The sequence below is a fragment of the Fundicoccus sp. Sow4_D5 genome (genome assembly GCF_052116365.1).
GTDB lineage: Bacteria > Bacillota > Bacilli > Lactobacillales > Aerococcaceae > Fundicoccus.
Genome location: NZ_JBQKLF010000008.1, coordinates 57,672 through 115,342, shown reverse-complemented (window position 1 = coordinate 115,342; position 57,671 = coordinate 57,672). Strand labels below are relative to the sequence as shown.

Sequence of the window (57,671 nt, the reverse complement as noted above, 5' to 3'; positions counted from 1 at the left end):
TGAGATAATCTGCAATTTGATTTTCTGCGTCTGAAAAAGTCATGGCTCTTAAGTGCTCAATTATTAACATAAGCCCTCCTGTACACATAAAGTGTATTGATTTGTGTTCATTATACACAAAAACACTGTGTATTCCTAGAATCGCTGTGTCAAAGTGAATAATTACGGCAGTTTGATTGAAATTGGCATCGCATTTCAGTTAACTTAGAGTTAAGGGAAAGTCTATTTGAAAGGGGCATGTTTACATGAATGAAAATTGGTATATATTTATCGATGTGGATGGAACGTTAGTTGATTATAATAACCATCTGCCGGCATCTGCTGTGCAAGCAATTAAAGAGGCTCGTGCTAACGGGCATAAGGTGTATGCGGTGACCGGACGGTCTAAAGCAGAAATGTACGAAGAAATTTTAGGCATCGGCTTAGATGGCTATGTTGGAGGTAACGGAAACTATATTGAGGCAAATAATGAAGCGTTAATGCATTTAGCAATTCCAGTCGAGGATGTCAAAAAGATTGTCGACTGGCTTCATGAAAGAGGCTTGGAATATTATGTAGAAGCCAATTCAGGACTGTATGCTTCGACTAATTTTAAAAAACGTGGCAAAGAAACCATGCGTGCTTATGTTGAAGGTAAAGGTGTGGAAACGGATGAAACATTCTCAGTGGATGACGCCTTCCCCTATATGATTTACGGTACAGAGCCTGTACGTGAGGATGTCAATAAAATATCGTTTATCTTAAATACTTATCAAGACTACTTAGATGCGACGGAATACTTTGCTGATTTTCAAGTGAATTCTTGGGGTGGTAAAGGTGAGCATGCCTTGTTCGGTGATGTGGCGCGTGGCGGGATAAATAAACGGACAGCTTTAGAATTTTTAGAAAGCCATCATAAGTTAAATCCTAAACATACAATGGCGGTAGGGGATGCCAAAGTGGACATTCCAATGTTGGAGTATGCTGAAGTTGGAGTTGCGGTAGCTAGTGGTGGCGAAGAAATAAAAGCCATGGCTGACTACGTGACGGATGCAGTTTCAGATGATGGTTTATATAATGCGTTTAAACACTTTGGTTTAATTTAGTTACTTAGAATTGAAGGGAGCAAATATATTATGACAACACCAAAATTTCCAGAAAATTTCTTATGGGGAGGGGCTACAGCCGCAAACCAATTAGAAGGCGCTTATAACGAGGGTGGGCGTGGACTGAGTGTGCAAGATGTGATGCCAAAAGGCTTAATGACAGCACCCACTCTAGAACCAACAGAAGAGAACTTAAAATTAAAAGGAATTGATTTCTACCATCGTTACAAAGAAGATATAGCTTTAATGGCACAAATGGGCTTCAAAGTCTTCCGCCTATCGATTTCTTGGTCAAGAATTTATCCAAACGGTGACGACGCCCAACCAAACGAAGAAGGACTACAATTCTATGATGATTTGTTTGATGAACTGCATAAGCATGGCATGGAGCCATTAGTGACCTTGTCGCATTATGAACCACCTCTGAATTTAGCTCGTAACTATCGTGGTTGGATTGACCGTAAAGTGATTGGCTTCTTTGAAACATATGCTCGGACAGTCTTTGAACGTTATCAAGATAAAGTAAAATATTGGTTAACATTTAATGAAGTTAATTCAATCATAAGCGCACCAGCTAACGGAGCTATTTTTCCAGAGGAAATGGAAGTTACTTTAGCTGATAAATGGCAAGCGGCTCATAACCAATTAGTTGCCTCTGCAGCAGCTACTAAAATTGCTAAAGAGATTAATCCTGAGATGCAAGTCGGTTGTATGGTCATTTCGATGCCAACTTACCCAATGACGCCAAAGCCTAAAGACCAACTAGCGGTTAGAGACTTTATGAATGAGAACTATGCCTTTACAGATATCCATGTTCGTGGCGAATACCCAGGTTATTTAAAACGTCATTTGCGCGAACAAGGCATTGAAATTAAATTTGGTGAAAATGATGCCGCAATCTTAAAAGAACATACGGTCGACTTCATTTCATTCTCTTATTACGTCTCATTAGTTCAAGCTCATGATCCTGAAACTTATCAGAGTGGTGAAGGCAATATTTTCCGAGGGTTAGAAAATCCATACTTAGACTCTTCAGAGTGGGGCTGGCAAATTGACCCAATTGGCCTACGCCTTGTTTTAAATGATTTCTGGGATCGATATCAATTGCCACTCTTCATTGTTGAGAATGGCTTAGGTGCCAAAGATGTACTGATTGAAGATGGCGCAGGTAGCTTTACCGTTGAAGACGATTACCGAATTGCTTACTTGAAAGCTCACTTACAACAAGTTGGCGAAGCAATTGAAGATGGCGTAGAATTGCTTGGTTATACTTCTTGGGGACCGATTGACTTTGTATCCATGTCAACCGCTCAAATGTCTAAACGTTACGGCTTTATCTATGTTGACCGCAATGATGATGGAGAAGGTAGCTTGAAGCGTTATAAGAAAAAATCTTTCAACTGGTATAAAGAAGTGATCGGCACGAATGGGGCAAGTTTATACGACGCTGAGTAAATGACTAATTAACCAATCAAGACAAACTCTCACTTATAATAGGAGGAATAATTAATGGGCTTTCCAAAAGATTTTCTATGGGGTGGCGCTACAGCTGCTAACCAGTACGAAGGTGGCTACAATGAAGGTGGACGCGGCTTGGCGAACGTCGATGTCATGCCACACGGCGAGGACCGTTTCCCAATTGGCTTAGGTAAAAAACTTCACTTAGCCTTTGATGAGGCACATCACTATCCAGCAAAAGTTGGTGTGGATTTCTACCACCGCTATAAGGAAGATATCGCTCTTTATGCTGAAATGGGCTTTAAAGTGTTCAGAATGAGTATTGCTTGGAGCCGAATTTTCCCTATGGGAGATGAAGCTGAGCCAAACGAAGAAGGACTAAAGTTTTACGAGAATGTTTTCAAAGAACTGAAGAAGCATAACATCGAGCCTTTAGTGACTATTACTCACTTTGATATGCCAATTCATTTAATTAAAGAATATGGTGGGTGGAAAAACCGTCAAGTTGTGGATTTTTATGCGAACTTAGTACGCGCTTTATTCACACGTTACAAAGGTCTAGTCCGTTACTGGATTACCTTTAATGAGATTAACATTATTCTTCATTTACCATTTATGGGTGCGGGTCTAACGTTCGAACCTGGCGAGAATGAAAAGCAAGCGAAATACTCAGCGATTCACCATGAACTGGTCGCAAGTGCACTCGCAACGAAGATTGCTCGCGAGATTGATCCAAACATTAGGGTAGGCAGTATGTTGGCGGCAGGGACATTCTATCCAGCTTCACCCAATCCTAAAGATGTTTTCCAAGCCCAGCAGGATAACCGCAATAACTATTTCTTCGTGGACGTGCAAGCACGAGGTGCCTACCCAGCTTATGCCCTTAAATCTTTTGAGCGCGAAGGTATTGTAATTCCGTTTGAAGAGGGCGACAAGGAACTATTGAAAGAAAACACGGTCGATTACATTACCTTCTCATATTACACGTCGAATATGTCAGTCCATCCGGATAATGTTGATGCACATGAAAAAGCCTCGGGTAATATTATTGTAGGTCAGAAGAATCAGTATTTGAAAGTCAGTGAGTGGGGTTGGCCAATTGATCCCTTGGGCTTGCGTACGACGATGAACGAAATCTATGACCGCTACCAAAAACCACTTTTCGTTGTTGAAAATGGTTTAGGTGCCATTGATAAACCGGACGAGAATGGCTATGTTGCAGATGATTACCGTATTAATTATCTACGCGATCACATCAGTGCTATGAGGGATGCTGTGACATTGGATGGTGTTGACTTAATGGGCTACACGAGTTGGGCACCGATTGATCTAGTGTCTGCTTCGACAGGCGAAATGTCGAAACGTTATGGCTTCGTTTATGTGGACCGCGATGATGCAGGTAATGGTAGCTTGAACCGTACGAAGAAAAAATCATTTGAATGGTACAAGCAAGTGATTGCCTCAAACGGCGAAACTATTTAATCAAATGCTAGAATGCGACTCACAATCTTACGGCAACGCGGGATAGTGAGTCGTATTTGTTCTAAAAAATTTTTTCAAAGAAGTTCTATCTCAGAACGGAGAATAATTATTCTACAGAAAGGAGTTTGAGTATGATAAGCATCAATATTTATTACACTGGAAAAGCAGATAAGGCCCAGCAATTTGCCCGTGAGATGAAAGAAAAAGGACTAGTTGATCGGATTCGTCAACAAACAGGCAACTTACGCTATGAGTACTTCACGCCACTTGGCCAACCAGAAACAATTCTTTTAATCGATGCATGGGCTAAGCAATCATCACTCGATGCGCATCACCAGTCCCCGATGATGGATGAAATCATTGCCTTGCGAGAGAAATATGACTTGACGATGACCGTCGAACGATTCGTTAGTGACACTAATGGAATTCCCGAATATGATGCGACCTTCATTCGCGAGTCGCAAGCGGACTAAACTGCAATTTCAAGAGAAGATTCCAGACAGGCATATCATGATTTATCTAGATGATAGAAATTATCTGTTGGAGTATGACAGTGAGATAAAGAGTGCGATTATAAGCGAAAGTTTAAGTAAGTAATATTTGGTCAGGTAAATTTCCATGTCCTTATCACTTATTTGTTGAAGCACACGATGCGAGTTTGTAAAGCATGATAAAATCAGTACAAAGGTAGGGCGTTCGTGATTAATACAGATCTTAAAATGATGATGCGGATAAAGTAACTGACAGAAATAAATTTAAAAATTAGAAAAACCCGAGATTACGATGATGTAATCTCGGGTTTTTCTCTTGCTTACTTGTCTAGATAATCAATTATTTCAGTGTTGGTCAAATAGACTTGCAGTAAATCTAGATTAAGGTGAAGCTGGTGTAAATCCAGCACAGTCCCTATGCTACTGTGAGCCATTATTTAATGGCAAGTCAGATCTCCATCTATGAACAATAATTGTTACATCTCAGGGTTTTGTAACATTTGTTTATATCTGTTTGCTTATTTTGGACATTTTGTGTCCTTTTTAAAGTTTGAAGATTATGACAAAGGCCTGGGAGCTTTCTGTACATAGTCTTTTTTTATTGGCTAAAATTGTGCAGGAACTTCTGGAGGAATATCCTGTAATAAATTTTAGAGGAGGCCAGCATGAAGAAAGTCGAGCTATACACCAAAGATGGTTGTGGTCAGTGCCAGCTACTTAAGCAGTGGTTAGGTATGAAAAAAGTTACTTATAGTGAAGTGAATGTCAGTCATAATGAACCAGCCCTTGAATTACTTCAATCACGTGGTATGACATCTTTACCACGCATAAGGATTGATGATGAATTCATTAAATATAGTGAGTTTATTGATATATTAGATTACTTATAAAGGAGCAGACAATGATCAAAACAGTCATAAAACGTACGGGTGATATCGTAGAGTTTGATAGAGAAAAAATTAAAATCGCGATCACTAAAGCTAATAATGAAACTAAAGAAATGACAGAAGAAAATATCGAAAGTGTGACACAGAATATTATTAACGGGATTGATCAAGAATCGCTCGATGTAGAAACGATCCAAGACTTAGTCGAAGAAAAGCTCATGTTGAACCTGTTTACTAAGACCGCCAAGGCTTATATACTTTATCGCCATGAGCGAATTGAAGAACGGAAGCCAGATATTTTTAAAGGCCGAAAGAATCTGAAACCCTTTGAGTATCCAGAATTAGCGTTATACAAAGAAGCGATTCAACACTCCTACTGGCTGCATACGGAATACAACTATACGAGTGATATTCATGATTATAAAATTAATGTCCAGCCACATGAGCGGACCGCGATAAAGAATTCTATGCTAGCCATTGCCCAAATTGAAGTAGATGTTAAAGAATTCTGGGGGGATTTGTATAAGCGTCTCCCTAAACCAGAACTTGCGAATGTTGGCTTTACCTTTGCAGAATCCGAAGTCCATCATAGTGACGCTTATGCCCATCTATTAGAACTATTAGGTCTTAATAGTGAATTCGAACGAATTGAAGAAATACCTGCACTTGACCATCGCGTTAACTATTTGAAGAAACATAATGATTATGCCAGAAATGGTAGCAACCGGGATTACACGATCGCAATTTTATTATTTTCGGCTTTCATTGAACATATTTCTTTATTCAGCCAATTTCTAATAATTATGGCATTCAATAAACACAAAAATCTGTTTAGTGGAATATCCAATGTGATTGAAGCGACTTCTAAGGAAGAACAGCTTCATGGGGAGTTTGGGATTGATCTCATTAACACGATTCGCAATGAGCAACCCCAGTGGTTTGATGAAGAGATGGCTCGAGATATTTATGAGTTATGTCGCGACGCATATATTTCAGAACACGAGGTTTTGAATTGGATCTTTGAAGATGGGGAATTGGATTTTATTCCGCGCTATACAGTAGAAGAATTTATTAAAAATCGACTGAATAATTCACTTGAATTCATTGGGCTCGAACGAATTTTCGAAGTGGATGAGGTGGAAGTTGCAAAAACAGATTGGTTTGATGATGAAGTGGTCGCAACTAAACATGTGGATTTCTTTGAGAAGAGATCGGTCAACTAATTTCTCGAAACGAAGAGTTGCAAGATTCAGAGGGCTTGTTGACTTATTTGACCACGCATCCCAACGTGAAACTGGTCATCAAGCCAATTGACGGTGCTGAAGGCCGGGGTGTTTCAGTTGTTTATTGGGCCGATGGACAAATTCATAGAAATAGCCAAACTATGACTCCTCCGATGTTTTTAGACTATCTCGATAATTTGGATGATTACTTTATCTCAGAATTTATTCAACAAGGAGAATTTGCTCAAGCATTATTTCCTGAGACGTTAAATACGATTCGAATGCTTACGATGATTGATCCGTTTACTCAGAAGGCATTTATTGCTGCTTCGGTCTTCCGAGTTGGAACCAGTCTATCGATGCCGACGGACAATTTCCGGAGAAGAGGCTTAAGTCTCTCTATTGCCTTTGACACGGGACAATTAGGTAAAGCCGCCGTGATTCCTCATCAAGGAGTTATTAACTGGTATGAAAAACATCCCGATACAGGGATGCAATTGACTGGACAGTCAGTGCCACATTGGCCAGAAATAAAAACTAAGATGCTGTCTGTTGCCAATCATGTTTACGAAATGAAGCAAATTAAATATGTAGGCTGGGATGTAGTCGTAACGAATTCTGGCATTTGCTTATTAGAAGGAAATAGTGAACCAGGAGTTAGTTTACATCAAGTGCATCAGCCAATCCTTGCGAATCCGAAAGCTAAGGCTTTTTACCACTATCATAAAGTGCTTTAAGACTCCATTACTAGGAAAGATGTTAGAAAAACGACAATTTCAAGCAATTTGGACAGAATACTTCTATTAGTATAATTAGAAGTAGATAAAAAAAGCATACTCCTTCGCTTTTTAATGGATGTGAGGTGTTGGTTGTGAAAAAAATAAAAACAAGAACAAAGATTCTGTAGTAATTCAGATGACGCTTGAGGAGCATTATGGCTTTGAATTTATTGCGGGACTTACCTCAAGTGGTCTTCCTTATGGAACTACGCTGGAAGAAGCAGCAGAATGGGCTGACATTGAACCCAATCCAGAGGCCGATGATTTCCCCTTTTAATTAAAAGACGCGACAATGTGGGAAAATACACCACGTCGTCGCATTTTTTGTTTAGTCTATAGCTGACCAAAGATACTTGTTTGAATGGCATCGAGTTGTTGATGACGCGCTGCGTCCTTCAACGTTTGATCTTCCAGCATTTGGTCTAAATCTTGTTTGCATTTTAATGGAATATTCAATCGACGATTCACCACATTGGCACTTGTCACAAACTTTGGATCAATCTTTTTTAAAAGTTCTTGTACTCTGATCTCAATCGCAAAATTTAAAAACTGAACCCGTTCTGCCACATTAGAGGTTTCAAACGAAAAACGATTGAAAATCTCATGACCTTTTACATCTACAATTTTTGTCATACTAAACCACTCCTAATTTTTTTTTCAATAAAAAAAGCACAACTGAAAAAGTCATGCCGAAACGGTTTAGACTCATCTATCTCTTTCGAGTTGGATGTAGCACCTTGCCAAACGGTAGGTTGCTGAAGCGTCATCGGGCCAATTCCCTCTGCTTACTCTGGATAAGTTGTGTTCTTAAATTGTATGTATATTATACCATGGATTAGCGCGATTTTCAAAAGCAGGCCACTTAAAGCAAAGAACATGCTTTAGGTTTAACCAGAGCGTCTTGAGAAGCGTCAGATAGACGTGCTGTCTGCTTTCCTACTATATAATAATTTTTCCTAACAAAATAATAGACCTATTCTCCCGAAGGGGAAAGTAAGTCGGATTCTTTGACAGGTTTTTCTACTGTTACCTATACTAAAAGAGAAGATAAACAAGTGTGGAAAGGATGAAACATATGGAAAATAAACAAATTAGTGGTTTGATGGTCATTTTTGGGGCTTCCGGGGATTTGGCGGAGCGTTTTATTTATCCGGCTTTGCATCAGTTATACGTAAGAGATAAGTTGGCTGAGAAGTTTGCGATTATTGGAGCGGCGCGATCCAACTTTTCTGAGAAAGAGTTTCAGGACTATGTCAAACAAGCGGTAGAAAAGGGGCCGAATTTCACTGAGTTTGATGATGGTTTTTTAAAGTTGTGTAGCTATGAGGTGGTTGATAGTATGCAGGCGGCTGATTTTGAGACGTTAAAAGAGACAATCAATGAAGTCGTGAAGGAAAAGCAGCTCGATAACAATTTCTTGTATTTCTATTCGATTTCGCCAAACTTATACGATGAAACGACGACCCATTTAAAAGCGTCGGGCATGCTTGAGATTGAAGGCAATCATAAAGTGATTGTTGAAAAGCCCTTTGGAGAAAATCTAGCGTCGGCCAAAGAATATAATAAATTATTGTTGAAGGCGTTTGAAGAAGAGAATATCTATTATAATGATCATTTTCCAGCCATGGATTTCGCTCAGAATATTCTGGCGACACGTTATTTCAATCCAATCATTGATGCGATTTGGAATAAGAACTTTGTTGAGAATGTTCAAATTTCTTTGCCAGAATCCTTATCGATTGAAGATCGAGGTGGCTTTTATGATGATTATGGCGCAGTTTTAGATATGTTCCAAAATCATATTCTTCAGTTATTAGCTATAGTGGCAATGGATTTACCTAAATCACTAGAGGCGGTGGATGTGCATAAAGAGAAGTTAAAAGCTTTGAAGAGTGTGGCTGATTTTGACAAGAAGATGGTCAAAGATAAGGTGGTCAGAGGGCAATATCAGGCTGATCAGAGTGGTGAGTATAATAATTACCGTGATGAAGAAGATGTGTCCACAGACAGTAATACCGACACTTACTTTGCGGCAGAACTGGCGGTCAATTCGGATCGCTGGCAAGGGGTGCCTTTCTATGTCAGGACAGGCAAAGCTTTAGTTGAAAATCATTTTACGATTGATTTAGTTTTGAAAAATCGTGGTGATGTCGAAGGCAACGTGGCCAATCGACTGACCTTTGAGTTAGAACCTAAGCGCGGTCTGTCTTTTGTCTTGGATCAAAAGCAGGCGACCAATGAGTTTGCAGCCCTGACGAGTTTCTTTGGACCGGATGATAAGAATTATCAAACAGCCTACATTCCAGATCCTTACGAGAATTTGTTGGAGGATGCCTTGAAGGGGGAGGCCGTCTTATTCCCAACCTTCCCAGAAATCAAAGAGCAATGGCGGATTGCGGATAGTATCGTGAATGCGTGGCAAGAGTTGCCTGAACCCGACTTTCCAAATTATCGTGCCAAGAGTTTTGGACCGGCTGAAGCAGAACAATTAGTGAAGCAGAATGGACATGAATGGATTTACCGCAGTGAGCTACCCACAGCTTAAAAAGGGGTGGGGGGAAGTTAATGCTCGCTCATGAGTAGCATCGTAAAGTTTAAGTTGATTAAAGCAATAGAGAAAACAGTTTGATTTGCAGAAAATGCAATATCGAACTGTTTTTCTTGTCTGATATCGTTCGATAGAACTGACACAAACCATTTATTGATAACGGTTCCATAAATAACAGAAGAATACAATGGACGAAAGTGCTAATCATCTGTAGGTTTTGTCCGAATGATACAAAGTAATAAAAATTTAGATTTGTTAATATAAAGATATGATAACGGTTACAATTGGGGTGATTTAAGTTAAACGTCTATTCGAAGGGCAGTATTCTTAATAAAGAGTCAATTTAATTTGCGCGAAACGATAAAGGAGGAAATTTATTATGGTGACTGAGCAAGTGAAAGCTAAAGACAATAAAGGGATGCATCCTTGGGTCATTCTACTCGTGATGCTTGTTTTAGCAGTTATTGCGGGATATCTCATCCCGTCAGGTGTTTATGATCGAGTGATTACATCAGATGGAAGAACAGCAGTAGATCCGGATACTTTCCGATTTGTAACTCAAAACAATTTATCACTAACCAATATTATGACCGCCATTCCACGAGGAATTAAAGAATCAATTGATGTCATCATTATTACTTTTATGATTGGTGGCGCCTTTGGTGTCATTAAAAAAACGGGCATGTTGAGACTAGGTGTGGCAAGTTTAGTTAAAACATTTGAAAACAAAAAATTAGCAATTATTTTTGTGTTATCAGCCGTTTTTGTTTTAATTACTGGCTTCATTGGTGTACCAGAATTAGCATTAATTTACATTCCAGTATTAATGCCATTACTGTTTGCTTTAGGATTTGACTCAATGGTTACAGTCGCTATATCTCTAACAGCGACAGCTGCCGGTTTTAGTGCGGCATGGTCAGCGCCAGCAACAGTAGGCTTAGGTCATTTACTTGCCGATTTACCACTCTATTCTGGTATGGGATTTAGAATTATTACAGCGATTGTCTTAATGCTTATCTCTTGTGTATATATTGCCATTTACTCAAAGAAAATCTTGAAGGATCCAAAAGCAAGTTCAGTTTACGAACAGGATTTAGTGACACAGCGTGAGTTAGCAGCACAAGAAACTGCGGATGCAGTGGTTTATCCAAGAGTTCGTTTAGCAGGTTTGTTAGCAATTCTTCTGTTTATTGGCTTAATTTTCGGTGTGATTTTATTAAGCTGGAGTTTTAGTGAAATGTCTGGTTACTTTATCTTATTAGGAGTTATCCCAGGTATCGTCGCAGGCATGACATTGAATGAAGTATTAGACAGTTTTGTTGCCGGTTTAATTGAAATGATTGTAGGTGCTTTTGTTATTGGTATCGCCAGAAGTATCGCGGTTGTTTTAACAGATGCGATGGTTATGGATACAATCATTATGTACTTAGCGCGATTTGTTGTGGCTTTACCAAGTCAGATTGCTTCGGTAGGTATTCTAACGGTAACGACATTATTCAACGCCGTTATCGCATCAGGAAGTGGAAAAGCGGTCATTGCTTTACCCATTATGTTACCATTAGCAGATATCACGTCAGTTACTAGACAAACAACAATCTTGGCTTATCAATTAGGAGATGGTATCACAAACATTCTGTGGCCAGCATCAGGATATTTCATGGCTGCTTTAGCAATTGGAAATATCAGCTACAAGAAATGGATGAAGTGGGCTTTACCATTAATCATAACCTGGTTAATAGTTGCAGCTGTCATTGTTGTGATTGCAAGTTACATTAATTATGGACCTTTCTAATAGACTTTAATTTAATTATACAACATCAAGCGTTTCGATGACTAATCCTCATCGGTACGCTTTTTTTTTGATAAGTTGACTGTTAAGTTTAAAGTGAGTGCATCATGGAGTTTGCCAAATGTAGGTTGGACAAGGCTTCACTCTTCAATTATCCCATCTACTTCTTTCTAACGTGTCGACTCAGCAAAATTCACCTACAGCCCCCAATCAACTCCCCCTATAAAATAAGGTAGATTCGGTAAGTCTTTGAAGTGTATTTCCTTAAACTTTTCCTTATAATAGAAGAAGCAAGCAGCTAGAAAACAGTCAGAAAGACTCAAATAGACTGCCACAAAACAAGTAGTCACACATAAATGTGACAGATAAACTTAAGGATACCTTAGTTATAGGAAAGGAATGATTGATTAATGGATATCAAAGAAAAACTACAAAAGGTTGAGTGGAAAGATTTCATAATCCGTGCACTTGTCTCAATTGTTGGGATTACCTTGATTAGTTTTGGGGCTGCTTTAAGCGAAAGTATGTCTATGGGCTTAGATCCGTTTACAGCATTGAACACAGGAGCGTCGGAACTACTAGGCTTCTCATTAGGTAACTTTCAACTTGTCGTCAATCTTATTATTTTGGTGATAATCTTTTTCATTGACCGCTCACAACTTGGTTGGGGAACAATATTTAATATGATTTTGGTTGGTTATCAAATTCAATTCTTTACGGGCCTATTGGAGAGTTTCTTGTCGCCCGATGATTTATCGATGGTTTTCAAACTCTTGATAACCCTCGCGGCGATTGCGATATTCACTTTTGGAGTCGCTGTTTACAAGGATGCCAAACTCGGCGTGTCGCCTTATGATGCGATTGCTCCGATAGTGTCTGATAAGACGGGCTGGCGTTATCGTTATGCTCGAATCAGCCAGGATGTTATTGTAGTCGCAGGCGCTTTTTTTTTAAGTGGACCGATTGGTGTCACAACCTTTATTACTGGTTTTGTGGCTGGTCCTTTCATCGAGTTTTTCTCTGATAAAATTACTATGCCGATCATGGAAAAGTTAAGTCCAGGAATTGAAGAAGAAGCGTAAGAGCATTGGGCCCGCAATAGCGCTTTAAGCAACACACTGAAAACCAGTCAACTAACCGTAGTTAGTTGGCTGGTTTTCGCTTTTACACGTTAATTAAATCGTTCTTTTCGTCAACTAACTACCACGCGCACCTTTTTAAATCAACTGAAAGGACTTGAAGCAAGAACTGAAGGGGTCCATCGGGCACCTTTAGAGTTGCTTTAAGTTTGTCAATATATTGGCTGAATAAACCACCTAGAACGTAGTGATTCAAAACTTAGACTTTCTACAAGACGCGAGGTCATGGGAAGAAACTTAAAGACGTGGTTTAAATAAGTTAAAGGGGAAGTAACTTCGTTATAATCCATGGTTTCAAGGAAGGTTGTGAAAGTTAGTCGTTTTACCTAGAGGGATTTTAAATGCTAGTGTGGTCGGAGAATTTATGTGATTGTCTTTAGGGGTGTCTTCTGCTATTATTCTATCTAGTAAAGGGGGGATGGTATGAAGTCATTAGATTTATTACATGGAAAGATACTACCGACGATGATTCGGTTTGGGGCGCCACTGATGGGGACTGCCTTTATTCAAATGGCCTATAACTTAACGGATATCGCTTGGATTGGACGCATCGGGACCGAAGCGGTGGCCGCAGCTGGTCAGGTAGGTTTCTTGATGTGGATTGGTAGTTCTTTCGCGCTAATTCCTCGAGTTGGCATGTCGGTGTTGGCTGCTCAATATTATGGAGCAGGCGAACGTGGGCGCACTAAATTGTCGATTAATAATGGCTTGTGGCTATCACTGTTAATGGGTATTGTTTACGGCGGTTTGCTTCTGGTATTTAAAGATGCTCTCATTCAATTTTATAATTTGGATGAGAGTGTCAATCGCTTGACCGAACAGTATTTAGTGGTAATTGCGATGGGAATGCCTTTGTTTTTCATCAACCCGGTGCTTTCCGGTGCCTACAATAGTCTAGGAAACAGTCGCCTGCCATTTAGGGTGAATACACTCGGCTTACTGATTAATATTGTCGCAGATCCTTTCTTGATTTTCGGTTGGGGGCCATTTCCTGCATTGGGGATTCAAGGTGCGGCTATCGCAACAGTCTTCGCACAATTTGTTGTGTTTGCTTGTTTTGCCTACGTTATTAAACGTAGTGATGATTTGATTAACCACAGTCGCCCAATGGTTTTTCAGCCTGATTTGAGTTTATTGAAGGAAATGACGCGATTAGGTTTTCCAATTTCATTACAATCCAATATTCACGCACTGATTAGTGTCTTGTTGAACCGTTCGGTAGCATCTTACGGCGCTTTACCTCTAGCGGTTGCTTCTGTAGGCTCTAACATCGAATCGATTTCTTGGATGACAACTGAAGGATTTGCAGCTGCAATCACAGCCTTCACTGGTCAAAATTTCGGGGCGCGCTTTTTTGAACGTGTGAAAGATATTTACAATACGAGTATGAAATCCGTAGCGACAATCGGTATGATTGCGACCGTTGTTTTATTAGTTTTCCGCTATCAACTGTTCCAATTATTCATTCCAAATGATTCGCAAGCGGTTGAACTAGGGGCTGTTTATTTATTCATTTTTGGCATGAGCCAATTGTTTATGAGTATTGAGATTGGTGGGGGCGGTTTCCTAAACGGAATCGGCGACACGCGTACACCAGCTCTCATCAATTCCACTTTTAATGTCATACGAATCCCTTTAGCCATGTTACTCATGCCTTTAATGGGTGTGTCAGGAATTTGGGTTGCCATGTCATTAACCTCGGTTTTAAAAGGTATTCTCATATTCACACTGTCTCGTTATCGTCTAAAACATGTGATGCGTTTAGAAATAGAGCCTGTTATCAGCGATATTGTATAATTAATGGACCATCTTGTGCTGTGCACAGGTGGTTTTTTTTACTATTAGTCAAGTATGATTTAGATATAAAAAATAGTTGATGGCCAAATAAAACATCCAATTATTTAGTGATTGCAAGGGATTATAATAGCCAAGAGTGTCACTATCTTTTATACTAGAAGGAATTTAATATGAAATGAAGAACTACTTAGCTAGAATAGACACCAAGACGTTTCAAGGTCTATCGTGCCTAAGGTAAAAGGAGAGAGTGCAATGATTCATTTAAGACACGGGGATAAAGTGGCGGTGGTCAGTTTGTCAGCTGGGACATTGGGTGAGGCGTTTTGTTCACATCAGTTAGCCCGTGGCGTCGAACGCTTGGAGACTTTCGATTTAGAGGTGGTGTTTATGCCACATGCCTTGAAGGGACTAGAATTTATCAAAACGCATCCGAAAAAGCGTGCGGAAGATTTATTGATGGCTTTTCAAGATGATAGTATCAAGGGGATTTTATGTGCAATTGGTGGGGAGGATACCTTTAAGTTGGCGCCTTATTTGTTAAGTGAAGAAAGCCAAGCGGTGATTCGTGAGCACCCGAAATTCTTCATGGGTTATTCGGATACAACGATCAATCATTTGATGTTAAATAAATTGGGTGTGCCGTCATTTTATGGCTTGAGTTTCTTGACGTGTTTTGCGGAATTGGGTGAGACAATGTTAGCGTATTCGGCAGAAGCGTTTAGTCAAGTTTTCACCAAGGAGGCGTTTGTTTATCAGCCCAGCGAGCGATGGTTTGAGGAAAGAATGGATTTTTCCGAGCAGTCCTTGGGCCTTGATCGGGCTGCTCATCAGGAAACTAGAGGCTATGAGTTACTTCAAGGTTCTGGTACATTTTCTGGCCAGTTGATTGGTGGTTGTGTGGAGAGTCTGTATGAGTTATTGGTCGGCGAGCGTTATCCAGAGGAAAAGGCTATCAATGAGACATACCAGCTCTTCCCGTCTAAAAGTCAATTGGCTGATGCGGTGGTCTTCTTGGAAACCTCTGAAGAAAGACCAACGCCTGAAAAGTTTAAAGACATGCTGCTGACTTTGCGAGAGGCTGGACTATTCGACGGGATCAATGGCGTCTTGGTTGGGAAACCGCAAGATGAAGTGTTTTATGAAGAATATAAAACCGTCTTAATCGACTGCCTTGAGGGAGAGCTTCCAATTGTGTACAATTTAAACTTCGGACATGCCTATCCCAAAATGTTAATGCAGTACGGCGCCTTGGCTCAAGTTGATGTATCAAAACAACAAGTAAGAATTGAGAGAGTGTAATTATCACAAGCCCCGTCCACTTTTCTAAAAGTGAGTGGGCTGATTTTGATAGGAAGTGGAAGAAAGAGGACGATTATTCTAAGGGAACTTGTTCGTCACTAATGGCGCATGTTAGAGTTTTATCGCGACAACTACTCATTATCTGGCCTTCTGAAAGCTCGTGACCACACATAGTCTAACCCGTTTGAGCGTTATGTTTGGTCTATCGATATAATTTCTTTATAATATAGAAAAGGATATAACAATGGTCCAATGTAGAAAGGCGTGAAAATAATGGGAAATATTTTATGGACAATAATTGTCGTATTGGTTGTATTATGGCTATTAGGCTTGGTACTACAAATTGGTGGTGGATTGATTCATACACTATTAGTCATCGCCGGTATCATCTTTGTGTTCCAACTTATTACTGGCAGAAGAAAATTATAAAGACTTAAAGGATTTCAAAGCATACTCGCTTTGGAATCTTTTTTTCGATGTTGGAGAATTCTGCAAGAAGTATGTAAATAAAGACACATCCAAAAAGAATTTGCTTTCTCTTATGATTTTAAATGTACCATTAAACCTATATATTGAAAGGAATCGCACGCTAAATTGAGTTTGCTCAAGTCAGCGTGTTTTTTGGCTGGAAGTAGATTTAATCAATCCTGTTTGTCAAATTAAGTCAGACAGAATGTCTTCATCCATGTCACTCAAAAATACTTGATAAGGTGTTTGATAATTTAATATTTATCTAGGGATATGGTTCCGTTTGTTTACGATGGAAGAAATGAACATTTGATTAACTAATTTGAAATCCATTTCCTTAGGCAATCTATCTTTTCGAAAGATCCCCGGTAAACTATTCATTCAGCCCGCGCTGTGATGTGGGGGCCAGTATGAGCAAAATTGATGGCGATATCATGTTGGTTGCTTAGGTTTTTCCAAATGCAACATTCTTTTCCACAATCAAAAGTGATGGACTTAAATAGATGTCTGGGAATCGATTCAAATCACTGGCTTAGTGTATTCTCGATATCGTTTGACTTCCACCCATCAAGCTTCAAAGTGATCATGACTTTGGAAAGTTGAGTTTCCAATGAGTGACCTTTTTTTACAAAGAGTTTAAAAACAGCTGAGTGTTGATATGCTGGTATTATTGCATGATACTAGCTAAGCGTCTATTGATGTATTGAGAAAGCTGATTTATGAATTCACACAGAAACACTTTCAGTTTGTTGAACCCTTAAGTTTAGAATTTGATTTACGTTATTAAAAAGCGATCGAAAGTAAGAACGTCTTAGTTTAGCTAACTTAGACGTTTTTCTATGTTTTATCAAGCGGGGTATTTATGGTCCTATTGTGTCAGTGGTGTATAATGGGAGAAGAAACTGTCGCTTTCATTAGTGGTCAAAATATGATACTCTATTATTCTGTTTTCCAACGAGTTAAGTGAGGTGGGCTATGTTTAATATATGGATTAATAAATATTCAATGAATGGGACGAAGGAAGAAGCGCGTAAAAGTGTGGGTGTTATCGCTGGGATTGTAGGACTTGTATCAAATTTACTGCTGTTTGTTATCAAATTTCTAGCAGGGAGTTTGTCTGGGAGCCTATCAATTATAACGGACGGAATGAATAACTTAGGAGATTCAGCATCGTCATTGGTAACCTTATTGGGTTTTCGAGCAGCATCTAAGCCAGCGGATAAGGAACATCCTTATGGACATGAGCGGTCTGAGTATATTAGTGGCTTATTGATTTCGGTCATCATTATTTATGTCGGGATTCAATTTTTTACAACGTCAATTAATCAGATTATGAATCCATCGAGCTTGACTGCATCGCCCTTAGTCTTTGGTTTATTGATTATATCAATTATCGCGAAAGTCGTTCAAGGGAATTTTTATCGAACGGCTGCAGAATCGATTCAATCCAATACCCTCTATAGTGCGGCTCAAGACAGCACAAACGATGTTTATGTGACGGGCTTAGTTTTAGTCGCTACGGCAGTTGAAATGTGGACGGGCTGGCAAGTTGACGGTTATGCAGGAGCTGTCTTATCGATCGTGATTATTTACAGCGGATTTCAAGCGATTCGTGAATCCAGTAATGATTTACTAGGGACGCGTCCATCGAAGAAAGAAATTCTTCAGATGAAGGAATTGTTAGATCAATACGATTCGATTGTTGGTTATCATGATTTGCTAGTCCATAGTTATGGCCCTAATCAAATTTTCGCAACGATTCATATCGAAATCGATGATAGTTGGGATATCAAAAAAGCCCACCGTGTGATAGATAATATTGAAACGGATTTCGAAGAAAAACTTGCGGTCGAGTTAGTCTGCCATCTGGATCCTATCGCCATTCAAAGTGAACATGATACCGCGATTTATCGTCAGATTAAACAAATCCTAAAGTCATTGCATCTAGAAGTGAAGTTTCATGATTTTAAAGTTGAAAAATCAAATGAACAAGACCTTATTTTATTTGATGTCGTCTTACCAGATAATACGGCACAAACGGATGAAGAATTATTAAAAATCATTAAAGCAAAAATTCATCATGAGATTGGTGATTACCGAGTCAAAATTAAATTTGACCGTCTCGATTTATTGAAAGAAGTTTGACAAGAAGTGCCCTCCGATCATAAGAAAGGAGGGCGCTGTTTGTTTATTTAGGTTTATAAGCTGTAAATGGGGGGAGCAAACTTTGACAAACAGCACTTTCTTCAGGTCGAACGAGACTATCCTAAACGTCGCTAGTTGAAAGAAATAACTCATCTGAAACGTTAGTAACTAATGAGTTAAGAAAGTCAGTCGTTAACTTATGCCGTCATGTATGTTGAGTGATTGACACTGTCTAATAGAATTAAGTAAGGCGGTTAATTGCTGCGTGATGTGCTAGTATAGAAGATAAATAGTTTGTTGAAAGTAGGCCAAGAATGAAAATTGATTTCCCTAAAGTTGCACCAGATTTAGAAGTAAGTGCATTTCAAGACGTATTCGAACATGAGGACCCTAGTCTTGATTGCTGTCTGATAGTTGAAGCAGAGTTCGAGAATGAGTCGATGGAACGAATTAATCTCGATCAAGTTGTCTTTAAAAATTGTAAATTCATGAAAACAACATTCAATCATTTTGATGCACTCGATGTGCGCTTTGAAAATTGTGATTTATCGAATGTAAATTTCATGGGGGCCTCTATGCGCCGAGTAGAATTTATTAATTGTAAGTTGCTCGGTAGTAACTTTCCTGATGCCTATATTAATCATGTGACATTCAAACACTCGATTCTCAATTTCAGCACCTTCAGTCATGCGAAAATCGAAAGTGTTCACTTTGACGAAAGCATCTTAAAAAATGCAGACTTCTTCGAATGTAAATTTAAGAAAATTGCCTTTAATCAGTGTGATTTAAATGAAGCGACCTTTGAACAAACGCCCCTTAAAGGCATTGATATCAGCACATCAACCTTTGATCGCCTGAGTGTCTCGGTTGATAATCTGAAAGGCTGTCGCGTCTCGTCACACCAAGCTGTTCAATTTGCTTCTTTATTAGGACTAATTGTGACTCACTAATAACAAAAATAGCCCTTATCCAGATTTATACCGGATAAGGACTATTTTATTTTGGATGTATAAAGGATGGAGATAGACGGGCTCGAACCGACGACCTCTTCACTGCCAGCGAAGCGCTCTCCCAACTGAGCTATACCCCCAAATATTAACAACTGAATACCATTATACTTGGTATTAAAAATAAAGCAATCCTCCTTAGATATATCAGATAGTTTATTTGCTGATCATTCAGACCAGATAAAAAGAAAAATCTAGTTTGTCGGCTTGGTTAGACAAACTAGATTCGTGTTTAGTTTTTATGATTTTGGATAAAATCATCGGCCACGCGTTCGGCTTGTTTGATGCATAAGTGAATATTGTTATTGCCATAGTGGATGGGTGAAATCCAATGTCCGAGTAGGAAAGTGTTGGGCATCGTACCATATTTATTACTGAGCACTTGGCACTGTGGCCAAGTGACGGCAATGCCTCCACGGTAGTAGGGCGTGAAAATTTCCTTATTATATAAATTGTTTAACAATAAATCGAAGTTGCTAGCGGCTTTTAAATCTAGTTGGAAGCCAGCACAATTTATTAACACATCCATTAGGTGTTTTTCACCAGCTTTTGTTTTAACATGGTAGATATTATCTTCATAGTCAATGCTTTGGACGTCCGTAATGAGTTCTAAAGAATGTTCACCCAAGGCATTGATAACATTCTTTAAGGACTCGACAGGCATTTGGCTGCGGAAATGATTAAAGATAGCCTCATAATTTCTAGAATAATTATCACGGTCACTTGGCGTCAAGGCATTGTATAGGTCGGGCAATAATTGGGTTAACCGCACAACGTATCGTCGAATTTGCCCTAGAGTTAGGTCAGGGTCTTGTAGTGCTTTTTCGACTTCAGCCAGGGACCCTTTACCATAAAGATGAATCAGGCGTTTGAAATCGATGCCGTTGTCTGCCAAATCCTTGCGAAAGGTTTCGACCATGAGATCTAAGGCGATATGTCCCGTTTCGTTTCTTTGGTCGGTGATCCATTCGGGAGCAAAAGTCATCTGTAATTCCCCTTGGAATCGTTTGAACTTAACCGTTCTAAAGGGATTTTGATCACGAATAAATAATTTAGGCGTTTCCTGCCAATCATATTCTTTCAAAAGATACTTAATCACATCCATCGAAGTCAGTCCACTGCCAATCACGCCGACACGCGCTTTAGGATCAAGTGTATTGAGAACGGATTGAATGGGGTAAGGGTGATTGATATAGCCGGGTGTGCCGCTGAGTTGATAGCGGTCAGCATAAGGCGGATGACCGATCGTGAAAAAGACAGCGTCATAGGTTTGATACCATCGACCAGTATCAGTCAGCAATCCTTGTTTGTCGCCTTGCCAGTCTAAGTCGATAACTGATTCAGGAATCACATTGACTTGTGGCCGATGAAAGAAGGGGAGTAACCGGTCGCTCAAATACTCCCCATAATAAGTACGCGGTGGAAAAGCATCATTAAAGGCTAATTCTGGATAATGATCGCCTAACCAATCAAGAAAGTCACTTGGTTGGTCCGCTTGAATACTAAGATCTTGCGCATGCTCGTTCATAATCGCTTGGGTCGTATCTTGTTCATACGGTTGGCCAACGACAAGTTGATCACGCTTCTCGAAGACATCGATGTGCAGCGAGTTTAACACCTCGCTCGCTTGAATAAATTTACGTACGAGTGTGGAACCACTCGCACCAGCACCTACTATAGCAATTTTCATGAAAGAGCACTCCTTTTAAGTCGAAATAAGATTAAATTCATTATAGCTTACCTAAGGCCAAATATCATTCTAAAATAGAATGGTTTTAAATTAGCGGCTAATGACAGAAGCAGTTAATTGCCAATTGATTTTTACTTGAAGAAATGAGAAGCTAATTTTAGTACGTTTTGACGAGGAGTTTTACGATGATTAAAATAAAAGCTGTAGACGAAAGTAATTTTATGGCGGTCGTTCAACTAGAGATGACACCTACTCAAAAAGAAGCAAAATGGTTATCGGACAATGTGTTTTCACTGGCACAGTGTTGGCTTTACCGCGAGAATAATGATTGTTTTCCAAATGCGATATACTTTGAGGAGGAAGTGGTTGGGTTTGTCCTATTAGAAATTGAAGCCGATAGTCAGGAGTTATTGATTTGGCGACTAATGATTGGTCAACAGTTTCAAGGCAAAAGTTATGGGCGTCAAGCCATGAAGACACTCATTGAAGAAGCAGCCCTCAACTACCCAGAGCGAACAATTGTCGCTGATTATGTGGAAGGTAACGAGGTGATGAAGCAATTGTTAACGAGCTTAGGATTCAAGGAAGCCGGTTATAACAAAGAACATCAAGAGTATATTATGCATTATAAACATTGCTCAGTTTAACTTTAAAAAAGGAGTCAAATAATGAAAGTAATCGATTTAAGCGCGCCACTGTATGACGCGATGCCGGTTTATCCGGGAGACCCTGCTGTTTCAATTGAAGTTGTTCATACTTATGAAGAGAAGAGTTGGGAGTTACGGCAGCTGTCTTTAGGTAGCCATACTGGGACGCATGTCGATGCTTTTTCGCATATGCATCCTGAGGGGAGCCGGTTAGATGAGATGGATTTGACGCGTTTTTTTGGTTCAGGGATGGTCGTTGATCTAGACGCTGAGTGGCCAAGTGGGTTGGGTTTGTTTTTTACTGAAGAAATTGGGAGGGCTTATTTTGATAAGATTGTTGACTCGGGTCCGGGTTTTGTGGGAGGAGAGTTGAGTGTTGAGTTGGAGCGAGCTTTGTTGGGGCAGGGGATTGTGACTTATACGGGTTTGGTGAATTTGGATTGTTTGCCACGAGGGAGTGTTTTTTCTTTTTTTGGCTTGCCTTTGAATATCAAAGGCGGGGATGGGTCCCCTGTGCGAGCGGTTGCATTGTTGAAAGAATAGCTATACTAATGAATACCAAATGTGATATATTATAAGAAATCTATCAATTAACTGACAAAATTTATCGAGCTCTTGTTTAAGCTTGATGAGTGCTTAGGGGGCAACGTAAGCTGTGAGTAGAATTCCTTTTTCTGTTCGTCGTGAGTCTGAGGCAAGTGAGGATTATTGGGTTAAGCAGTTGGTTGCAGTGTCCTATTGGATTGTTGCTATTAATTTTATGGCGCACATTGCATTGTGGTTTTATGCTTCGTCTGTGAGTGAATCCGTTCATTTCGATGTGAGTTTTGTTGAGCGAATTCTGCTGACTTTTTGGATGTTGACGGCCAATTTCTCAGTGAACTGGCTGGTGAATTCTTGGCGACTGCCTTTATTGGTGAAGGAGTATTTGGCCATTATTTTATTGATTTTCTTTTGTGCCTGTTTGTGTCTGCAGTATCGTCAAGCGAGTGTTTTATTAGCTTCTTTTATCGCTCCGGTTTTAATTTCTACGTTATTTTCTAATTTCAGGTTAACGCGTCAGATCTTTTTGATTGCTCAGGTTTTAATGCTCGTGAGTGCGTATATGATGTATGGGACTTCGCGTAGTACTTTCGACAGTTGGACTCAGGTGTTGACTGCTTCAGGTATGTTAGTCGGGGCTTGTTTATTGGCTAGAGTTCAAATTCTACATAGTCGTTCGACTTATACTAATTATCAACATATCATTCAAAATAACGAACAGTTAGAGCTGGAATTGAAGCTTGATCCTTTAACCCGTTTATATAATCGTAAGGCTTACCAAGACATGCTGCCTAAAATTATGGAAGATTGTCGTGCATCATATCAGTTATTGTCATTAGCGGTACTAGATATTGATGAATTTAAACAAGTCAATGATACCTATGGGCATGCGGTTGGTGATCGTGTATTATTGATGATTTCTTATATTATTCGTCAAGCAGCGATGGATGAGTTTTATGCCTTTCGAATTGGTGGTGAAGAATTTGTGTTTGTTTTTCCGGAGAAGTCAGTCGATGCCGCTTCAGTTTTGTGTGAAGAGATTCTGTTAAATATTGAGCGTTTGAGTTTTTCTGAGATGAATAATAATGGTGTGACGGGAAGCTGTGGAATTGCGGGGATGTCACGTCACAGCTCGAGTCCGATTGAGTTATTTAAAGTAGCGGATGCTGCTTTATATAAAGCAAAAAATTCAGGGAAGAACAAGATTGTGATTCGTAGGCAAGCAACTTAATATAATAGAGTGAATGTAATTTTGAAAGGAAGATTGAATGAACGAAATTAAATGTCCCCATTGTCAGAGCGTGTTTACGATTGATGAGGCAAGCTATGCGGATATTCTCAATCAAGTGCGTAACCAGGAGTTTCATGAGGAAATTCATGAGAAATTAGCACAGGCTAAATTGCAACATGACAGTCAACTAGCCTTAATAGAAGAACAAACTAAAAATAATTTTGATAAACAGTTAACAGAAAAAGAAAAAGAGCTGGCAGAAATGCAAGCGTCGATGCGTGCACATGAGCAAGAAAAAGCGATGGCGGTTGCGAAAGTTGAAACTAGTCTGAAGGAGCAACTGACACAACAAGCGGCTCAAATCGCAGCCTTGGAAAGTCAATCTCGTGAAAAAGAAAAAGAACGAGCATTGGATTTACAAAAGGCTCTGAGCGAGAAAGATCAAACTTTGGCTGAGTTACAATCGCGCTTACAGTCGAGCGAGAATGAGAAGCAATTGGAATTGACGAAGATTCAATCCACCAAGGAAAAAGAGTTAATGGCCTTGCAATCGCAACTTAATCTGCATCATAAGGAAAGTGAGCTAGAGAAAAATAGCTTAAAGGATAAATACGAAAATGAATTGCGTATGAAAGACGAGACTATTAGTTTCTATAAAGATTTTAAGGCTAAGCAATCGACGAAAATGATTGGCGAAACCTTGGAACAGCATTGCGAGATCGAGTTCAACCGTTTGCGCATGACAGCTTTTAAAAATGCTTATTTTGGAAAAGATAATGATATTTCTAAAGGAAGTAAGGGCGATTATATTTACCGTGAACACGATGAATATGGTAATGAAATTATTTCAATTATGTTTGAGATGAAAAACGAAGGTGACGAAACAGCTACTAAGAAGAGAAATGAACATTTCTTCAAACAACTCGATAAGAACCGTCAAGACAAAAAGTGTGAATTCGCAATTTTAGTGTCGATGTTAGAAGCAGATAATGAGTTATACAATAACGGTATCGTCGATGTTTCATATGAGTATCCTAAAATGTATGTAATTCGTCCGCAATTTTTCATTCCGATTATTACTTTATTGCGTAATGCGGCGATGAATTCTTTAGAATATAAACAAGAGATTGCCTTGATGCGTGAACAGACGATTGATATCACGAACTTCGAAGAAGACTTAGAAGTCTTCAAAACTGGCTTTGCGAGAAACTACGATTTGGCTAGTCGAAAATTCATGACGGCGATTGATGAGATTGATAAGACAATTAGAAATCTCCAAAAAACAAAGGAAGCTTTGTTATCCTCTGAAAATAATTTACGTTTAGCTAATAATAAAGCGGAAGATTTGACTGTCAAGAAACTGGTTAGGAATAATCCAACCATGAAAGAGAAGTTTGACGCTTTAAAGTAAGGGCTTGTGGCAACTTTTTTAGTAGCTGTTGAAAGTGCTTAGTTATCACTAAAAAGTTGGCAATTTAAGCTGTCGTATTATTTTTGAAGACATGGTAGAATATTGTCTAGTAAATAAAATAGGAGGGTTGATTTATGGATACTTTACCAAATTGCCCACAGTGTGATTCAGAATACACTTACGAAGATGGAAGTTTATTTGTTTGCCCAATGTGTGCACATGAATGGACAGCAGCTGAAGCTGCAGAAGAAACTGCAGTAGCTACAATTAAAGATGCTAATGGGAATGATTTAGAAGACGGCGATGATGTCGTTGTGATTAAGGATCTACCTGTAAAAGGGTCTAAAACTGCTATTAAGCTTGGAACCAAAGTAAAGAATATTAAATTAATTTTTGATGCCGCTGATGGACACGACATCGATTGTCGTATTGATGGCTTCGGTGCCATGAAACTGAAATCAGAATTCGTCAAAAAAGCTTAAATTTATCAAACTAATTAAATTGTAGCGAACACGCTTGTTCTATCTAAATGATTGAAGAGATTTAATCATTGATAGGATGAGCGTGTTTTTTTGCTTTGGGTGAGGGGAGAGGTTGTATTTAGAGACAAGTCCGATTTGAACTTCAATCGTGACAAGCTTTAGGAGTGAAGTTTGGTTAGCTTTCCAAGGTAGTATGGCTCTTCCAGGTGAAGTATCGTTTTGCTATATCACTTCTAGGTGATGTATCGTTTTGCTATATCACTTCCAGGTGATGTATCGACTTGTTATATCACTTCCAAGTGATGTAGCGCTTTGCTATATCACTTCCAGGTGATGTATCGCTTTGTTATATCACTTCCAGGTGATGTATCGACTTGTTATATCACTTCCAGGTGATGTATCGCTTTGCTATATCACTTCCAGGTGATGTATCGCTTTGCTATATCACTTCCAGGTGATGTATCGACTTGTTATATCACTTCCAGGTGATGTATCGTTTTGCTATATCACTTCCAGGTGATGTATCGCTTTGTTATATCACTTCCAGGTGATGTAGCGCTTTGTTATATCACTTCCAGGTGATGTAGCGATTTGTTATATCACTTCCAGGTGATGTATCGCTTTGCTATATCACTTCCAGGTGATGTATCGCTTTGCTATATCACACCAAGGTGATGTAGCGCTTTGCACGGCGTCCTATTTGAGATTCAATTAAGCGAGAAGACGCGAGCGATATGGAAGTAACGGTCGTTAGAATAAAATAAAGTTGATTAACTTATATAAAAGACACTAGATGGAGTCAGCGTATTTTTTTGAGTAAGTGTGCTTATTTTCTATACAGATAATTCTTCTTGAAGACAGTTTTTAACAGGAGTAGTAATTATTTACGAGTTTATTTTGCTTACTCCCTTTCTTTTTGAACAATCTAGTTGAGCGGTTCCATCTTTGTGGAAACACAATGGAGGGTTTTTAGGTTAGAGTTTTGAGGTCTTATTTTCCCTTGAAAAGGTGTGTGTTTCTGATTGAATCATTCGTTTTATTAAATGTATTAATAACTTCATAGTATCATGTCAGGAAGTTTCCGGTTCATGACGGAAGAAGATTAACAATAAAAGTGTTTACACTGAGAGGTTAGAAAATTATGATAAAGGTGCATTATAAAAGGATTGATGACTCATGAAGTTAGTGATTATTGGTGGCGGGTCAAGTTATAGTCCTGAGTTAATCAGTGGTTTAATTGCTCGCAAGGAAACTTTAGCGATCGACGAGATTGTGTTGGTTGATGTTCCCGAAGGGAAAGCGAAGTTGAGTATAATCGAAGCATTTACAAAGAGGATGTTGAAGGCGGCGGGGATTCAATGGCAGGTGTCGGCTACTTTAGATCGTCATGCAGCACTGGCTGGGGCGAATTATGTGTTGACACAGTTTCGTGTCGGGCAAATGGATGCGCGAATTTTGGATGAAGCAATTCCTTTAACTCACCAAATGATCGGCCAAGAAACGAACGGTGCCGGTGGTATTCTGAAAGCGTTTCGTACGATTCAAGTATTCAAAGGCATTGTGGCCGATATGAAAGAGCAGTGTCCAAATGCTTGGTTAATTAACTTTACTAATCCAGCGGGAATGGTGACTGAGGCAGTTATCAAACATTTAGGTTGGAAGCGCACGGTTGGTTTATGTAATATACCGGTTGGGCAACAGCGTGCAGCCAGTGACGTGCTTGAGATAGGTCATTTAACCTTGCGTCATCAAGGTATGAATCATTTTCATTTCCATCAAGTGTGGGATGAAGCGGGCAATGAGAGAACTCAGGAAGTCATCGAGGCTTTGTATGGCACGCAGACAAAGGATTATACGGTCAAGAATATTTCTAATATGAATTTCAATACACCAATGCTGAAAGCGCTTGGTTTATTGCCTTGTGACTATCATCGTTATTATTTTTTAGAACAAGAGATGTTAGCGGATATGTTAGAGCAGTTTGAGCGTGGTGAGATTCGGGCGCAACAAGTTAAAGAGGTTGAGCAGTCACTGTTTGAAGTGTATGCCGATGAGACGCAAGTCACCAAGCCTAAGGCTTTGGAAGAGCGTGGAGGGGCATTCTATAGTGAAGTCGCCTGTGAGTTGGTTAATGCGATTGAGAATAATACGCATCAATTATTAGTTGTGTCTACTTTAAATAATGGAGCCGTCAAGGAATTACCGGCTGATGTGGTGGTTGAAACGACCTGTGTGATTACCGCTCAAGGGCCAATTCCTTTAACGTCACCTGACTTGCCAGTGTTTGCTAGAGGTTATGTGCAAACGATTAAGGCGATGGAAGAATTGACAATCCAAGCTGCAATTGAAGGTAGCTATGATTTAGCCTATCAAGCCTTTTTATTAAATCCATTAATTGAGAACGGTTTAATAACCGAAGAATTATTACAGGAAATGTTAGTGGCTCATGAAGTTCATTTACCGCAGTTTGAAAAAGTGATTCAAGCAATCAAAGCGGCTAAACCGCAACTCGTTGAGAAGATAAAGACCTTGAAGGAGGAATTACATGTATAAGTTTCCAGATGGCTTCTTGTGGGGAACCTCTACTTCCGGACCACAAAGTGAGGGCATTGAACAAGGGGATGGCAAGGGCATGAGTAATTGGGATTACTGGTTCAGCATTGCGCCAGAGAAATTCCATCATCAAGTCGGTCCAGACCGCACCTCTACTTTTTACAAAAACTATAAAGAAGATATTGAGTTACTCGAACAAACGGGTCATACGACCTTTAGACCATCAATTCAATGGTCGCGCTTAATTCCGGAAGGAGTGGGCGCAATTAATCCCAAAGCGGTCGAGTTTTACCGTGAGGTGTTTAAGCGAATTAATGACAAGGGCATCAAATTGATGGTCAACTTGTATCATTTCGATTTACCTTATGCGCTCCAAGCTAAGGGTGGTTGGGAAAACAAGGAGACGGTTTATGCTTTTCGTGATTATGCTGCCAAGTGTTTTGAACTGTTTGGCGATTTAGTCGATACTTGGTTTACTTTCAACGAACCGATTGTACCGGTTGAAGCGGGCTATTTAGGAGAGTTCCACTACCCAGCCAAAGTTGATTTGAAAGCAGCGATTCAAGTGGCTTATAACACGCAATTGGCAAGTTCTTTAGCTGTTGAAGCGTGCCACCGTTTGAATCCAGCGCATCGTATTAGTGTGATTTTAAACTTAACACCGGCTTATCCACGCAGTGATAGCTCAGAGGATTTAAAAGCAGCTCGTATTGCCGAGTTATTCCAAGCAAAGAGTTTCTTGGATCCTTCCGTTAATGGCTATTATCCTGAAGAGTTAGTGGAGATTATTAAAGCACATGATTTACTACCCGATTATACGTCGGAAGAGTTAGACGTGATTCGTGAGAATACGGTCGATTTTCTAGGTGTTAACTATTATCAACCACTACGCGTTCAAGCGCCGGAAGATTCCGCAGATTCAGAAGATGCGGCAAATGATGTGGCTGGTCCAACAAACTTAGACTACTATTTTGAACAATATGTGATGCCAGGCCGTAAAATTAATCCACATCGTGGTTGGGAAATTTATGAACCAGGTGTATATGACATCGCGATGATGATTAAGGAAGACTACGGTAACATCGAATGGATTTTAACTGAAAACGGTATGGGTGTTGAAGGCGAAGAGAAATTCAAACAAGACGGCGTTATCCAAGATGATTACCGCATTGAATTTATCGAGGACCATTTAAAAGTCTTGCATCAAGCCATTGAAGACGGAGCTAATTGTCACGGTTATATGTTATGGACCTTTGTGGATTGCTGGTCTTGGCTAAATGCGTATAAGAACCGCTACGGTTTAGTTGAACTAAACTTAGAAACTCAAGAGCGTACGATTAAAAAATCAGGTCACTGGTTCAAAACGTTAAGTCAAAACAATGGCTTTTAAGAAGGAGGAGTTTAAATGAATTTAGGATTTTCTCTCTATCCCGATCAACATTCACTTGAAGAGATGACGGCTTATATCAAATGCTTGATGCAATATCCTTTCAAACGTGTGTTTTTAAGTTTACTTCAAATGGATGTGCACGATGACGCTATGATGGAAAAGTATCAAGCGATTATACAGTTATGTAAAAGCAAGCAGTTGCTTGTGATTGCGGATATTAATCAAAGCCTGATTGATCAACTGGGCTGGAACGGTCTACTTGTTGACAAAGCGAGAGCCTTCGGATTAGATGGCTTACGTTTAGACGAGCCGCTTGAATTGTCTCAGATGATTCAAGTGATCAATAATCCCCACAATTTCAGAATAGAGCTGAACATCAGCCAGGATAACCAATTATTGGAATGTTTATTGAAAAATGGGGCGCGTAAGGACAATCTTATTGGTTGTCATAATTTCTATCCGAAACGCTTTACTGGCCTTTCGCATGAGCATTTCATCCAAACAACTAAAAATTATCAGAATTTAGGCGTTTTATCAGCGGCCTTTATTACAGCAACCAGTGCAAGCGAAGGACCTTGGCCGGTTTCAGACGGTTTACCAACCTTAGAAAGACACCGAGACAGTCAGTCTACAAGCCAACTAAAAGAACTCATTTATCAAGGCTTAATTGATGATGTGATTATTTCGAATCAGTTTGTCAGTGATGAAGAACTTCAACGCTTGATGGCTGCTTTTACAACTGAACGTATTCTGGAAGTAGAAGTGGTGGACGATTTAAGTGAAGCCGAAAGAATGATTATCGATTATGATCATCACTACCGCAACGATATCTCAGAATATGTCTTGCGCTCAACGATGACGCGTATTGTGTATCAAGCCGAAGATTTACCTAGCAGAGGTCAAGCAAAGGGCGTTAAACGTGGCGACCTTCTCATTGATAATAATGACTATGGACGTTATAAAGGTGAGTTACAGATTGCATTAAGAGACTTTGAAGCCACTGATAAAACCAATATCGTCGGACGCATCACACCATCAGATTTACCGCTACTTGCTTACTTGAAGCCAAATGATGCCTTTAAATTAAGCATTCGTTTAGAGTCGCCTCAGGCAAAGCAGGTGAGTGATTCATGATGGAACGTGTTCCCATTAATCATAAAGAAGCGCAAGTAATTCAATACTTGCATGAGCATTTAGAACAATACTTATCCAGTACGCTTATCGGTGAACAGCTAGAGATGTCGGATCGAACTGCGCGTAAATACATTCATCAAAGTAATGAATTAGTCGAACGATATGGCGCCAACATTGAAATCAAAAAAGGGCACGGATACCGGTTAGTTATTCAGGAAGTGGCTAAATTCAATATTTTGCTTGATCGCTTGAGAAAAGATGAAAGCAATCTGTCGGATGTTTATGCGATTACGCAAACAGAAGACCGTGAGCGCTATTTGTTAAGTAAAGTCTTTTTAGAGAATAAATGTTTAACGGTAACGGAATATGCTAAGGAATTACTAGTCAGTCGTTCAACGATTATGCATCTAATCCAAAGCATTCGGGAACAATTAAGTAAATACGAATTAACCTTATCGAATAATACTAATGAAGGCATCCAAGTTCATGGGGCTGAAATTGAAAAGCGTCGTTTTATCCTTAAATATTTCTTCGGCTCAGATACTATGAATCATTTTATGAAACTTAACCGCATTGATGAAAAAGAAGAAGGCTTTACGGTGGAAACACTGTCGATTATCGTTTTAGAAGAGTGTCGTAATGGCTCGATTCAGTTATCAGATTATGTCATGCAAAACCTGGTTATTCATCTGGCATTAGCGATTATTCGAATTAAAGCAGGGAATGTGCTAGAGACGTCACCAGTTAGTGGTGGTGTCGACTTAAGGAAAGAAATGGTGATTGCCAAGAAGATGATTCAACGCATCGAAGCCTCTGTCGATATTACCTTTCCGGAAGATGAATCGATGTATATTGGTTTGCATTTGAAATCAAGATCGAACCAATTGTCGACATTCGACGAACCATGGGACGATAGTACGAATGATTTACAACTCCAAGTAATGGAAACGTTACTTGAAATTGAACAATCAAGCGACTTAAGATTCAAATTAGATGCCAAATTATTAATGGGCCTCAATGCTCATTTTGACCCGTTGATGACGAGACTTAAAATGGGAATTCCTTTAAAGAATCCTTTGTTAAAGGAAGTTAAAGTCAATTACCCAGAAGTGTTTCAAATTACCAAAGAATACTTTAAGAAGATGCCTCTACTTGAAGAGTATCAAGTCGATGATCATGAATGGGCTTATATTACCTTACATCTACTAGCTGCCGTTGAAAGAAGTTATCAGAGTCAGCAATTAAAAGTTATCGTCATTTGTGCAACAGGTTTAGGTAGCGCCCAGATGTTAAGGAATCGCTTGGAAAATGAATTTGGTAAAAGTATCCAGATCATGGATGTGATTAGTTATTACCAATTAACGGATCAAGTACTCGAGGAAGTTGATTTGATTATATCAACACTTGAAATATCCAATACCTTCTTCAATATCCCCGTCATCAATGTCAGCGTCTTTTTAACTGAAGACAATATTGCGGACATTACGCACCATATTAAAGAAGACACGAAACGTTTGGGGCGTACGAAGAAGACGCAAGAATCCACGACAAAATTGGAGGGAATATTTAATCAATATTTCGACCCAAGTCGGTTTATCTTGTTTGAAGAAACAAGTAACCGTGTGGATGTTTTACGCGATATGATCCAACGTTTGAGCGATAGTCAAGGAGAAGGCTTTGTTGATGATTTTATGCAGCATATTGAATTGCGTGAGTATTATGGTACGTTAGCGTTCTCAGAGACAGTTGCTTTTCCTCATCCATCGACGCCACTTGGCGTCAACAGTGAAGTGGTCGTTGGTTTGATTCCAGATGGGATTGAATGGGACCTTGAACATCCTGATGTGAAGTTTATTATCTTGATGTCGCCATCCAAGTTAACCAATAAGAACCTCAACTTGGTGACGGATTACTTCGTAGAGTTTGTGCAGAAAACTGATATTCAAGCACAACTTTTAGAACAACCAACTTTTGAACATTTTAAAGAAACGTTCTTAAAGAATAAAAATTAAACAAGAAAAAGGAGAAACAAAAATGAAAGAAATTATGTTAGTATGTAACGCTGGTATGTCAACAAGTATGTTAGTAACGAAAATGCAAAAAGCTGCTGAAGCTAAAGGGATGGACGTTAAAATTTGGGCGGTTTCATTATCAGAAGTCGATGAAAATGTTAAAAACAACAATATCAACTTAATCATGGTAGGTCCTCAAGTTAAATTTGTGGTGAAGAAATTAAAAGAAAAATTCGAACCAGAAATTCTTGTAACGGATATCGCGATGATTGATTACGGCAGAATGGACGGAGAAAAAGTATTATCTCACGCCCTTTCAATGATAGGAGAATAATGATGAGCGAGCCAAAAAACTTAGAAGCAATCATGGGTTTAATTATGTACGGTGGCGACGCCAAAGGTAAAGCAGTCGAAGCTTTAGAAGCAGCTAAGGAAGGAGATTTTGAACAAGCTGAAGTGATGTTAGGCCAAGCAAACGAGTCACTCGTAACAGCACATCGTTCTCAAACGAGCTTATTGACGAATGAAGCACAAGGTGAGTCAGTTGAAATTTCACTATTATTAATTCACGGTCAAGACCATTTAATGAACGCGATTACGTTTATCGATTTAGTGCGCGAAATGATTGAACTTTATAAGAAGCTAGCAGTAGCTTAGAAATAGGTGACGAAAGATTATGGAAGTATCAAAGGTATATCAAGCCAACGCAGAATCCTTGTTTGACTTCTTAAAGGAGTCCTTTAAGAACGATTATGAAAGAAACACTAACAAATTATTGAAAAGTGGTGACTTGAAGCCTGGGTTAAAGTTTACGAAAACCTTCGGAGCGAAAAATCAAAACAGTGTCTTGGTAGAGGTTGAGAAAATGACTTTTCCAAGTCACTACAAGATTATTCTTAAATCTTCTAGAGGAACCAATTTGATTGAGTATTTAATTGAGCCACAAACAGCAGGTGAAATTGAAGTCACTTATCGTGAAGAATATCTTAACACAGGAGTCTTTACTAAAATGAACAATTTCCTTTTAGCGCCTCTATTCCGTAAAAAGTTAGAAGCACGCATGCTGGCTCAATTAGATCAATTAATTCATTATTCAAACAAAGAAAGGACAGACTATGTCAGAGAGAATATTTCCTAATAACTTCTTATGGGGGTCAGCATCTGCTGCTTACCAAGTAGAAGGAGCCTGGGACAAAGATGGTAAAGGCGAATCAATCTGGGATAACTATGTGCGTATTCCAGGAACAACGTTTAAAGATACAAACGGTAATCTAGCGGTTGATCATTATAACCGTTATAAAGAAGATGTTCAGTTGATGGCTGAACAAGGCTTGAAAGCTTACCGCTTTTCAATTGCATGGACGCGAATCTTACCTCAAGGACGAGGTGAAGTAAATAAAGCGGGCATTGAATTTTATTCAAACTTAATTGATGAATTAATCGCTCACAATATTGAACCTGTTGTGACAATTTATCACTGGGACTTACCACAAGTTTTACAAGATGACTATGCTGGTTGGGAATCACGCGATATTATCGATGATTTCGTAAACTATGCGGCCGTTTTATTCGAAGCCTTTGGCGATCGTGTGAACTATTGGGTCACGTTAAACGAACAAAACATCTTTATGACCTTAGGCTATGTTCAAGCGGTTCACCCACCAAAGGTAAACAATTATCAACGGATGTATAACGCCAACCATAACGCTAACTTAGCCAATGCGTTAACAATTAAAAAGTTTAGAGCCATGGGAATGACAGGGGAAATTGGGCCAAGTTTTGCTTATAACCCAGCGTATCCTTATGACTCAAAACCAGAAAACGTTTTGGCAGCTGAAAATTATGAAGCTTTCAATAGTAGTTTCTGGATGGATATTTACATTAATGGTAAATACCCGACAACAGTTCTGAAAGGGCTTAAAAAGTTAGATGTTACGATTGATATTCGTCCAGAAGATTATGAAATTCTTGCGAACAGTCGACCAGACTTCTTAGGTATCAACTATTACCAAACAAATACAGTCGCTTACAATCCTGAAGACGGTGTGTCAATTGGAAAAATGAATACAACCGGTGAGAAAGGTTCTTCAGAAGAATCTGGCGTTCCTGGTTTCTTTAAACGCGTTCAAAACCCATTTGTTAGTCGCACGAACTGGGATTGGGAAATTGACCCACAAGGTTTGAAATTAGGTATTAAACGTATCACTAATCGCTATGACATCCCAGTGATGATTACAGAAAATGGCTTAGGCGAATACGATAAAATGACTGAGGCTCATCAGATACACGATGATTACCGTATTGATTATTTAAGTAGCCACGTGGATGCAATTGGCGAAGCCATTGCTGAAGGCTCTGAAGTCATCGGATATTGTACTTGGTCATTTACTGACCTTTTATCATGGTTAAACGGTTATCAAAAACGTTATGGCTTCATCTACGTAGACCGAGAAGAAGACGATGCAACGGCTAAGTTAACCCGCTACAAAAAAGATAGTTATTATTGGTATAAAAATTTAATTGAGCAACATAATTAATAAGGAGGGTTTTATCAATGGCTTTTAAAGATAGCTTTATTGAAAAATTTATGGAAGTTTCTGGACGAATTGGCTCACAACGTCACTTAGTGGCAATTCGTGACTCATTCATCGCTGCAATGCCGATTACAATGGCTGGTTCAATCGCTGTATTACTCAACGTATTCTTACGTGACTTACCTGTTAACCTTGGCTGGCATGGTTTTGCTAATGCAATGGCTCCACTCGTTGAAATTAACGGTTACGTATACGGTGGTACAATTGCGGTAATGGCAATGTTCTTTGCTTTCTCACTAGGTAGCAACTTAGCAGAAAGCTACGGCGTTAACTCATTAGCTGGGGGATTAATCTCTTTTGGTAGTTTTATCGCTGTCATTCCTCAATCATTAAACTTTTCGACAGAATTAACAGGGATTGACAACAATACCTTAACAGCTTTAACTGATTTCGGGTTAAATGTGACTCAATCGGCTGATGCAGCTTCATTAACAACAAGCGGTTCAGGCGTATTAGGTTTATCTTATCTTGGCGCAACTGGTCTATTTAGTGCTCTTATTATCGGTATGATTTCGACGATGATCTATTCATTCTTAATGCGTAAAAACCTTACAATCAAGATGCCAGATACTGTTCCACCAGCTGTAACTAAAGCTTTCGCTGCGATCATCCCGGGTACAATTGCTATTTACACCTCAGCATTCATCGGCTACATCGCATTTACTTTAACAGGTTTACCATTAACAGATTTAATTTCACAATACATCCAACAACCATTAATGGGCTTATCACAAGGGTTAGGAAGTGTGATTTTCTTATCATTCCTAATTCAATTGTTCTGGTTCTTCGGTTTACATGGTCATAACGTATTAGCACCAATTATGGACGGTGTTTACGGAGCGGCCTTAAACGAAAATACTGCAGTATACGAAGCGACAAGAGATATCGCACAATTACCTTGGGACTGGACTCGTGGTTCGTTCGATGCTTACGCTCAAATGGGTGGTTCGGGTGTGACCCTTGCTTTAATCGTTGCAATTTTCTGGGTATCTAAACGTGAAGATCACCGTACAATCGCAAAATTATCTGCACCAATGGGTATTTTCAACATTAACGAACCAATTATCTTTGGTATGCCAATTGTATTAAATCCACAATTTGCTATTCCATGGTTAGTTACACCACCAATTCTAGCAACAATTGCTTACTTAGCAACTAGCTGGGGCTTAGTTCCACCAGTATTCTTAGCAGTTCCATGGATTACACCTCCAGGACTATACGCTTACTTAGCAACAGGTGGTAGCTTCGCAGCTGCATTCTTATCACTATTTAACTTAGTGGTTGCCTTCTTCATCTACTTACCATTCGTTCTCGTGGCTAACCGCGTCAACATTGGTGAAGATGAAGCAAACTATTAGAGTGATTCGATGAAGAGTCGATGGCAATTACTATTAATCGCAATTGGTCTGGTCATCATCACGCTTAGTCCGACTCAGTCGAACGTGTACTTTTCTTTAATCAGTGGCGGTCTCTTTGTCGCCCTCGGTCTATATTTATTAAAGAAGCATCACAAAAAAAGATAAACATAATTACAGAGACGCCTCAAACTCCTAGTCATATACTAGGAAGTTTGAGGTGTTTTTTTCTGTTTTAAAATACAAGTGCAGCGATTAGTTGAGTCCTTGATTAAAGTGAAGAGGCTTAGAAATTAAAGATGCGTTTGAATCGCTAGTTTAATTGGGCACTTGTTAGTTTTTCAGATGGATTCTTTTAATTCATTTTACTGAAAAAGGATGGGATATTCTGGCAGAATAATGCCTTTAGTCTGAGTGAAATTGGTTTTTTGCCCCTATGACTTGAGTGGAACACTGAGACTGGTTTCACCATACTTCCACGTTACTTAACGATTCCACTTAAGCTTTACCTGTTTAGGTTATCAAGAATCTCAAGAAATATCGCCGCGGTAGCCAAAGCTGACACATCTTTTATCTTTTAAACGTATTAACAAAGGCGCAGCACTACCAAATTTACCAAGTCACCCTCAAATAATCACGTCATATCCACACTGATCATTTCAATAGAGGCAAAAATCTTGGTATACTAAAGTAGAAGAATCATGCCAACTCTCATCACAAAATACATCCAAAAGCTTACGAAAGGAGACCAAACGATGACCTTAACAATCATTGAACAAGATATCACGACACTCGAAGTGGCTGCCATTGTTAATGCCGCCAACCAAGCACTCCAAATGGGTGGAGGCGTATGTGGCGCAATTTTCCACGCAGCCGGCAGTCAAAACATGCAAGCAGCTTGTGACGCCATCGGACCCATCAAAACAGGAGAGGCCGTCTTAACGCCCGGCTTTCAATTAAAGGCAGCTCATGTGATTCACACGGTCGGACCTATTTACAGCCAGTACTCAAAAGAAGAGAGCCAGCGACTGCTAAGAGCCGCCTATCATTCGGCCCTAAAACTAGCGCACCAACATGATTTGAAAAGCGTCGCCTTTCCACTGATTTCAAGTGGGATTTACGGCTACCCGCCTCAAGCCGCCTACGATGTTGCGTGTGATGAAATCAATAGATTTCTCAATAAACATTCGCTAGACGTTTACTTGGTCCTATTCAATGCGAAAGGGATTACTCGCTAAACCACACAAGTACACCCAAACCAAAAAAATACGCCACCAAAGTACAAAACAATGAGAGGCGTATTTGGTCTGGGATCATACTTTATTTAGCATCTTCTAATTCAGCAATGCTAATCTTTTTCATCTGCATTAACGCTTGAATTTGAGCATCCGTTTGTTGAAGTTTCCCAATATTCTCAGGCACAATTTGCCAAGATAAACCAAAACGATCCTTCACCCAACCACATGCCTCGGCAGCCGGAACATGGGAAAGCCTCGCCCAATAATAATCGATTTCATCCTGGTCTTTACACTCAATCGTAAAAGAAATAGCCTCAGAAAACTTGAAGACAGGTCCACCATCAAGCCCAATAAACTTCTGACCATCCAGTAAAAACTCGGCCGTAATCACTTTTCCAGCCATACCGACGAAATGTTCACTCAATTCTTCCTTAGGATAGTACTGCATGAAAAGAACTTGCGAATTTGGAAAAACAGAGACATAGTAATTGACGGCTTCTTCACAATTATTATCGCCAAACCACAGCGACGGCACGATATTATTCATCTGGAAACCACCTTTCTTCTAGTTGAAATCAGTTTATCACAGACAACACGCTGGGCATAATAGGACTAACCATCTTATCGAAAAAATAAAAAACGACGAGCGTCAAGCAAAGTTTGTCATTCACTCTACGCTAAAGTCAAAGCTAAACCAAGAACTTACAGTCGCTTATTGTTATAATAAAACTAATGTTTTAATGGCTTTTCTTTAACAAAGTATGATGGGGGTGGCTAAGCTTGAAAACATATTTAACGACTATCGGAAAAAAAGTAACCATACTAGAAAAATTGATTGAATGGGAGAGTCAAGCAGTTTTCTACAAGATAAAGTGGGACGATGGCATAATGAATATCATTCATGAAAAAGAGTTTAAGCAACTAATTATTGATGAAGGAATGATGGTTTCTGAGAAACAACTAACAAATGAAGATAAATTTAAACTGTATTATCAATATTTTCGCGGACGTCAGGAGGTTTATGCAGTTAAGTGGGAAAGTTTAAAAGGTAAAACCGGATTTAGTCCGCATGCACAAGGAGAATGGGTACAGGAAAAAGTTGGTAAACAACTAAAGAATAAATTTCAAGTGCATTCATATTATCCCTACACCTTAGAAACGGTTGAAAATCATATTAGGGGAACATTGAAAGATTTTAGATTAGGAACAGGAATCTATCCAATGTTAACAGATGATACAACATACCTGGTAGTTATAGACTTTGATGATGAAAAGGCAATTGAGACTGTTAAGCCTATGATTCATGTCTGTAAAAAGTATAAAATTGTACCATTGATTGAGTTGTCTCAATCTGGTAAAGGGATCCATTTGTGGTTCTTTTTTGAGGAGAATATTTCAGCTAGAGTAGCCCGTCGCTTTGCTAATTTGATACTTAGACATGCGATGTCAGAAAATAGTGAAATAGATTTTTCTAGTTTTGATCGTATCATTCCGATGCAAGATACTTTGCCTACAAAAGGTTTTGGTAACATAATTGCTTTGCCTTTAAAAACGCAAAAAGTGTTAGAGGGTAAGAATATTTTTTTAGATAGCGACTTAAAATCAGTGTCAAATATGTGGACAGAGCTCGCGCAAACACCACAGTATACTCAACAAGATATTTCAGAATTTATCGATGTACTTGAAAATGATTTACCAATTCAATTATTTAACCAAAATATAGAACAAATCGACCTTTCCACTGTTCTAGATATACGCTTGAAAGTCTTAAGTAGAGGAGAATTAATGATTGATAAGAAAAAGCTGATAAGAAAACACCTTATTCAGTTATCTCACTTAGCAACTTTCAGAAACCCAGAATTCTATAAAAGACAACAGATGCGTATGGCGACTTGGGATATACCGCAATATATAACTGGAGCAAGTGAAGATGAAAATTATTTATATTTGCCTCGAGGTTTAAAAGATAGATTAAGCGAGTATGTTGAAGAACTTATTTTTCATGAAGAACACAGTGAAGGAAGACCAATTGATGTAATTTTTAAAGGCGAACTAAGGACAGAGCAGAATGAAGCCTATCAAGCCATGGAGAAGCACTCTGTTGGCATGATCAGTGCAAGGACCGGTTTTGGTAAGACTGTCTTAGCTGCCAGCGTCATCGCTCAAAAGAAAGTTAGTTGCTTAATTATCGTTCATAATCAAGTGTTAGCAGATCAATGGGAGCAACGTCTAAATGATTTTTTAACGATTAACACTCAGGCTGTTGTTGAATATACAAAAACAGGTAGGCTCCGCAAGAAACCTTCAATTGGGCGATTAGGTGGCGGCAAGAAAATATTAACTGAAGTAATTGATGTAGCACTATTTCAAAGTCTGTCTAATCGAGACGATTTGCGTGAATTGTTTTCTAAGTATGGCATGGTTATCGTTGATGAGGCTCATCATATTGCAGCGCAGAGTTTTGAAGATGTTATTAAGTTTGCGAATACAACTTATTTATATGGTTTAACCGCAACACCAGAAAGAAAAGATGGCTTAACACCTTTATTATTTATGCGCTTAGGAGACATTATTTTTGAGAATCATAAGGAGTCTGAAGATTCGTTACTAGTCCCCCAATATTTCTATCCGAGATTTACAAACTATGGAGATTTTCATTCTGACACTGTGTTTCATGAACACATTCAACATTTGCTGAACCTTCCTGAACGTAATCTTCTAATCATAAAAGATATTGTGGAAAATATTCGAGAGAATCGGACTTGCCTAGTGTTAACAGAGCGAATCGAACATATTGATCGATTGTATGAAATGTTAGAAGATGAGCTAACAGACATTCAAATATTCAAGCTAAAGAGTCAGCAGAGTAAAAAAGAAAATAAACAAATTATTGATGAAATGAATCAAACCAGGAAAGCATTCGTCGTTATTGCTACGGGAAAATTTGTGGGGGAAGGATTTGACTTAAATCAGTTAGAATCAATCTTCTTTTGCTTACCATTTTCTTGGAAAGGAAGTACAAAACAATATTTAGGACGTCTACAAAGAAATGTAGAAAATAAAAGTGAGTTGCGAATTTACGACTATATTGATGCTAGTGTGAATATGTTTACGAAGATGTATTATAAGCGTCAGAAAGAATACGTTAAACTAGGGTATCAATTAGCAGAAGATGAACAGACCCGAAGTATTCAAACTCAACTTTATAACGGTAGGAATTATTTGAATACGCTTATAAGTGATAGCCAAAAAGCGAACAAAATATTTGTTGCGATGATATACCTTAATCAAGAGCTAGTAAAACAGTTAGAAAGTTTGAGGTTAGACGGGAAAGACATCACTCTAGTATGTAAACATCCAATTAAAGAGAATGGATTAGTTAATGAGAAAGCTCAAAACTATATAGAACAACTTAATCATTTGGGTATTAAATGTATCCTTGTACAAGCCACGCCACAACCATTTGTTGTGATAGATGAAGGACTAATTTGGTATGGTGATTTACATTTCTTTACTATCAATGATGCAAACAAAACAAGCATACGGATTGTAAATAGTGAACTTGCTAATAAATTGCTTAAACAATATATCTAGGAAAGAAGCTTTGTTGTATTTTTACTGCATGTTATAATAAGAGGTAGCTTAAAGTAAATGAGAAGATAAACGTCTAGAAAAGGGAGCTAACCATGAAAACAAGCAAAGTAATCAATGTTTACTTTATTGCCTTTGGACTTGAATTAGTCGCATTAATCTATGTCAGCTATATTGCTTGGCAAAGCATCGGACCATTAGCTGGCATTCATTTATTACTATTGTCTTTTCTTTGGGGAAGATATTTTTCCCCGAAAGCTTCAAATAGGTTAGCACCACGCTGGCTGTTCTGGGCTAAGTTGCTTATTCTGTCCGCACCAGCTTATGGCTTTGTGGAACAAGCAGATTACCTAATGGCTATGGCTTACTTCACGTTAGTCTTAAGCCACCTTTTACTGTCAGCTTTTCAAGAAACACTATAATAAAAATGATTAGGGAGTTTTTTTCAATATGGCAAAGTTTTATGCAATTAGAGTAGGGCGCAAACCAGGCATCTACACAACCTGGACAGAAGCGCAAAAACAAGTATTAAAATTTGCGGGAGCACAATATAAGTCTTTCCCAACGAAGGAGGAAGCCCAAGCTTACATCAGCGGTGGCAACCAAATAAAACTAAGTGACGGTCATCCCAAAGATGTCCTACTAGCGTATGTGGATGGATCTTTCAATAAAGTCATGCGCCAATATGGTTCAGGCATTGTCTTCTTAAAGAATGAAGATGTCTTAGCGAAATTGTCAATTCCAGGCAACGACCCTTTATATGTCGATAGTTACCAAATTGCAGGTGAAGTGATTGCAACCGTAGAAGCAGTTAAGTGGGCGAAGGCACAGGGCGAAACGCGCGTGGTCATTTATTATGATTATCAAGGCATCGAATCTTGGGCAACCGGTGATTGGAAAGCAGCCAAGCCCGTCTCGCAAAATTATAAGAAAGCCTTCGATGAAGTGGCGGTTGGCATGCAAGTAGACTTTGTCAAAGTAAAAAGTCATACGGGTGTTGAATTTAACGAAATCGCCGATGAGCTGGCTAAACACGCTGCTTATCAACGACTAGACTAATCCCCAGAACTAAACCAAGGGTTCCAAACCATCCCAACTAAATCAACAGTAACTAATAGAATAGGAGAATTATTTTGAAACTTATTTCATGGAATATTGATTCATTAAATGCAGCCTTAACGAGCGATTCAGCACGTGCTTTATTATCGCGTGCGACACTAGAAAACATTGTGGCACAAGCACCAGATGTGATTGCGATTCAAGAAACGAAATTATCAAGCAAAGGCCCAACGAAAAAGCATACAGAACTATTGATGAACTACCTACCCGACTATGAAGTGGTATGGAACAGCTCAATCGAACCAGCTCGTAAAGGGTATGCCGGCACGATGTTCTTATATAAAAAAGAACTTAATCCTTTAGTTACTTTCCCAACGATTGATGCGCCAAGTACAATGGATTCAGAAGGCCGCATTATTACACTCGAATTTGGCGATTTCTATATTACACAAGTTTACACACCTAACGCAGGTAGCGAACTGTCGCGTTTAGAAGAACGCCAACAATGGGACGTGCAATACGCCCAGTACCTCGAAAGCTTAGACACTAGAAAAGCTGTCATCGCATGTGGTGACTACAACGTCGCTCATAAAGAAATCGACTTGAAAAACCCGAAAGCCAATAAACGTTCAGCCGGCTTTACTGACGAAGAACGTGCTGGCTTTACAAACCTTTTAGCCAAAGGCTTCACTGACACTTTTCGACATGTCCACGGCGACATCGAAGGCGTTTATTCTTGGTGGAACCAACGTGCTAAAACGAGTAAAATCAATAACTCTGGCTGGAGAATTGACTACTGGTTAGTCAGTGACCGCCTAGTAGATAAAGTAGTTGAATCAAACATGATTGATTCGGGTACACGCCAAGATCATACGCCATTATTATTAGAAATCAACATCTAAACCAATGAACACAAGAGTCGCGACCAGAAAACGTCACAAGAAATCAACTAAATGGGGTATACACATGAGACACTTAAAGAAGAAAAATTTAGTACTCTCTTTGCTAAGCATCCTTCTAACACTAATGATGATGGCGCCACAATCAGCGGCAGCCCTGACCTTACTAGAAGCAGAAGACATCGAACCGCTATATAGCGATTTAACAACCGAAGAATTAATCAAAGCCTTACCAGAATCAGCCTCGCTGGACGATCCCAATCTTATGCTAATCAACCGCGAAAACCGCATCGAAGCCGACTTACACATGGAATTTGCGGCAACAGCTAGCGGGCACTATTATGATGCGGCGATCCGAGACGACTTCAACGCTTTGATCACAGCAGCCGAAGAAGTAGGTTACCACTACCAAACCATCTCGGCCTACCGGACCATGGCCTACCAAGCCGCCAACTTCGACGGACGCTACTACGGCTACATTAACGAAGGTTACAGCGAAGCAGACGCCTTCTACATGACAGATATGTTCGTCGCACCCTCAGACGCTACCGAACACTCGACAGGCTTGGCCTTCGACTTACTCGGCTACGACTACAACGAATACGGCCGTGACCTACACCAAGTCTATGGGCAATACGGATCAGCCATCTGGCTCGCCGAAAACAGCCAAGACTACGGCTTTGTCTTAAGATACATGCAAGGCAAAACACATATCACAGGCTACGAATACGAACCTTGGCACTTCCGCTTTGTCGGCGTCGAACACGCCCAATTTATGCACGAATACGGCCTATCCCTAGAAGAATATTTGAGCTTGATTAATCTGAGAGAAGAACAAGCTGACAGATAACCAACGGGGAAAATAAGCCAAATCAAAAGATAGCTAACAATGAAAGTCAACAGGGTAACTCTAGATGGTGAAAGCATGCTTCCTGATTAATGAACAAAATCCCGGCAAACATCCTGTGAGGTGTTTGCCGGGATTTTATTCATTAAATAATTATAAACTTAAATCCAGAACAGGTCCCTTAGGAACTACGCCCGTTGGATTAATTGTTTTATGGCTGCGGTAATAATGTTCCTTAATGTGACGGAAATCAACCGTTTCAGCTACACCTGGCCAGTTGTACAATTCTTTTGTATAACGCCAAATGTTTGGATACTCATAAACATGCTTCAGATTACATTTGAAATGCCCATAATAAACCGGGTCAAAACGAATTAAAGTCGTGAATAATCTCCAGTCAGCTTCGGTAATTTTATCGCCCACTAAGTAAGCTTGTTTACCGAGTAAAGCTTCTACTTCGTCTAAAGCTTCAAATAACTTATCCACCTCTTCTTCATAAACTTCTTGAGAGGTCGCAAAACCAGCTTTATAGACGCCATTATTAATCTTATGATAAACTAACTCATTAATTTCATCAATATCAGCCATCAAGCTATCAGGTGAATAGTCGCCTTCTTTAGCACCCACATCATTAAAAGCTGAATTTAACATACGTAAAATTTCTGACGATTCATTATTAACGATTTTATCTTGTTTCAAATCATATAGAACAGGTACCGTCACACGGCCACTGTAAGTTGGCTCTACATGCGTATAAATTTGATGCATATAGTCAGCGTTTAAAACAGGATCCGCAATCACACCTTCATCTTCGTCAAAGGTCCAACCATGTTCAACCATCAAAGGGTTCACAACAGAAATGGAAATCATATCTTCTAACCCTTTAATGCTTCGCATAATCAATGTACGGCAGGCCCAAGGACACGCTAGAGAAACATAAAGGTGATAGCGATTCGGTTCTGCTTTAAAACCAGCTTCTCCAGTCGGTCCCGCACTTCCATCCTTTGTAATCCAATTGCGAAACTGTGAATCTTTTCTGATAAAATGTCCGCCAGTACTTTTCGTATCATACCATTCGTCTTTCCACTTACCATCAACTAAAAGTCCCATTTAAAACTTCCTTTCTCTTCATCTTCATTATCTCGATTTCATACTATTAGTATAACATGAATCTCTCAATAAAACGAATAGTCCCAAATGCGTTTGACTTTAAATTTAAGTCGATTATTGTTAAAATTTAACTAAATTGACCAATAAATAAAACGATTGAAATTTAAAGTAACGTTTAAAGGACAAGCTTTGTGAGGAGGTTTTTATTTAGTTATAAACAATATTATATAATTGTGAGAAGAGAATGCTTTTAAACTAGGCTTTTGAGACCGTTAAAAATCAGAAAATACAAGAAAGAGGAGATGCGTATGAAAGAGTTAAAAAATTGGTTGTTTCCAGGTATTGCCTTGGTGGTATTTGGCTCATTACTAGCTGCTTTGTTACTCGAAATGGAATCTGTTTCTTTGGAAATGATGATGGGAGTCTTGGCATATTCACTCGCCATGACAGTCATGTTTATCTCGATTCGGCCTAAACTAGTCGAGCCATCACATGGCTTACCAAGTTTGTATGCGGTTCATGGTGCCTTAGCCATTGTACTCACACTGTCGGCTATTATACATCAGTTAATGTATTTCGACGATTTTCAAGGTTTAGCCGAATTTAGTTTAACCTCCTGGGCTGGCTTCTTCGGCGTACTTGGTTTTACAGTTGCCACTTTAACAGGCATGTTCGGTTTATCCAGTACTTTCATAAGCAAATCACGTCGTTTATTACGCTTGAAAAACCAAGTGTTTAACCGAGAAATCAATCTCTGGTTGCACCGATTAGCCGTCATCGGCTCCTTAGGCGCTTACTTGCATCTCTTGTCATTTGGCTTCTTAAGAAGCAACACACTATTTATTAGCTTGGCCAGCCTTTACGCTTTAATTGGCATTGGAGGTTACTTTGTTTATAAATTATCACTATTAAAATTACCTCGATATGAAATCACCGCAATCAAGCGTCCAACACCGACTCTATTTTCCCTTGAATTTACGCCAAAGAATGGTCAACTGATGACCTATGAACCTGGCCAATATGTTTTTGTAAGATTGAAAAACTCAAGTCTCCCCGCAGAAAGTCATCCATTCTCAATCTCGAGTGCACCGAACGATGGGGCAAACAAACTAGAAGTCATGATTAAAAAATCGGGTGATTTTACGAATCGGCTCGACGAATTGAGAGTAGGGGACGTTGCTACTCTTGAAGGCCCTTATGGTCATTTTCTTGATAAAGACACTAAACACTCTCAAGTGGCGATGGTCTTACTCGCTGGAGGAATTGGTGCCACACCGATACTGAGTATTTTAAGGCAACAGATGAAAGAAGCAAGCAATCGTCCCATTGATTTAGTCTGGGCGCTAGCCTATAAAGAAGATTTAATGTTACTGGATGAACTAGAAGCAATGAAAGTTAAAAATCCAAACTTCAATTATCACTTTATTTTTAGTGACGAAGAAGTCGCTGGTTATCCCTTTGGCTTCGTAACCGGTGAATACTTAGCCACGATTGGTTTAGAGGAAGCCTATAGCCAGTCTCGTTTCTTCATCTGTGGGCCTCCACCTATGATGAATGCAGTCAAAGGTGTTTTAGCTAAAAATGGCGTAGTGGACGAAAGAATCTATATAGAAGAGTTTGGCTTTTAATACCATCAGTCAACGACTTCGGTCGTTGACTTTTCTTTGAAAAAAATAGTTAAAAAACACTCTCTACGGTAAACTTCTACGCTAAACGATAAATGAGGAAATATTTTTGGTTGTGCACTAGACTCTGTTGCCGCAGAACTAGTGCTTTTTTTTGGGATCGTAACGGCTGCGTTCTTTTAATACTTTATACACGAATCTTAGTAGCTTATGGCCACAGGCTAGAGTCGTTTTCATCTTGAATTCTTTAGTTGATAATCGAAAATATAATTGATTAAAGGCAGGCGCCTTCGATCGACAGACCATCACCGTCACTTCTTGCTGAGCTCGTCTTCAGATTGTTATTTCCTCTTGTCGTGTGAGAGATTTTTTACTAGGTGGTGTGTGGCTTTCTAACAGAATTTGTCACCAAGCTTCCCCATTAAAACGTTAGCCATCCCACTCATCTTCTTGAATCGGGACAAACAATTGATAGGTCTGGTCAAGTTTTTCCACCGAATCAAAAGACTGAATCATCTGAATGTCATGTTGAGCACCATCAGTTGGAATGATGTGCAAGAATTGGGCGAAATCTGAACTGACCACATCACGAGCTCCTATAAGACTCCCTGAATAATTAAATTGGATCCCTAATAATTCCGGTACATCCACCACAAATAAGCCGGGTAAATCCAGCGTGACTTCCTCCTCAAGGCCAATAAGCGCAGTTTATACAGTTTGATCTGGCAAGCCATCCGAGTACAGTATATAGCCAGAACTATCAGGCGCCCAACCTAAAGCGTCAAGCAACTGTGAAAACTGTCCATTAAGTAAAAGCATATCATCCGGCCGCGATATATCGACGCTAGCAACCAAACCCGACACTTGAAAGGCCGCTCTTTGAAGCAACTTAAAATCCGTAACGCCTGCATCGCTCAACGACTTGAAGAAATGACCCGCAACAGACGGAACACCAACTGTACTTAATAAGTGAGGTGATTTACGTAAGCTGGAAGGTGTGATGGAATATTGACGTTTGAAGGCCCGAGAAAATGCGGCCGGTGTTGAAAATTCTAGATGAGCTCCAATCTCTTTCAAAGTATAATCAGTCGATTGGATTAAGTAGATGGCGGCATTGAGCTTGCGCTCAAGAGTGTATTGCTTCAAAGAAAGGCCCATAACTGCTGAAAATAAACGTTGCAAATAGGGCTTAGGAACATTAAAACGTTTGGCGAGACGCTCGTGCGTTAAAACCGACTCTAGATGATTTTCAATATAATCTAAGACATCTTCAATAAACGCTGATAGATCCATTCGACACACCCCTTATATTCTTATTAAGTTTAGTATATGTAAAGCCGAAGTAATCAGCAAACATTAGGTTACTAAGAGTGGAAGACAAGCTTCAAAACTTAAAGAACTGCATTGTTTATATGGAGCAATTATCTCTGATACTTATAGTTCGATACACATTACTCTAAATGAAATTCCGAAACAAGATTAAGAATCATTATTGGATGCTTGCTATCAATAGGGCTTTGAAATGAAGGGTAGAATAATTTAGTATGGCAATTAATTTATCGAAACGTTCATTTTTTATCTGTCAAAAGTAGTTAAGCAAAGATTGCCAAAACGATTAGATTAAAGCATTCAAAGCCACTATAAAATCAGTAGGTAGGTTGTGACTGATACCAAATATTTCCAGCATAAGCCCATAAAGCGTTTCAAGCTAGGCTTATTAGGCTATATGATATAATATTAGTACACAAAAGGCTGCCAAATTTCAGTTCGATAAAGGATCAATCAGGCAAAGTCTAAAAACTATCCACAAGAAAATAAACTAAACAATATCTTCCTAACTTAACCCAACCTAACCAAATTAGAAAGAAAGGAGCCTCCTAATGCAAACAATTCTTACAATGTATATCACCCTAATGAGCGTCATTCTAGCCGGCGTCACCAACATGATATTCTGCAAATACCCCGTTTTAGAAAGTTTCAACCGCCCGATGGACGCAGGTCGCCACTGGGCCAAAGACCAAAAACGCCTACTAGGTGCTAACAAAACCTGGAAAGGCTTCTTTGGTATGATCGCTTTCGGCACACTTTTTCAAATATTATGGGGGCTACTCTCAACCATTAGTCCCGTACTAGAAAACCACAATTACATCTACCAAAACCAGCCGAACACCATCGCCCTAAACACGGTAGTCGGGTTCAGTCTAGGCTTAGCCTACGTCTTATTCGAACTACCCAATAGTTTTATCAAAAGACGCCTCGACATCAAACCAGGCAAACAAGCCAACAACCAATTACGCTGGCTCTTTATCATCATTGACCAAATCGACTCACTACTCGGCTGCACACTCGTACTCGCAGCCCTTATCCCAATGACGCTCGGCCGCTACACCGCCTTTGTGCTACTTGGCGGCATCAGCCACCTAGCCATCAACCAAATACTCTACAAACTCAACTTACGCAGAAACCCTTACTAAAACGAGGTGACACCATGACAAATCAAACACTAAAAAACGCCACCATCACACCCGAAAACGGCGGAAAAATCAACGGCCTGATCCAGCTTAAACAACTCAAATTACCAGTACCTAACGGCCTAATCATCACAAATACCAAAGACCACACCGCTTTAACAATAGAACTATCACAATTCTTGAAAGAAGGGACGACCTACATTGTCCGCAGTAGCGGACAAAAAGAAGATGGCGTGAAAGCTTCTTATGCTGGCCAGTACACAAGCGTCAGAGACTGTCAGACTTTAGAAGAAGTGTGGCAAGGGATAAAAGCGTGCCTAGCTTCCCAAAGCAAAGACGAGGTCAAAGCTTATGGCCAAGAACTCGGTTTAGCCCAAGACAGCTCGCAATTAGCCATACTGGTGCAAGAACAAATTGAGGCCGATATCAGCGGCATCGCTTTTTCGATGAACCCTTTAAACAATCATGATCAAGAAATACTTGTAGAGACGATCGAAGGTGCCGGGGATGCCTTGGCAGATGGTCGCGTTGAACCTCAACGCCAAATCTTGTCCTGGCATAGTCCTCAAACTGATCCAAAGTTGGAAGCATTGCGCCAAAGTATTCTAAAAGCTGTCAGCCATTTTGGCTATCCATTAGATATCGAATTCTGTTTCTCAAATGAGCAATTATACTTAGTTCAAGCAAGACCCATTACCCGTCTAGCAGCAAAAGTAAGTATGGGCTCATGGACCACGGCCAATTTCCGCGACGGCGGCGTGGCGGCTCAAGCCTGCCCAGCTCTTATGTGGAGCCTTTACCGTGAGGCTTGGCAAGACTCACTGGAATCATTCATGTTAGACCATGGCTTATTAGCGGATCAAGAAGTCTACCGTTTAGCCTTGATGAAATACGCTAGACCTTACTGGAATGTTGGCTTAGTCAAAACCGCCATGTCAAGAATACCAGGTTACACCGAGCGCGAATTCGATGACGAATTGGGTATCCACAAAGTTTATTCAGGCGATGGAGTTAAGAGTCAACTGACACCGAAAACCTTGCTTCAATTAGCAAAAGTCGCTCAAAAACTTTCGAGCACAACCCGCCAACATCAAAGTCAAGCCAAAGAAATAAATGTTGATCTATTGGCGCGCTATGAAAACTTTGAAAAACAGATTGCTCAATTAGCTTCAAGTAAACACTCCTTAACTAGTATTGAAAACTTATGGCGCGAGATTATTTATGACGGTCACTTAGCGAGCGAAACTGTCTATTTCAAACAAGTCTTTATTAATACGGTTCAATTATCGATGAAGAAGACGGCCATTTTAAAGCACATTTCGCTTGAAGCCTTTTTCCAGCTGATTTCTAAATTAGGCACGGTTTCACACTTACGTCCAACGACAGACCTGCAGCTAATCAGCGACCTGATTCAACAAGATGCGACCTTAAAGGCCTATTGGCAAAAAACAAGCACAGAGCAACTAACAATGGAAGTGAACCAAGCCTTTACGCAGGCTACCAATCAGCGAGGTGATCTCAGTCGATTAGTCGATTGGTTTCACGCTTATGGTTATCATTCTGAAAGAGAGCTCAACTTATTATGGCCAAATTTTATAGAAGAACCCGCCATTATCATTGAGAAAATCAAAGCGTTATTAAAAGGCAAACGCCCAAATCAGGCTCTAAATCAGGTGTTAAGTTCAAAAGAAATGGACCAAATCCTTCAAGCCGAAGCCATCAATCCGCACCGTGCTAAAAAGATTAAAGAAAGTATCCTTTCTCTAAGAGAATTATTATGGTGGCGTGAAGAATTTAAAGATATTTCGACGCGTTATTATCACTTAGTGCGCCAAATCAGTTTAATGCTCGGGCAGCAATACACTCAAAAGCAGATACTCAAACAGCCTGATGATTTATTTTACCTAGAAAAAGAAAGTATCCTTCTATGGATAAATAAGGAACTGTCAATGTCTCAGCTCCAAAAAAAAGCCGAATACAACCGTCGCTACTGTGAGGCTTATCGACATTATCAACCAGCCGGTGATTTACAAGCTGGTTATGAGCTAGGTCAGTCGCAACAGTCGACGGGGGGACTCCAAGGTATTGGAGCCAACGATGGCGTCGTGACAGGGCGAGTAAGAGTTTTAACCGATGTGAGTCAAATCAGTCATTTACAAGCAGATGAGATTTTAGTGACACCATTTACTGATACTGGTTGGAGTCACCGCTTTGGTTCCTTAAAAGGCTTGATAACAGAAACGGGTGGCGTCCTAAGTCATGCGACGATTGTTGCACGTGAGTTTGGCTTGCCAGCAATTATTGGCGCTAAACATGCAACTAAAAGCTTGCGTACCGGCATGTTGATTCAAATGAATGGGTCAAGTGGCGCGATTCATATTCTAGAAGATTTGATAGAAGAAAGTAGGTGAGAGCTTTGCTCATAGGAGAATACGGAAAGTTTGTTTATGTGACGTATTTAGGTTTATTCTTTGCGATCATTGCCATTTATTGTTTCCTTCAAGGACAATTTGCTTGGGGCATGATGGGCTTTATTGTGAGCGGGATTTGCGATTTGTTTGATGGACGCGTGGCAAATTCATTTAAACGAAGTTCTTATCAAAAAAGATATGGTATCGAAATTGATAGCTTGTGTGACATGATAAATTTTGCAGCTGTACCAGCCGTGTTGATATTTACTCAATTAGCTCACACACTGTGGGGGCTTCCACTGGTGATGATTTATGTCTTAGCGGCTGTGACGCGCCTTGCGACCTTTAATGCGCAAGCAAAAACACAAGCAAAGGATGTATCCTATTTCATCGGGGTGCCGGTGACTTATAGTGCGTTAGTATTTCCAGTCACTTTTATTGTGGCTGAGACTGTGTCGCCAGGCCATTATTCCTTAGTATTACCAGTGCTGACTTTAATTTTAGCTTATTCATTTGTGATGAACCGCCCAGTGCCTAAACCCAAAGGAAAGGCCTATGTATTCTTTTGTCTCTTGGCCGTGATTAGTCTGGTGGCGCTGTGGAGGTTAGCAAATGGCTAAAGTTTACGACCGTCAATCTAAACAAGTGGTTGAACATATCGAATATCAAGAAGTTTGGTTGAAGCGGCTTTATGAAAGTAAATGGGTCCGACCTTTACAAGTCCTAGTAACCCAAGCGTGGTTTTCTAAATTGTTGACTTGGCGCGATTATACGCCATGGTCAAAATCAAAAATAGCCGATTTTATCGAACAGTATTCACTGAATTTAGCGGATTATGAAACTAGCGACTATGCAACTTTTGCCGCTTTTTTTACCCGTCATTTGAAGTCAGGTAAGCGACCAATTAGCCCTGAGGGTAACGTGATAGCGGTGGCTGATGCGAAACTTTCAGTGTATACAATTTCACAGGAGTCCATCTTGTCAATCAAAGGTCAGGATTACAAGCTGTTTGATTTGCTTGGAAATCACGATTTCAGTAAGCTATTTATAGGAGGAACCGCGTGTGTTTACCGCTTAGCAGTCGAGGATTATCACCGCTATGTGGCCTGTGAAACGGGTAAAGTGCTTCACCAAGAAAAAATCAAAGGGAAGTTACATACGGTTCGTGAGATTGCATTGAAACGCGTACCGGTTTATAAAGAGAATCAACGGGAGTATTGCCTGATTGACCATCGCCAAGTTGGGCCAGTTTTACAGATGGAAGTCGGCGCTTTAACTGTTGGCAGCATTCATAATTTTAGCGGTCAATTTTTATATCGAGGCGTCGAGAAGGGCTATTTCAGTTTAGGTGGTTCAACGATTCTGGTGATTTATCCAGCAAACACACTAGTGATTGATGAGGATATTATGGAACAATCGCGACTGGGCATTGAGAGCCAGGTACGATTAGGAGAGAGAGTAGGGAGTCATCATGTTAAGTAGATTAGGAATTTATTTTAAGGAAATGTACCCTTTAGGGCAGCGGTTCGGTTTAGCTATTATTTATTTTCTGGAGATTTACTTTGTACTATTATTGAATGTCGGGATTGCGAATTTTAATTTAGGCATCCAGGAATTTGTCGGTGTTTATACGATCTTTTCTTTCTTAATGATTTTGAGAATTGCGGATGACTTTAAAGATTATGAATTGGATCGCCGTTTATTTGCAGAGAGAACTTTACCATCGGGTCGAGTATATAAGCGAGATTTAGCTTGGGCTTTGGCCTTTATTGTAGTGAGTTCAACAGCTTTGAATTTTATTTATATGAATAACTTTTATTGGTTTTTATTCTTATATATATATGGCACCTTGATGGCGCTATGGTTTTTTCAGAAAAGTAAGATTCAAAACTCATTGCCACTGGCTTTAGTGACGCACAATCCGGTCATGATGGTATTGAATGTTTATATTATTACCTTTGTTTGCTTTAAATATGGCTTGCCTCTACTGTCTTGGCCGACCTTTTTACTGGCCTTTACAATGTATTTTCCAAGTTTAATTTGGGAAATTAGCCGTAAGATTAGAGCGCCTAAAGATGAAACAGAGTATGTAACTTATTCGAAATTGTTTGGTTATGACCGGGCGACGAAGTTCGTTAGAAATCTAACCTTGCTGGATATTGTCACTAATGTGTTGTTGTTATGGAATGTTTCGAAAGTTGGGGTGGTCATTTTGCTGGCCAATGTCATTTGGGTAACGGTCCAATTTCAACAATATATTGCAGAGCCAACGCGCTTTGACTTGAAAGTACGAGTGGAGCGTTATACTTATATTACTGAAGCAACGATGGTTCTTGCTGTCGTTTGGCATCTGATTTTATTGAGGGTGTAATCATGAGAAAATTACAAGAAACTACAAAAGAATCATGGGGATCAAAAGCTTTGAACCTCGCTTTAATGCAGGAGCACGGTTTGCCGGTTCCTGCGTTTTCAGTTTATCAGTGTCAGTTCTTTACGGAAGCAGAGACAGTTGTTTATTTAGAGGCACAACAAGCTTTATTAGAAAACCAACAAATTACTATAACCGAGTTGAGTCGCACACTGCAAGTGTGGGCTAAAGAAAAGGTATTGGTAGAATATTTTGATGAGGTTGATGAGTTATTAGAGCAAAATAGTACCAAGACTTTTTCAGTGCGTTCGTCAGCCACAGTTGAAGACAGACCGGACACCTCTTTTGCTGGGCAATTTAAAACGACCTTAGATGTTGAAGTTAAAGAGTTGACTGAAGCTATCGCAGAAACAATCGCTTCTTTATATTCAGAGTCATCTTTAACGTATTTATTACATCATGGGATTGACTTAGCAGCTGCCGAAATGTTGGTCATTATTCAAGAGATGGTCGTTGGCGATGTCTCTGGGATTTACTTTACGGCTAATCCACAAGGGATTTTAAATGAACATGTGGCCGTCTTGGGGCAAGGTGTAGGCGATCAAGTGGTGGAGGATAAAGTTGCGACTACAACACTCACTTATTATCCATTAGACGATTTAACTTATTATGACACTTGGGAAGATTCACCTCAGCCGAGCGAGCAACAGATAACGGCTTTGAAAGAGATGAGTCAAACACTGATGGAATTATTTGGGCCACGACTAGATATTGAATTTACTTTTGTTCAAGATGAGTTATTTATCCTACAGGCGCGTCCGATTACTACTTTTCCTAAGGGGGAATTGGAAGCTACTATCATTTTAGATAACAGTAATATCGTCGAAAGTTATCCGGGTACTACGACACCTTTAACGTTTAGTTTTATTAAAGAAGCGTATTCGAGCGTCTTTCGTGGGCTAGGGCGTCGAATTGTGGGCAATCGGACAAGTGCTGAAAAGAAAGTCTTGGCAGCTTACGAAGAGACCTTTGAAGACATGATTGCGATGGTCAATAGCCGGGTCTATTATCAAATTCAACATTGGTACCAACTCTTACAATTACTACCTTTTTCCAATAAGATTATTCCAATTTGGCAAGACATGTTAGGTGTGCGTCAAACACAAGTGCCTAAGACACCGATTCATATTAGTGGTTGGCAACGAATAAAATTCAGCTTTAATATTCTAAAGGAATTTTTCCAAGCGCCTAAACAGATGGCACAATTAGAAGCAGACTTTCACCGGATTGAAGATCTGTATGACAAGAATTATTCACCCATTACAGAGATTGAAGAATTGCGAGCGTTGTTTGAAGAAATCAAAGCGGCCGTCCTTGATCAGTGGGATATCACCTTGGTGAATGATTTATATGCCTTTGTATTTACAGGGCTCTTTAAGAAGTTGAATCAAGAACGTCCAGAAGCCGAACTTGAATTGGCGGGGATTGAACAAATTGAAAGTATGAAGCCAGCACGAGCGCTACATGCTTTAGCTAAAAAAGTTCAAAAAGACAAGAGCTATCAAAAGCAGTTACTAGCCTTAGAAGGTGATCAGGTGGCTGCGTTTTTAAGTAGTGATCAACAGCCCTTGACGCATGAAATTGAACATTACCGTCAACGTTATGGCAACCGAGTACCTGAAGAATTAAAGTTAGAAACACAGACTTATCAAACACATCCAGCTAAGTTAATCGAGGCAATCTTGTCCTATCAAGACTCAGAAGATGCCAGCCAAATGCCTCAAGGGGCTCGTTTAACATCACGCAATCCCTTAAAAAACTACGTGAAGAAACAAGCGTTACTGGGTATACAGTACCGCGAAAGTTCGCGTTTGAATCGCACACGAATTTATGGGATGATGCGACAACTCTTCTTAACAATGGGGGAGCGTTTAGTTGAAACAGGTCAACTCGAGCAGGTGGAGGATACCTTTTGGCTGGAAATGAATGAATTATTTTCATTAAAGCAGTCGGGGCATCAGCCGCAAGTTTTAGTGGAAGAGCGTCAGCGTAAGGCGGCTTTAGATAAGCAGTTGCCGGCCGTTAGTCGTTTGCTTTATGTTGGGGATATTATTGAGAAGCCTGTTCGTTCGGTTAATTTGTCCGAGACGGTGAGTGATCAAGTGTTGTTTAGGGGGATTGCTTGTTCGAGGGGGCGTATTAGAGGAGAAGTGGTTCGGATTGATGACATTAGTCAAATTACGGCTAGAGAGACGCAGGGGAAAATTATCGTGACGCGTATGACGGATCCTGGTTGGGTGCATTTGTTGGCCCAGGCGAAGGGGATTGTGGCTGAGCGTGGTTCTTTGTTGTCACATACGGCGATTATTTCGCGTGAGTTAGGGATTCCTTCGGTGGTGAATGTGCCAGGGATTATGTCGGCTTTGAAGTCTGGTGATGTTATTGAACTGGATGGGCAAGCGGGGACGGTTGAAAAGTTAGTGGGAGGTGAGGCGGATGGAGGCGAAGAATGAAGAGTTTCTAAACTCAGTGTCGATTCGTAAGGTTGAAGCGGGGAGTTTGGAAGAAATCTTATGTCTGGCTTTGCCACAGTTGATTTATCCTGAGGATCGTTTGATGCAGTCAGCGGGTGAGTTTCAAGCGCAGTTAGCTGGCAATCACCCGCTGAGTGTGACCTATGAGTTTGAAGCTTGGCTGATGTGTACGGCGGATGGTCAACCATTAATGCGGGCTGCTTTAACATTTCCCTACAGTCGTCCTGGGGTTGGCTATTTGGGTTACTTCGAGAGTGTGACACGTGACGAGGGCTTGATGCGAGCGTTTATCAGTTCTTTAAGTCAAAGGGCAAGGGACTTAAAGGGGGCTGAAACTTTAATCGGGCCCGTTCAAGCGAGTTTTTGGCTAGGCTATCGGATGCAGTTGTCTGGTTTTTCGGATGCGCCATTTACCGGGGAACCTCATAATCCTGCTTACTATCCGAAATTATGGGAAGCGGCTGGTTTTGAGTTGAAGGAACATTATGTGTCGAATTTCTTTCAACAAATTCCTGCACAGTACCGTGAGTCGCGTTTGAAGAAACGCTATCAGAAATTTATGGCAGAAGAGGTGCGTTTTCTTTCACCTAAACGTGGGCAATGGCAAGAGGTCTTGCCCGAGGTGTTCAGCTTATTAAGTGACTTATACCGGGACTTTCCTTTGTTTGAGAGGATTTCTTTCGAGCAATTTTCGGAAGTTTTTAGCGACTATCAACAGATTCTTGATTTTTCGATGGTGCAACTCGCTTACAAGGAAGAACGCTTAGTTGGTTTTGTAATCACTGTGCCTGATTATGGTCATTTGGTTTATCGCCCAATGACCGGTCTGAATATCTTGAAGATTCTCAAGCGCCGTCGCAAGGCAAAGCGTTATACGAT

Annotated in this window: 52 protein-coding genes, 1 tRNA gene, 1 pseudogene and 2 riboswitches (2 of these 56 cut by a window edge); of the genes and pseudogenes, 45 read left to right on the top strand and 9 right to left on the bottom strand. The window is 39.8% G+C overall.

From position 1 onward, the window contains the following. Positions 1 to 70 carry the start of a MurR/RpiR family transcriptional regulator gene (locus ACTQ45_RS10005; protein WP_441763593.1) on the bottom strand. The gene continues 845 nt to the left of window position 1, outside the view, so 70 of the gene's 915 nt are visible here — the first part of the coding sequence; its start codon is at positions 68 to 70; its stop codon lies off the left edge, out of view. A 175-nt stretch (positions 71 to 245) separates the two neighbouring features. Here ACTQ45_RS10005 and ACTQ45_RS10000 point away from each other — a divergent pair, with 175 nt between their 5' ends. The 8 genes from ACTQ45_RS10000 to ACTQ45_RS09965 all read left to right on the top strand — a co-directional run bounded on the left by ACTQ45_RS10000 (position 246) and on the right by ACTQ45_RS09965 (position 7,682). Beyond that, positions 246 to 1,085, top strand: coding sequence for an HAD family hydrolase (locus ACTQ45_RS10000; RefSeq protein WP_441752415.1), 840 nt, complete (start codon positions 246 to 248; stop codon positions 1,083 to 1,085). A 30-nt stretch (positions 1,086 to 1,115) separates the two neighbouring features. Next, the gene (locus ACTQ45_RS09995; RefSeq protein ID WP_441763592.1) at positions 1,116 to 2,540 is read left to right on the top strand and encodes a glycoside hydrolase family 1 protein; all 1,425 of its coding nucleotides are present in this window, start codon (positions 1,116 to 1,118) and stop codon (positions 2,538 to 2,540) included. Positions 2,541 to 2,594: 54 nt separating this feature from the next. Further along, positions 2,595 to 4,025: a 6-phospho-beta-glucosidase gene (locus ACTQ45_RS09990; protein ID WP_441763591.1), complete on the top strand. Its 1,431-nt coding sequence runs from the start codon at positions 2,595 to 2,597 to the stop codon at positions 4,023 to 4,025. A gap of 131 nt (positions 4,026 to 4,156) precedes the next feature. After that, the gene (locus tag ACTQ45_RS09985; protein ID WP_441763590.1) at positions 4,157 to 4,498 is read left to right on the top strand and encodes a putative quinol monooxygenase; all 342 of its coding nucleotides are present in this window, start codon (positions 4,157 to 4,159) and stop codon (positions 4,496 to 4,498) included. Positions 4,499 to 4,880: 382 nt separating this feature from the next. Beyond that, positions 4,881 to 5,023: riboswitch (adenosylcobalamin (AdoCbl) riboswitch) on the top strand. A 158-nt stretch (positions 5,024 to 5,181) separates the two neighbouring features. Then, positions 5,182 to 5,406 (top strand): glutaredoxin family protein, encoded by a 225-nt coding sequence (locus ACTQ45_RS09980; protein ID WP_441752411.1) that lies wholly within the window; start codon positions 5,182 to 5,184, stop codon positions 5,404 to 5,406. A gap of 11 nt (positions 5,407 to 5,417) precedes the next feature. Beyond that, positions 5,418 to 6,626 carry a ribonucleotide-diphosphate reductase subunit beta gene (locus ACTQ45_RS09975; protein WP_441752410.1) on the top strand — a complete coding sequence of 403 codons (1,209 nt, stop codon included), beginning with the start codon at positions 5,418 to 5,420 and terminating at the stop codon, positions 6,624 to 6,626. A 17-nt stretch (positions 6,627 to 6,643) separates the two neighbouring features. Beyond that, a complete protein-coding gene (locus tag ACTQ45_RS09970) occupies positions 6,644 to 7,363 on the top strand; it encodes a sugar-transfer associated ATP-grasp domain-containing protein (protein WP_441763589.1) in 720 nt (239 codons plus the stop codon). A 178-nt stretch (positions 7,364 to 7,541) separates the two neighbouring features. Further along, the gene (locus ACTQ45_RS09965; protein WP_441752408.1) at positions 7,542 to 7,682 is read left to right on the top strand and encodes a hypothetical protein; all 141 of its coding nucleotides are present in this window, start codon (positions 7,542 to 7,544) and stop codon (positions 7,680 to 7,682) included. A gap of 56 nt (positions 7,683 to 7,738) precedes the next feature. Here the strand turns inward: ACTQ45_RS09965 and ACTQ45_RS09960 are convergent, their stop codons facing one another. Then, entirely contained in the window at positions 7,739 to 8,038 is a 300-nt protein-coding gene (locus ACTQ45_RS09960) for a hypothetical protein (protein WP_441752407.1), read from the bottom strand. 69 nt (positions 8,039 to 8,107) lie between these two features. Further along, a riboswitch (SAM riboswitch) is annotated at positions 8,108 to 8,206 on the bottom strand. A gap of 274 nt (positions 8,207 to 8,480) precedes the next feature. Between ACTQ45_RS09960 and zwf the strand changes: the two genes are divergently transcribed. The 6 genes from zwf (at position 8,481) to ACTQ45_RS09930 (ending at position 16,406) form a co-directional block, all read left to right on the top strand. After that, the gene (gene zwf, locus ACTQ45_RS09955) at positions 8,481 to 9,950 is read left to right on the top strand and encodes a glucose-6-phosphate dehydrogenase (RefSeq protein WP_441763588.1); all 1,470 of its coding nucleotides are present in this window, start codon (positions 8,481 to 8,483) and stop codon (positions 9,948 to 9,950) included. A gap of 382 nt (positions 9,951 to 10,332) precedes the next feature. After that, the gene (locus ACTQ45_RS09950; RefSeq protein WP_441763587.1) at positions 10,333 to 11,745 is read left to right on the top strand and encodes a YfcC family protein; all 1,413 of its coding nucleotides are present in this window, start codon (positions 10,333 to 10,335) and stop codon (positions 11,743 to 11,745) included. 407 nt (positions 11,746 to 12,152) lie between these two features. Beyond that, the gene (locus ACTQ45_RS09945) at positions 12,153 to 12,824 is read left to right on the top strand and encodes a YczE/YyaS/YitT family protein (protein WP_441763586.1); all 672 of its coding nucleotides are present in this window, start codon (positions 12,153 to 12,155) and stop codon (positions 12,822 to 12,824) included. Positions 12,825 to 13,304: 480 nt separating this feature from the next. Then, positions 13,305 to 14,678, top strand: coding sequence for an MATE family efflux transporter (locus ACTQ45_RS09940; RefSeq protein WP_441763585.1), 1,374 nt, complete (start codon positions 13,305 to 13,307; stop codon positions 14,676 to 14,678). Positions 14,679 to 14,930: 252 nt separating this feature from the next. Next, entirely contained in the window at positions 14,931 to 15,977 is a 1,047-nt protein-coding gene (locus tag ACTQ45_RS09935) for a S66 family peptidase (RefSeq protein WP_441763584.1), read from the top strand. Between the two features lie 273 nt (positions 15,978 to 16,250). Continuing rightward, the gene (locus ACTQ45_RS09930; protein WP_441752401.1) at positions 16,251 to 16,406 is read left to right on the top strand and encodes a lmo0937 family membrane protein; all 156 of its coding nucleotides are present in this window, start codon (positions 16,251 to 16,253) and stop codon (positions 16,404 to 16,406) included. 225 nt (positions 16,407 to 16,631) lie between these two features. Here ACTQ45_RS09930 and ACTQ45_RS09925 read toward each other — a convergent pair. Further along, positions 16,632 to 17,059, bottom strand: a pseudogene (locus tag ACTQ45_RS09925) (IS30 family transposase); the annotation flags it as partial. 361 nt (positions 17,060 to 17,420) lie between these two features. Between ACTQ45_RS09925 and ACTQ45_RS09920 the strand changes: the two are divergent. Together ACTQ45_RS09920 and ACTQ45_RS09915 are read left to right on the top strand one after the other, a co-directional pair. Further along, positions 17,421 to 18,590 (top strand): cation diffusion facilitator family transporter, encoded by a 1,170-nt coding sequence (locus tag ACTQ45_RS09920; RefSeq protein WP_441763583.1) that lies wholly within the window; start codon positions 17,421 to 17,423, stop codon positions 18,588 to 18,590. A gap of 314 nt (positions 18,591 to 18,904) precedes the next feature. Then, positions 18,905 to 19,540 carry a pentapeptide repeat-containing protein gene (locus tag ACTQ45_RS09915; protein ID WP_441763582.1) on the top strand — a complete coding sequence of 212 codons (636 nt, stop codon included), beginning with the start codon at positions 18,905 to 18,907 and terminating at the stop codon, positions 19,538 to 19,540. Positions 19,541 to 19,607: 67 nt separating this feature from the next. Here the strand turns inward: ACTQ45_RS09915 and ACTQ45_RS09910 are convergent. Next, positions 19,608 to 19,680: transfer RNA gene (locus ACTQ45_RS09910), tRNA-Ala, on the bottom strand. 149 nt (positions 19,681 to 19,829) lie between these two features. Then, positions 19,830 to 21,287: an FAD/NAD(P)-binding protein gene (locus tag ACTQ45_RS09905; RefSeq protein ID WP_441763581.1), complete on the bottom strand. Its 1,458-nt coding sequence runs from the start codon at positions 21,285 to 21,287 to the stop codon at positions 19,830 to 19,832. A gap of 185 nt (positions 21,288 to 21,472) precedes the next feature. Here ACTQ45_RS09905 and ACTQ45_RS09900 point away from each other — a divergent pair, with 185 nt between their 5' ends. The 16 genes from ACTQ45_RS09900 (at position 21,473) to ACTQ45_RS09825 (ending at position 37,877) form a co-directional block, all read left to right on the top strand. Then, the gene (locus ACTQ45_RS09900) at positions 21,473 to 21,934 is read left to right on the top strand and encodes a GNAT family N-acetyltransferase (protein ID WP_441752397.1); all 462 of its coding nucleotides are present in this window, start codon (positions 21,473 to 21,475) and stop codon (positions 21,932 to 21,934) included. Positions 21,935 to 21,955: 21 nt separating this feature from the next. After that, a complete protein-coding gene (locus ACTQ45_RS09895; RefSeq protein ID WP_441763580.1) occupies positions 21,956 to 22,477 on the top strand; it encodes a cyclase family protein in 522 nt (173 codons plus the stop codon). A gap of 112 nt (positions 22,478 to 22,589) precedes the next feature. Continuing rightward, positions 22,590 to 23,708, top strand: a complete 1,119-nt coding sequence (locus ACTQ45_RS09890) for a GGDEF domain-containing protein (protein WP_441763579.1) — start codon at positions 22,590 to 22,592, stop codon at positions 23,706 to 23,708. Between the two features lie 37 nt (positions 23,709 to 23,745). Then, positions 23,746 to 25,119: a DUF2130 domain-containing protein gene (locus ACTQ45_RS09885; RefSeq protein ID WP_441752394.1), complete on the top strand. Its 1,374-nt coding sequence runs from the start codon at positions 23,746 to 23,748 to the stop codon at positions 25,117 to 25,119. 134 nt (positions 25,120 to 25,253) lie between these two features. Continuing rightward, a complete protein-coding gene (locus ACTQ45_RS09880) occupies positions 25,254 to 25,601 on the top strand; it encodes a zinc ribbon domain-containing protein YjdM (protein WP_441752393.1) in 348 nt (115 codons plus the stop codon). Positions 25,602 to 26,777: 1,176 nt separating this feature from the next. Next, positions 26,778 to 28,154 (top strand): 6-phospho-beta-glucosidase, encoded by a 1,377-nt coding sequence (locus ACTQ45_RS09875; RefSeq protein WP_441763578.1) that lies wholly within the window; start codon positions 26,778 to 26,780, stop codon positions 28,152 to 28,154. Continuing rightward, positions 28,147 to 29,544 carry a glycoside hydrolase family 1 protein gene (locus ACTQ45_RS09870; RefSeq protein WP_441763577.1) on the top strand — a complete coding sequence of 466 codons (1,398 nt, stop codon included), beginning with the start codon at positions 28,147 to 28,149 and terminating at the stop codon, positions 29,542 to 29,544. The genes ACTQ45_RS09875 and ACTQ45_RS09870 overlap by 8 nt, the downstream gene beginning before the upstream one ends. Before the next feature lie 15 nt (positions 29,545 to 29,559). After that, positions 29,560 to 30,678 carry a DUF871 domain-containing protein gene (locus tag ACTQ45_RS09865; RefSeq protein ID WP_441763576.1) on the top strand — a complete coding sequence of 373 codons (1,119 nt, stop codon included), beginning with the start codon at positions 29,560 to 29,562 and terminating at the stop codon, positions 30,676 to 30,678. Next, entirely contained in the window at positions 30,675 to 32,690 is a 2,016-nt protein-coding gene (locus tag ACTQ45_RS09860; RefSeq protein ID WP_441763575.1) for a BglG family transcription antiterminator, read from the top strand. The genes ACTQ45_RS09865 and ACTQ45_RS09860 overlap by 4 nt, the downstream gene beginning before the upstream one ends. 22 nt (positions 32,691 to 32,712) lie before the next feature. Further along, complete coding sequence (locus ACTQ45_RS09855; RefSeq protein ID WP_441763574.1) at positions 32,713 to 33,024, top strand: PTS sugar transporter subunit IIB; 312 nt, start codon at positions 32,713 to 32,715, stop codon at positions 33,022 to 33,024. Positions 33,025 to 33,026: 2 nt separating this feature from the next. Next, positions 33,027 to 33,347 (top strand): PTS lactose/cellobiose transporter subunit IIA, encoded by a 321-nt coding sequence (locus tag ACTQ45_RS09850; RefSeq protein WP_441763573.1) that lies wholly within the window; start codon positions 33,027 to 33,029, stop codon positions 33,345 to 33,347. 19 nt (positions 33,348 to 33,366) lie between these two features. Next, positions 33,367 to 33,828 (top strand): DUF3284 domain-containing protein, encoded by a 462-nt coding sequence (locus tag ACTQ45_RS09845; RefSeq protein ID WP_441763572.1) that lies wholly within the window; start codon positions 33,367 to 33,369, stop codon positions 33,826 to 33,828. Beyond that, a complete protein-coding gene (locus ACTQ45_RS09840; protein WP_441763571.1) occupies positions 33,806 to 35,227 on the top strand; it encodes a glycoside hydrolase family 1 protein in 1,422 nt (473 codons plus the stop codon). Before ACTQ45_RS09845 ends, ACTQ45_RS09840 begins: the two co-directional genes overlap by 23 nt. A 17-nt stretch (positions 35,228 to 35,244) precedes the next feature. Then, the gene (locus ACTQ45_RS09835; protein WP_441763570.1) at positions 35,245 to 36,642 is read left to right on the top strand and encodes a PTS sugar transporter subunit IIC; all 1,398 of its coding nucleotides are present in this window, start codon (positions 35,245 to 35,247) and stop codon (positions 36,640 to 36,642) included. Between the two features lie 9 nt (positions 36,643 to 36,651). Next, on the top strand, positions 36,652 to 36,807 hold the full coding sequence (locus ACTQ45_RS09830; RefSeq protein WP_441763569.1) for a hypothetical protein: 156 nt from the start codon (positions 36,652 to 36,654) through the stop codon (positions 36,805 to 36,807). A 587-nt stretch (positions 36,808 to 37,394) separates the two neighbouring features. Beyond that, entirely contained in the window at positions 37,395 to 37,877 is a 483-nt protein-coding gene (locus ACTQ45_RS09825; RefSeq protein WP_441763568.1) for a macro domain-containing protein, read from the top strand. Between the two features lie 82 nt (positions 37,878 to 37,959). Here ACTQ45_RS09825 and ACTQ45_RS09820 read toward each other — a convergent pair whose 3' ends face one another. Then, on the bottom strand, positions 37,960 to 38,424 hold the full coding sequence (locus ACTQ45_RS09820; RefSeq protein WP_441763567.1) for a VOC family protein: 465 nt from the start codon (positions 38,422 to 38,424) through the stop codon (positions 37,960 to 37,962). Positions 38,425 to 38,657: 233 nt separating this feature from the next. On the opposite strand from ACTQ45_RS09820, the gene ACTQ45_RS09815 reads away from it, so the two are divergent. The 5 genes from ACTQ45_RS09815 (at position 38,658) to ACTQ45_RS09795 (ending at position 44,276) form a co-directional block, all read left to right on the top strand. After that, positions 38,658 to 41,471, top strand: a complete 2,814-nt coding sequence (locus ACTQ45_RS09815) for a TOTE conflict system archaeo-eukaryotic primase domain-containing protein (protein ID WP_441763566.1) — start codon at positions 38,658 to 38,660, stop codon at positions 41,469 to 41,471. A gap of 92 nt (positions 41,472 to 41,563) precedes the next feature. Beyond that, entirely contained in the window at positions 41,564 to 41,890 is a 327-nt protein-coding gene (locus ACTQ45_RS09810; RefSeq protein WP_441763565.1) for a DUF2568 domain-containing protein, read from the top strand. Between the two features lie 28 nt (positions 41,891 to 41,918). Next, positions 41,919 to 42,527 carry a ribonuclease H1 domain-containing protein gene (locus tag ACTQ45_RS09805; RefSeq protein ID WP_441752384.1) on the top strand — a complete coding sequence of 203 codons (609 nt, stop codon included), beginning with the start codon at positions 41,919 to 41,921 and terminating at the stop codon, positions 42,525 to 42,527. A gap of 74 nt (positions 42,528 to 42,601) precedes the next feature. Then, the gene (locus ACTQ45_RS09800; RefSeq protein WP_441752383.1) at positions 42,602 to 43,429 is read left to right on the top strand and encodes an exodeoxyribonuclease III; all 828 of its coding nucleotides are present in this window, start codon (positions 42,602 to 42,604) and stop codon (positions 43,427 to 43,429) included. A 64-nt stretch (positions 43,430 to 43,493) separates the two neighbouring features. Further along, complete coding sequence (locus ACTQ45_RS09795; protein WP_441763564.1) at positions 43,494 to 44,276, top strand: M15 family metallopeptidase; 783 nt, start codon at positions 43,494 to 43,496, stop codon at positions 44,274 to 44,276. Positions 44,277 to 44,426: 150 nt separating this feature from the next. Here the strand turns inward: ACTQ45_RS09795 and ACTQ45_RS09790 are convergent, their stop codons facing one another. Next, positions 44,427 to 45,383, bottom strand: coding sequence for a glutathione S-transferase family protein (locus ACTQ45_RS09790; RefSeq protein WP_441752381.1), 957 nt, complete (start codon positions 45,381 to 45,383; stop codon positions 44,427 to 44,429). Between the two features lie 308 nt (positions 45,384 to 45,691). On the opposite strand from ACTQ45_RS09790, the gene ACTQ45_RS09785 reads away from it, so the two are divergent. Beyond that, a complete protein-coding gene (locus ACTQ45_RS09785) occupies positions 45,692 to 47,011 on the top strand; it encodes a ferredoxin reductase family protein (protein WP_441763563.1) in 1,320 nt (439 codons plus the stop codon). Between the two features lie 426 nt (positions 47,012 to 47,437). Here the strand turns inward: ACTQ45_RS09785 and ACTQ45_RS09780 are convergent, their stop codons facing one another. Next, positions 47,438 to 47,593 (bottom strand): hypothetical protein, encoded by a 156-nt coding sequence (locus ACTQ45_RS09780; RefSeq protein WP_441752379.1) that lies wholly within the window; start codon positions 47,591 to 47,593, stop codon positions 47,438 to 47,440. 123 nt (positions 47,594 to 47,716) lie between these two features. Further along, a complete protein-coding gene (locus ACTQ45_RS09775) occupies positions 47,717 to 48,301 on the bottom strand; it encodes a helix-turn-helix domain-containing protein (RefSeq protein ID WP_441763562.1) in 585 nt (194 codons plus the stop codon). A gap of 587 nt (positions 48,302 to 48,888) precedes the next feature. On the opposite strand from ACTQ45_RS09775, the gene ACTQ45_RS09770 reads away from it, so the two are divergent. The 7 genes in view from ACTQ45_RS09770 to ACTQ45_RS09740 are tightly spaced (at most 14 nt apart) and all read left to right on the top strand, a layout consistent with a single transcriptional unit that may run on beyond the window. Continuing rightward, positions 48,889 to 49,482: a CDP-archaeol synthase gene (locus ACTQ45_RS09770; RefSeq protein WP_441752377.1), complete on the top strand. Its 594-nt coding sequence runs from the start codon at positions 48,889 to 48,891 to the stop codon at positions 49,480 to 49,482. A gap of 14 nt (positions 49,483 to 49,496) precedes the next feature. Beyond that, a complete protein-coding gene (locus tag ACTQ45_RS09765; RefSeq protein WP_441763561.1) occupies positions 49,497 to 51,890 on the top strand; it encodes a PEP/pyruvate-binding domain-containing protein in 2,394 nt (797 codons plus the stop codon). Beyond that, complete coding sequence (locus ACTQ45_RS09760; RefSeq protein ID WP_441752375.1) at positions 51,887 to 52,510, top strand: CDP-alcohol phosphatidyltransferase family protein; 624 nt, start codon at positions 51,887 to 51,889, stop codon at positions 52,508 to 52,510. Before ACTQ45_RS09765 ends, ACTQ45_RS09760 begins: the two co-directional genes overlap by 4 nt. Continuing rightward, the gene (locus ACTQ45_RS09755; protein ID WP_441752374.1) at positions 52,503 to 53,372 is read left to right on the top strand and encodes a phosphatidylserine decarboxylase; all 870 of its coding nucleotides are present in this window, start codon (positions 52,503 to 52,505) and stop codon (positions 53,370 to 53,372) included. Before ACTQ45_RS09760 ends, ACTQ45_RS09755 begins: the two co-directional genes overlap by 8 nt. Then, positions 53,362 to 54,261 carry a prenyltransferase gene (locus ACTQ45_RS09750; protein ID WP_441752373.1) on the top strand — a complete coding sequence of 300 codons (900 nt, stop codon included), beginning with the start codon at positions 53,362 to 53,364 and terminating at the stop codon, positions 54,259 to 54,261. Before ACTQ45_RS09755 ends, ACTQ45_RS09750 begins: the two co-directional genes overlap by 11 nt. 2 nt (positions 54,262 to 54,263) lie before the next feature. Beyond that, entirely contained in the window at positions 54,264 to 56,771 is a 2,508-nt protein-coding gene (locus ACTQ45_RS09745; RefSeq protein ID WP_441763560.1) for a phosphoenolpyruvate synthase, read from the top strand. Then, positions 56,755 to 57,671 carry the 5' portion of a hypothetical protein gene (locus ACTQ45_RS09740; RefSeq protein WP_441752371.1) on the top strand. 193 nt of this gene lie beyond the right edge of the window, so 917 of the gene's 1,110 nt are visible here — the first part of the coding sequence; it begins with the start codon at positions 56,755 to 56,757; the stop codon falls past the right edge of the window. Before ACTQ45_RS09745 ends, ACTQ45_RS09740 begins: the two co-directional genes overlap by 17 nt.

What these genes read in the sequence shown, in the direction of transcription:
- ACTQ45_RS10000 (WP_441752415.1), top strand. Translation starts at nt 246, where the DNA reads ATGAATGAAAATTGGTATATATTTATCGATGTGGATGGAACGTTAGTT.
- ACTQ45_RS09995 (WP_441763592.1), top strand. Translation starts at nt 1,116, where the DNA reads ATGACAACACCAAAATTTCCAGAAAATTTCTTATGGGGAGGGGCTACA.
- ACTQ45_RS09990 (WP_441763591.1), top strand. Translation starts at nt 2,595, where the DNA reads ATGGGCTTTCCAAAAGATTTTCTATGGGGTGGCGCTACAGCTGCTAAC.
- ACTQ45_RS09985 (WP_441763590.1), top strand. Translation starts at nt 4,157, where the DNA reads ATGATAAGCATCAATATTTATTACACTGGAAAAGCAGATAAGGCCCAG.
- ACTQ45_RS09980 (WP_441752411.1), top strand. Translation starts at nt 5,182, where the DNA reads ATGAAGAAAGTCGAGCTATACACCAAAGATGGTTGTGGTCAGTGCCAG.
- ACTQ45_RS09975 (WP_441752410.1), top strand. Translation starts at nt 5,418, where the DNA reads ATGATCAAAACAGTCATAAAACGTACGGGTGATATCGTAGAGTTTGAT.
- ACTQ45_RS09965 (WP_441752408.1), top strand. Translation starts at nt 7,542, where the DNA reads ATGACGCTTGAGGAGCATTATGGCTTTGAATTTATTGCGGGACTTACC.
- ACTQ45_RS09960 (WP_441752407.1), bottom strand. Translation starts at nt 8,038, where the DNA reads ATGACAAAAATTGTAGATGTAAAAGGTCATGAGATTTTCAATCGTTTT.
- zwf (WP_441763588.1), top strand. Translation starts at nt 8,481, where the DNA reads ATGGAAAATAAACAAATTAGTGGTTTGATGGTCATTTTTGGGGCTTCC.
- ACTQ45_RS09950 (WP_441763587.1), top strand. Translation starts at nt 10,333, where the DNA reads ATGGTGACTGAGCAAGTGAAAGCTAAAGACAATAAAGGGATGCATCCT.
- ACTQ45_RS09945 (WP_441763586.1), top strand. Translation starts at nt 12,153, where the DNA reads ATGGATATCAAAGAAAAACTACAAAAGGTTGAGTGGAAAGATTTCATA.
- ACTQ45_RS09940 (WP_441763585.1), top strand. Translation starts at nt 13,305, where the DNA reads ATGAAGTCATTAGATTTATTACATGGAAAGATACTACCGACGATGATT.
- ACTQ45_RS09935 (WP_441763584.1), top strand. Translation starts at nt 14,931, where the DNA reads ATGATTCATTTAAGACACGGGGATAAAGTGGCGGTGGTCAGTTTGTCA.
- ACTQ45_RS09930 (WP_441752401.1), top strand. Translation starts at nt 16,251, where the DNA reads ATGGGAAATATTTTATGGACAATAATTGTCGTATTGGTTGTATTATGG.
- ACTQ45_RS09920 (WP_441763583.1), top strand. Translation starts at nt 17,421, where the DNA reads ATGTTTAATATATGGATTAATAAATATTCAATGAATGGGACGAAGGAA.
- ACTQ45_RS09915 (WP_441763582.1), top strand. Translation starts at nt 18,905, where the DNA reads ATGAAAATTGATTTCCCTAAAGTTGCACCAGATTTAGAAGTAAGTGCA.
- ACTQ45_RS09905 (WP_441763581.1), bottom strand. Translation starts at nt 21,287, where the DNA reads ATGAAAATTGCTATAGTAGGTGCTGGTGCGAGTGGTTCCACACTCGTA.
- ACTQ45_RS09900 (WP_441752397.1), top strand. Translation starts at nt 21,473, where the DNA reads ATGATTAAAATAAAAGCTGTAGACGAAAGTAATTTTATGGCGGTCGTT.
- ACTQ45_RS09895 (WP_441763580.1), top strand. Translation starts at nt 21,956, where the DNA reads ATGAAAGTAATCGATTTAAGCGCGCCACTGTATGACGCGATGCCGGTT.
- ACTQ45_RS09885 (WP_441752394.1), top strand. Translation starts at nt 23,746, where the DNA reads ATGAACGAAATTAAATGTCCCCATTGTCAGAGCGTGTTTACGATTGAT.
- ACTQ45_RS09880 (WP_441752393.1), top strand. Translation starts at nt 25,254, where the DNA reads ATGGATACTTTACCAAATTGCCCACAGTGTGATTCAGAATACACTTAC.
- ACTQ45_RS09875 (WP_441763578.1), top strand. Translation starts at nt 26,778, where the DNA reads ATGAAGTTAGTGATTATTGGTGGCGGGTCAAGTTATAGTCCTGAGTTA.
- ACTQ45_RS09870 (WP_441763577.1), top strand. Translation starts at nt 28,147, where the DNA reads ATGTATAAGTTTCCAGATGGCTTCTTGTGGGGAACCTCTACTTCCGGA.
- ACTQ45_RS09865 (WP_441763576.1), top strand. Translation starts at nt 29,560, where the DNA reads ATGAATTTAGGATTTTCTCTCTATCCCGATCAACATTCACTTGAAGAG.
- ACTQ45_RS09860 (WP_441763575.1), top strand. Translation starts at nt 30,675, where the DNA reads ATGATGGAACGTGTTCCCATTAATCATAAAGAAGCGCAAGTAATTCAA.
- ACTQ45_RS09855 (WP_441763574.1), top strand. Translation starts at nt 32,713, where the DNA reads ATGAAAGAAATTATGTTAGTATGTAACGCTGGTATGTCAACAAGTATG.
- ACTQ45_RS09850 (WP_441763573.1), top strand. Translation starts at nt 33,027, where the DNA reads ATGAGCGAGCCAAAAAACTTAGAAGCAATCATGGGTTTAATTATGTAC.
- ACTQ45_RS09845 (WP_441763572.1), top strand. Translation starts at nt 33,367, where the DNA reads ATGGAAGTATCAAAGGTATATCAAGCCAACGCAGAATCCTTGTTTGAC.
- ACTQ45_RS09840 (WP_441763571.1), top strand. Translation starts at nt 33,806, where the DNA reads ATGTCAGAGAGAATATTTCCTAATAACTTCTTATGGGGGTCAGCATCT.
- ACTQ45_RS09835 (WP_441763570.1), top strand. Translation starts at nt 35,245, where the DNA reads ATGGCTTTTAAAGATAGCTTTATTGAAAAATTTATGGAAGTTTCTGGA.
- ACTQ45_RS09830 (WP_441763569.1), top strand. Translation starts at nt 36,652, where the DNA reads ATGAAGAGTCGATGGCAATTACTATTAATCGCAATTGGTCTGGTCATC.
- ACTQ45_RS09825 (WP_441763568.1), top strand. Translation starts at nt 37,395, where the DNA reads ATGACCTTAACAATCATTGAACAAGATATCACGACACTCGAAGTGGCT.
- ACTQ45_RS09820 (WP_441763567.1), bottom strand. Translation starts at nt 38,424, where the DNA reads ATGAATAATATCGTGCCGTCGCTGTGGTTTGGCGATAATAATTGTGAA.
- ACTQ45_RS09810 (WP_441763565.1), top strand. Translation starts at nt 41,564, where the DNA reads ATGAAAACAAGCAAAGTAATCAATGTTTACTTTATTGCCTTTGGACTT.
- ACTQ45_RS09805 (WP_441752384.1), top strand. Translation starts at nt 41,919, where the DNA reads ATGGCAAAGTTTTATGCAATTAGAGTAGGGCGCAAACCAGGCATCTAC.
- ACTQ45_RS09795 (WP_441763564.1), top strand. Translation starts at nt 43,494, where the DNA reads ATGAGACACTTAAAGAAGAAAAATTTAGTACTCTCTTTGCTAAGCATC.
- ACTQ45_RS09790 (WP_441752381.1), bottom strand. Translation starts at nt 45,383, where the DNA reads ATGGGACTTTTAGTTGATGGTAAGTGGAAAGACGAATGGTATGATACG.
- ACTQ45_RS09785 (WP_441763563.1), top strand. Translation starts at nt 45,692, where the DNA reads ATGAAAGAGTTAAAAAATTGGTTGTTTCCAGGTATTGCCTTGGTGGTA.
- ACTQ45_RS09775 (WP_441763562.1), bottom strand. Translation starts at nt 48,301, where the DNA reads ATGGATCTATCAGCGTTTATTGAAGATGTCTTAGATTATATTGAAAAT.
- ACTQ45_RS09770 (WP_441752377.1), top strand. Translation starts at nt 48,889, where the DNA reads ATGCAAACAATTCTTACAATGTATATCACCCTAATGAGCGTCATTCTA.
- ACTQ45_RS09765 (WP_441763561.1), top strand. Translation starts at nt 49,497, where the DNA reads ATGACAAATCAAACACTAAAAAACGCCACCATCACACCCGAAAACGGC.
- ACTQ45_RS09755 (WP_441752374.1), top strand. Translation starts at nt 52,503, where the DNA reads ATGGCTAAAGTTTACGACCGTCAATCTAAACAAGTGGTTGAACATATC.
- ACTQ45_RS09750 (WP_441752373.1), top strand. Translation starts at nt 53,362, where the DNA reads ATGTTAAGTAGATTAGGAATTTATTTTAAGGAAATGTACCCTTTAGGG.
- ACTQ45_RS09745 (WP_441763560.1), top strand. Translation starts at nt 54,264, where the DNA reads ATGAGAAAATTACAAGAAACTACAAAAGAATCATGGGGATCAAAAGCT.